We start from the raw sequence: 53,977 nt of genomic DNA on the forward strand, positions 1-53,977 counted from the left end.
CTGCTCATCGTCTCTCCTGATTCGCGGGTCAATCTTGCCCGCCGTCAGGCAGAAACTCCACTTATCGCGCTGTTCAGATTTGCGGGACCAGCTCATCCTTCCCGTCGAAAACACGTTAGATTCATCCGGAATCAAGGTGCACCCGCGGTGCATATTTTGGGCTGGGGACATTTCATGAAGTTGTTGTTAGGTTTCGCCGCATCGCTCGCGCTGGCGACTAGTGCAAACGCCGCCGACCTTTCGCCGAAGGCCTACACCAAAGCGCCCGTCATCGCGCCTGCTTCGAGCTGGACCGGATTCTACGTCGGCGGCAACATCGGCGGCGGCTGGGGCGATCCGAGAGCCACCTATGCGGGCAATGACGCGACCAGTGCGGCGCTCCTTGCCGGCCTGCTCGGGCTTCCAGGTCAGCAAGCCGTCGCCTCACATGGCATCAACTCCAGCGGCGTCACAGGCGGCGTCGAATTAGGCTACAATTGGCAAGTTGACCCGCGCTGGCTGATCGGACTCGAGACGGATTTCAGCGGCTCCGGCATCAAGGGTGCGGGCAGTGGCACCAGCGTTTTAAGCGCTGCGGGGGCCGGGTTCACCCAGACCGTCAACGCCGAACAAACCATTGAGTGGTGGGGCACGGTCCGCGCACGATTGGGCTTTCTGCCTCAAAAAGATCTGCTGCTGTTCGGCACCGCCGGCTTTGCCTATGGCAGGGTTTCGGGGACCGACACGTATATGTTTAACGGAGCAGCGGCACCTTTCGGTGGTGGGTTTGGCGGCGTTACGTTCAACTGTACCGCGGGCGCCATCTGTTTTTCCGGCTCGTCGGCAAGCGTGAAGACCGGCTGGACCGTCGGCGGCGGCGGCGAGTGGCGCGTGGCTCCGCGGTGGACCATCAAGGCCGAGTATCTCTTCGTCAATCTCGGCGACGTCTCGGTCACGGCCATTGCTGGACGCACCGACCTTCCTGGCGAGACCCCTTCACGCTACACGGCCAGTTTCCGCGAAGACTTCCACGTCGCCCGCATCGGGGCAAATTATCAGTTCTGATCGCTTCGAAGCTCGCCTGGAGTTACGGTGACGTGCTGAATCCGTTCGCCTGCGTCGCGCGCGGCTCCGATGCACGGAAGACGGACAGCGTAATTGAGCGTGCTGGACCGTAGTTCCATCACCAAAATCGGCGTGTCACACTGATGGGGTGCAGTCCAGCACTGTCACCGTAATCTGGGAAACTTTAGTCTGTGGATTTGGCCGACCTGAGCGCCTGGCGCGCCTCTGGCAGTCAACAATGAGCTGTGAATAGTTGAAGCGGCGCTAAGATCCAAACTCGGAGGATATAAAGGAGGCGATAATTTCGCCCCTTATTCTTGCGCCGGTTTCGTTGGGATGAGTGCCGTCAAGCGTGAAGCTCTTATAGTTGGTCGCGTTAATTCCGAGCGTTCGCCACATATCCAAGCAAGGCACGCCCGTTGATCGTGCAACGTCAATCATCCCGTCGACGTATTCTCTTAGGAAAATGCCTCGTTCGTCCGGGTGTGTATCGCTGTCCAGTTCTTCGAAATTGAGCCGCCATGCTGGCGTCATCAGAAACAAGCGCGCCTTCGGAAATGCGGTCAGCAGTTTATTGACTGAATAACTCAACGACGCCTTGAATGCCTCGACCGGGGCGCAAACGGTGAAATCATTCGTCCCGTATTCCATCCCAATATGCGTGACTTTGCTAAAATCGACAGTCTTAATTCTCGACAGCGCGGCTTCGTTTCCGTTTCCAAGATACGGCATCGCTCCTTCCTGCGCCGACCAATCGCCTGAAGTAATCGCGTCAACGAGTTTGCAAAGAGAAAATTCATCAGCATTAGGGCGCTCGTAAGCACCAGCACACGCGCCGTCAAAGCCAACGTTGATCGGCGTCAGGTTCAACCGCGAACCGACGATGACGGGTGTGAGGTAAGAGCCGGGGGAATGAAGCCCCGCTGTAATGCTGCTCCCCATCTGGACATAAACGCCCTTTGGGGCTCGCACCTTCGGGCGCGTAAACCAGTAGGTCGTGCCCGCTGATGCCGCGACAAGCCCAAGACCTTGTAAGAATGCCCGCCTATCCATTGCCCCTCGCCCCGAACGGAATCTTAATCGCAACCTGCGGTGGATGGCAAGGGCGGTGCTCCCATCCGTGAGCGCATCAATCGTTACCGGCGACTATGCGGCCAACGGCATCATCATCACCGAAGGCCATAGGATAACCTGTCACAGAAATTACCGTCTCTCACTTACGGGGTGCAGTCGAGTGCAGTCCAGCACTGTCACCGTAATTCCATCGCCTCACTCCGCCTTTGCCGTGCTCCGCAACCCGAGCAGCAGCAAGACGACAGCCAGGATGATGGCCAAGCCGATGAATACGAATCCGCCGGTGATCATTGCCTCCTTCCAGGGCGCAGCTTCATGCCCCACCGCCGTGATTGGCGAGAGCGCAGCTGTCCCAAGCACGGCGGCCGCCGTCGTTACGATCCAATTGCCGTATGTCCCGATGAGCAGTGCCCAATAGGCCACTGCCTTCGTTCGTGCCGATAGTCTGACCTCGTTCCAGATGGCGCCGACCGCCAGCAGGAACGTGCCGTTCATCACGCCCTCCAAATGAGCGGCCAACGCCATCCTCACATTGGTGAAATGCTGTTCGACCAGCCCCGTCAGCAATCCGATCAAAAACAAGGCTGCGCCATGCCAGAGCAGCCTTCGCTTCTCATCCGCCATAAGCTTACCCTCCAGTCGCGGACGTTGAATCACGGTACTCTATGGGCATTACGGTGACAGTGCACTCAATTTTGGTCGGCGTCGCCTTGCTCGTCCTGCGGCTTCTGGGCGAACAGGTCGACCTCCGGCGGGTTGCCAAGCAGGCCAGCGAAACGCGGGAAGCGCTCCTGGATCGGCGCCAGCTGGGTCACTCCATCATCCTTGCCCCGTAGATGAGCGCGGGTGCTCGCCCACTGCCAATCCTGCGCCCGCTGCACCAGCCGCGCCCTCACGGGGTTGAGGGACACGTAGCGCAGCGCCGCCGCAAGATGGCGCTCATCCATAGCGACGGCGCCGAACCGGCCCTGCCAAAAATGACCGGTACGCTTGCGTCGCGCCTGGATAACCCCGGCATAGCTTCGATGCACACGGGCCAGCGCGCGGCGCAGACCGTCAGGATCGGGCGGCACCAGGATGAGATGCACATGGTTTGGCATCAAGCACCAAGCCCACACTTCAACGCCGGCTTCCCTGCAATTTGCAGCGAGCAGGTCGCGATAGAGCGCATAGTCGGTGTCGTCGAAAAACGTGCGTGACCGGCCGTTACCGCGCTGGGTGACGTGGTGGGGATGCCCGGGAATGACGACACGAGCGAGACGAGCCATGCCAGATCATGACCGCGAAGCGATGAGATGTCAATTTAGTGCACTGTCACCGTAATTCCGGCTCGTCGGCAAGCGTGAAGACCGGCTGGACCGTCGGCGGCGGCGGCGAGTGGCGCGTGGCTCCGCGGTGGACCATCAAGGCCGAGTATCTCTTCGTCAATCTCGGCGACGTCTCGGTCACGGCCATTGCTGGACGCACCGACCTTCCTGGCGAGACCCCTTCACGCTACACGGCCAGTTTCCGCGAAGACTTCCACGTCGCCCGCATCGGGGCAAATTATCAGTTCTGATCGCTTCGAAGCTCGCCTGGAGTTACGGTGCAGCGGTGTCGCCGTAATTCCGGCGTACTCACCGTAACTCGTAATCCAGCCGTAACGTCACTCAAGCCCTCTGTGCCCAGCCCAGGAAAATCGAAATAACTTCGTGGAGTCTATTGGGCGGACTTTGACCAACAAATACTTGATCTTTGACCCTGCATAGAAATTCGTTCCGATCATCTCCTTGATTTTCGTGAATTTCCTCAAAAGCACGATCACACATATGTACCCGTAAGCTCCGCTTTGAAGTACCACCCATATTGTCGACCGTTTCAATCGTTATCCCATGCCTGTGCTCCCAATCTCCATTACACTGGGATTCGTACCATCGCTCCAATCGCCTAAACAACTCGATCTGTAAGTTTAGCATCGGACACTACCTTCCAGAATTACGTGGTGCACTGAATCCGTTCGCCGGCGCCGCGCGAGGGCTCCGATGCACGTTAGACGGACGGCGTAATTGAGTGCACTAAACTCGCTCACGATAGCCGACTTCTGCGGCTTCGATGAATACTCAGCGGAAGCAGCAATTCGGTGCCTTTTGGAAAACGCAGCCGATCACAACCGCTTCGCCCCCGAACTCGGGCTGCCATCTTTCGCTGGGCAGAACGAGCTGGATCTACGGCAAGATTTTGAACGGCCAACCCGTGACGACCATTGCAAGCGGATCATACTCGCTCAGTGCTGGCGTGCCGCTTGAAGCGAGCGTTAGGATCAGCGGCAACACAGCGACAGTGAACCTGCCGGACGGTACCGTGCAGATCATCACCGATACTGACATCGGAACAAACGCCGGACCGTGGGCTACCATCGAAGCGTTCCAGAACGACGCGGCTGCGGACGACAGGACCGGATTCTATAAGAGCTGGCTGGGGTAGTGGCTGGCTTTAGGGCTGCACTAGCGAGTGAGAATACGAAAATGTATTTTCGCCGCGCTGGAGGAAGTCTCGCTTTTGCTTGGTGAGGGTAACGAAGAACGAATGAGCTGAACCACTCCACGGGAGTTTCCAATCGTGGGATTCGAACACGATAAGCGGAGCGGTATCGCACCATTGTGTATTGGAGCGCATCAATTCTGTCTCAAACCCCTCGATGTCGATCTTCACTGCAAGCAACGCAGCATCGGGGATCTCGGCAATGAGGCTTTCCACGGTCACTGTCGGGGTTGAGCCGTTCTCCGTTTCGATGGTTTGCCAGCTCCAAGATGCGCCGCCATCGTTGTTTTGAAGGCTTACGGAACTGATGCGATCCGAGATCGCAGCTTGGACGGGAAGAATGTTGGAGTGGTTCTGTGCATTCATTTGAAGAACGCGAAAATTAGATGGCTCCGGTTCGATGGCGATGATCTTGGCTTGTGGATATTGTTTTGAGTACCACAGCGACGCGATGCCAATATTGGCGCCACAATCAAGGATGCATGGCGTCCGGCCTTCGGCCAGCATACGATTGTATAAGCAACGCATTCCCTCTTCGTGCTTTTCGGATGGTGGGGCATACTCCTGGAGAAAATAAACCTGCTTCAGAACCTCCCAATCGCTTGAGCCGATCCTGAGAAAGATCGGTTCGTTGTTTGAGCGAAGCCGAAGCTGAACGACATTTGCTCTATCTTTTGCGAAGGCTCTCCTTAGCGAGGCCATGCATGCGCCGATGAAGCCCAAGACGCAGATGGCCGAAACGAACACTTCAATCCGTCGTAGCGCAATTATTGGCATGCCAGCAACTTCTCTCCAATGGCCGAGCAATCTAGGCGAGAGCCATAGGGGGTGCAACCAGCCGTCCACTCCCTTCAAGGGATCACGGCTCGACGATGATCCGCTCTGACTTCCGCAGCGCGGCGACACGCCGGGCTTCTTCAAGCGCCTTCTGGTAAGTCATAGCGTCCTGAAGCACGAGGGAATGATCCTTGGCCGTGATCGAGCTGGAGACCAGCGTGAAGCGCCAGAAACCGCGCCCTACGGGCTTCTGGCCGTGCTCGCGCTCATAGCGGCCGGTGTAGACCTCGATCTCAGCCACGCTGCTGCCTCGCGAATTCCTTGGCCCTCTCCAGCGCCTGTTTGCTGGTCATGGCCTCAGGTCGCCGCCATTACCCCTCCCCCGGATCACAACTTAAGGTAAGCACACACTCGTCAAATCCAATGAGAAAGCAAAGCGTCGCCTTAGTTGTAGGCGTGCACTTCGGCGCACTAAGATGGCTTCGAGGGATCCCCCTGCCCCTCCCCCCATTTTCCTGCTATCTCCTCCCCCGCCATCCCGGCCCAAAGCAAAACCCCATCCGTCCAAGGGAGCAACAACCATGCGATACCTCCACACCATGCTGCGCGTGCGCAATCTCGATGTCGCGCTGAAGTTTTACCAGGATGCGCTGGGGCTGAAGGAGGTGCGGCGGATCGAGAACGACAAGGGGCGCTTCACGCTGGTGTTCCTGTGCTCGTCGGACGATCTCGAGGCGCTGAAGAAGCAGCCGCAGTCGCGCGGCGCGCCGCTGGTCGAGCTCACCTGGAATTGGGACGAGGAGAAGTATGGCGAGGACCGCTTCTTCGGCCATCTCGCCTATGAGGTCGACGACATCTACGCCACCTGCGCGCAGCTGCAAAAAGCCGGCGTCACCATCAACCGGCCGCCGCGCGACGGCAACATGGCCTTCGTCCGCTCGCCCGACCTGCACTCGATCGAGATCCTGCAAAAAGGCGACCCGAAGGCGCCGGCCGAGCCGTGGGCGTCGATGCCGAATACCGGCCACTGGTAAGGCGTTTACGGCAGGAACCAGCGCCTGCCCGGCGCGTTCTCTCTTCGACAAAGCAATTGGAGGAGGACGCAATGGGACGAGGAATATTGCTGTGGCTGCTGGGCGTGCCGATCCCGGTGATCATTCTGTTGTGGCTGTTCTTCGGCCATTGATATCAGCGCAAACGCATCTTGCGTTTGTCGCACCGGCTCGTTTTGCAATGAAGGCTCCGTCATCGGCGGAGCTTTTTGCATGAGGGGCTCACGGCAATGCGCATCGCTCCCATCCGCGAATTCCGCTATCACCCGCGCACAGTGGCCTTGTAGCCCGGATGGAGCGTTAGCGTAATCCGGGACCGGCCGCCGCAGCCGAAGCTCCCCGGATTGCGTTTCGCTCCATCCGGGCTACGACATCGAAAAAACGCGCGGGAGGATTTTATGCCGGACACACAGCTGACGATCTGGGGCCGCGCCAATTCGGTCAACGTGCAGAAGGTGCTGTGGTGCCTCGCCGAGCTCGATCTACCCTATCAGCGCATCGACGCCGGCATGGCCTATGGCAAGACCCGCGAGCCCGACTATCTCGCGATGAACCCCAACGCGCGGATCCCGACGCTGGTCGAAGGCGATTATGCGCTGTGGGAATCCAATTCGATCATGCGCTATCTCTGCGTGGCCCATGGGCGCGGCACGCCGATCTATCCGGAGCCACCGAAGAAGCGCGCCGGCGTCGACCGCTGGCTCGACTGGACGCTGTCGATGGTGCAGCCGGTCGATCGCCCGGTGTTCTGGGGCCTCGTGCGCACGCCGCCCGCCGAGCGCGACATGGTCAGGATCCAAAGGGATGCCGATGCGGCCGCCGAGGTCTGGGCCATCGCCGACCACCATCTGGCGTCGCGAACCTTCATGGAAGGCGACCAGTTCACGCTCGCCGATATCGCGATCGGCGCCTATGCGCGGCGCTGGCTCGGCGTCGAGGGGATCACCCGTCCGGCGCAACCGAACCTGACGCGGTGGCTCGCCGAGCTCGGCAAGCGGCCCGGATTTGCGCAGCATGTGGCCCCGCCGATGTCGTGACCGCTGACGCGGCTTAAGCTCTGGTGAGCGCGCGAGGAATTGCTTTCGGCGCGCATCACGATTGCGCTTGACGGCTACTGTGCATGGGGTTGTTTTCGCGTTTAGTGGTGTGGCGACCTAGTGCCAGCCGCGCTCGACCAGCATAGCGACGACGATCAGCACCAGCGTGACGACCGCGGTGGCGAGCTTTGCAGTCCAGGACAGCCCGCGGCCGACCCACCACAGCAGCGCGCAATACATCAGCGCGGGGACGAGCAGATCGAGCCGCAACAGGTCCGGCGACATCCGCCCCTCAGCGCCCGGTCACGGCGTCGACCCTGACCGCGCCGCCGATCTTCACGCAGGTCCCCTCGACCATCGTGAAGCCCTGGCCATAGGAGGCGCAGCCATTGACCCTGGCAGTCCCCTTGGCGGACCCGGCAGAGCCCTTCAGCGGCAGGGTCCTGCCCGACTGCGCCTGCTCGGTCGGCGGCAGGCGCAAGGTCTCGGCCCCGGCCGTGGAGGTGACCGCGAGCGAGGCGAGAATGAGAAGGGCGGTGCGCATGGCCGCCTTGTAACCCGGACGGGCGCGAGGCGCCATCCGGGCCGCCGTCAGAGGAACTTGACGCCGGCCGACTTGCCGCGGCGCCAGACCACCTGACAGCTCCGCCCGGTCCGCGCGTCCCGTGCGAACGCCATCCGGATCACGCCCGGCAGCTGGCTCGCATCCTCGTCCGTGGTGATCTTGGCGCCCGAGGCCGAGATGTCCTGAACCAGGCAACGCCGCGCCGCGAATCCGCCCGCGAGCGTGATCCAGGCAGGCTGCGACAGCGATTTGCGGGCCGCGCGCTTCTTGGGCTGGGGCATTGGCTAAAGATCTCTCCCGCTCCAGCGCTAGCCCAGGGAACCCTAAGAAACGGTTGAGATCGCCGCCCGAATGATCCCGGGGGGGCTATCCACCGGGCTCAAAAGAGCGTTCCGGAACGGCTTGCCCACGGGCCCAAAGGCCACTATACGTTCGCCCGCTGCAAGCCGCCGGGCACGACTCGCGCGGCCAGCGGGCCTGTCACCAAATGCGACGTGGCCTTGCGTTTGCTCCCTTCGTCTATCGGTTAGGACGCCACCCTTTCACGGTGGAGAGAGCGGTTCGATTCCGCTAGGGAGCGCCAAGCAGTCGCCATGTCCCTCACCGTTCGCCCAGGAAGCTGCTCTGCACTTTCGCGAAGGCGAGCCCGACGGTGTAGACGCGGATCCCCTCGATCACGCAATGGTCCGGATTGAGCGTCAGCAATCCGATCGATGTCTCCTCGCTCAGCTCCCACGGTGAGCGGACGATGATGCAGGGATAATCCGCCGCAAGCTTTGCATAGCTCGTGGCGCGAAAATTGTTCTTCAGGACGTGCGTGTAGGTGTTGTGGTCCAACAGCGGGACCGCGAAGGCGGCTTCGTAGCCTCTCGATAACCTCTCGCGCATCGCCTGGTCGCCCCAGAGCTGCAACGTCATGTCCCAGCCGTGATTCATGTCGTTCTCCGGCGCACGCACGAACATGCCGGAGACGTTGGCGCAGGCGGAACCGGCCGCGACCACGCTCTTCGAAAGCCTGGCCCCGATCGCATTGGAGCTGGAGGATTGCAGCGCGACAGCGCGGGCGTCGATCAGTGTTACCGCGGCCGTCGCGGCGCACAGGCTGCCCGCAATCAGGCTCACCGCGGCCGACGGGATGGCCGGGACCAGACGCCTGATCTGCACCACGACAAGCACGAGGGCTTGCGGACGTCTTCAGGTCACTATGAAAACCTCACGCCGCCGGTCGCGCCATTTTCGGCTTATCGCGATGAACGGCTCTTCGATGAAACGCCGGGACATCCACGCCATCGGCGTCGTCAACAACACGCCGATGACAATGCTCAACAGGATCGACGACATGGGCCAGCCGTCGATAGCGCTGATGCGGACCGCAACGCTCAAGCCGATCATGTGGAAGAGATAGAAGCTGTAGGATATCCGGCCGTAGAAGCCGATCACCGGCTGATCCAGCAAACGAAAGCCGCGCCGCAGCCCCCCAAACGCGATCAGTGCCACCAGCAGCCCGGATGAACAGGATTCGAGCAAGATGATCGGCGCGGTTTGCTTTTGCAGACCGCAATAAAGGAACAGAACGCCGGCCACGACGGCCACCACCATCTGCAGACCGCCGATACCTTCCACGAGGCCGCGTCCCGAGAAGTGCAGCGTCACGCCAAGCACAAAAGCGTACAAAGGCGCGAGGTTCGTGTAGCCGCCGAGCAGGTGCGCATATGGACCGATGAACGACAGCCCGAACAGCACCGCGATCGCCGCGATCAGGACGTGCGAGCCAAACCGCCGGCCGACCAGAAATGCCAGAATGATGACCGGTGTCGCGAAGCACTCTACCGTCATCGACCACATCGGCCCATTGATGTCATGCCGGATCATCAGGGCGTTCAACATCACGTTGAGGGGCGAAAAATCGGGCCCGAATCCCAGATAGAACCCGAACGCCGCGTGCAACACGGCCAACAGCAGTACGACCGCAATCGCCGCCGGAAACAGCCGGAGAATCCTGTGACGCAGGAATACTGTGATGTCGTCGTTCCGAGCCAGCGAGCGCGACAGCACGAAGCCGCTCAGCACGAAGAAAAGCACCACAGGCGCCATGCCTGTGACATAGGTGTCGGTGAATTGCCCGAACGCATGGTAGCCGACGACAGAGACCGCAGCGAGGCCCCGCAACGATTCAAGTCTGGGCAGGAATTCGAGTTTCTCAACCACGGTCGTCCTGACATCCGAGGTCTGGATTTCGGACAGCTTCTTGATCCTGCAGCATCCGCGTTCGCACTTAGCCACAACACGGCACGTCATGGCAATCTATTGAAATGACACCGTCCGGGGGACCTGCCTTGATCGTTCGGGAAGCCGGGCAGCCGAGCCGATGCGCCGGCAGAATCCGTCATCCTGGCATGAACCTCCCAACGCGCTGGCGTCACGCCTCGAAGGACCTGGTTCGCCCCATGGAGCAGCGCAAATCCAGCTCGGACGACCACTCCGGCGCCCCGGTGGCTACAACCACGCCCCCGGGTTGGATGCGCCGCACGGCGCCGCATTCGCCGGACCGACGCGTCAAGATGTTGAAGCATATGGCGCGCGCCAGATCGGCCCCGCCTGAACGCCGCCGTTCAGGCGGGCGAAGAAACCCGCGTCAGGTCTTTGTAGGCCGGTGCGGCTAGTTTTGAATCGCCCGATTCACAGACCCCTGCCCTCCAACAGCAGGTGGCGTTGCCACGCGGTGAGACATGAGCTCCTTGGAGCAGGCGAAGCTGCGACAGATCGCGATCGTGTCGCGCGCGCTGGCACGACAGGACGGCATCGACTATCGGCAAACCTCCAGGCACGAGCGGCACCAGTACCGGCGCGAGGCGATCATCACGCTGCTCGGCAACTGGACCCTCGATGACATCCGCCTCGCAGACGGCATCATCGCCAAGTGCCGGAACGGCTGAAGCGGCGAGAGCCTCGATTACTCCGCCGCAATCGCAATTGACGTGGTTGTGAACGTGCGCGCCAGATAACCGGGACGTTTTATCGCCTCCCCGGCAGACCCGCTCATTTACCGGAAATTTACCCCTGCTCCTGAGTGCCGGTATCATTTGCTTAGAATTTGATCCCTACCGTGGAATTACCGAAACAATCCGAAACACAATTGGCGCCCATGTCCGTCGCAGAGTTCCTCAGGCAGCGTGCAGTGCAAGTGAACATGGGCGGCAGCTACTCTCTGCCTCGCTGGTACGATTGCGAGGGCAAGCTACGTACCTTCGCCTGCCGCACCAGCCGCGTCTCGCCGTTCCGGATGTTGGTTGACGTGCCGGTTGTCGGCAGGATCGGCGAGCGCGTGACCTCCTACTTCCAGGATTTCGGCGAATTCCAGTGCACCATCAGCGCGACGCTGAAGTCGGGCTTCCTGATGGAGCTCGACATGACTCGGGTGCGTCGCGCGTGGATGTCGGAAAAACTGACCTGGCTGGAGAAAAAGCAGAAGGATGACAGTATCGAGGAGCTGCGGCGCGATGCGCGCTTCGTTCCGCAGGCTTCGCACACCGTCCTGACGCTTGCCGACGGCAGCAGCCATCCCTGCTTCATCATCGACGTCTCCACGGCCGGCGTCGCGATTTCTTGCGAATATGACCCGCCCGTCGGAACCCCGCTCGCGGTCGGCGCCTGTGTCGGGCGGGTCATCCGCAAATTCGACAACGGCTTTGCGGTGCAGTTCACAGAGAGGCAGCAGCGGGACGACCTCGTCCGCCTGGTCGCGCGCCAAGCCGTGCCCAAGCCGGCCTGAAGCCGTCCGGACCTATCCGTATTGCTGCCCTATCGCGGCCCCATTGCGGGATCAGCTTTTGGCGTCCGTGCCGTGTACGGGGCAGACTTGCGATCGGGGGACCGGATGGCAGTCGACAAGACCACAGTTGATAAGATTACTTGGGACAGGGTCGGCCGGGTCACCGAGCCCGGGCGCTACATTTACACGTTCGGCTGGCTCACGATTACGGCCGGCGATCTCGATATCTGGAAGCAATATCCGCACGCCGCATTCACGCTGCTTGGGCACCAGGCCGAGCCTGACGAGACCGTTGGCGAGGAATTCCATCTCGGCGCCTTTGACATCACGCCCGACGCTCCACCGCCGTTCACTACGCATTGAGGGCGGAAAGCGCGAGAGCCGGCGATTCGAGCCGGAGCAAGCAGTGCCCGGTGTGAGGCGCCGTTGCGCAGTACGCAGGCCTTTTCGGGAGCGCATGATATGCGCGTTGCTTGATCAACGTCATGATCCACATCCCTCCTGCCGACCAGGCCTTCCTGCTGCTGCTCATCGTCTCCTGCCTCGGCACATACCTCACACGCGTCATCAGGGAGTTCGAGCAGGTGCGAGCCCGCCGGATGGCATCGCCGCTCCGCGGACACACAACGAAGCGCGACTAGACGGCACCGGCCGCCCAAGCGTTGGCGGGCGTGCGGTCATTCCGCCTCTGGACTCGCCGCCTGCGCACGTGCATCGTAAATCGAAGAAACCTACACATTACGTTGATCTGACTTATCAATCTCGGCCCGATGACAAGGCGCGTAACCCTTACCACCGATGGCGAATTGGTTCAGTCATGCAATTGATTGCGCTCGTATTCTACACTTTGCGGTCCTGATGAATGCCAGCTGTCGCGCTTGTTAAGCAACGGGACAGCAAGCACATGACAGATGGTCGCATCGGGAAACGTAGATAAGCGGACCAAGGGAACCCATTTTCGGCGCCGATGTATCTGATTGAAGCGTTACCCACCGTCATCGGAACGGCCGCCATCGCCCCGGCGCTGTTGATGCTGTGGCTTGTCATTGCTGCCGAGGAACGCCCCGGCCCCCCCGCCCAGGTCTGGACCGCCTTCCTGCTTGGCGCGGCCAGCATCTCGCTGCTGGGTCTGGCCCGGGCCCCCTTCGCCAAGATGGTCGCCGCGCCCGACAATCCCTGGGTGGCACTCGCCATGCATTCGGTCTTCGGCGTCGCATTGCCCGAGGAGGCGGTGAAGGTGATCGCGATCGTGCTGGTCTCCTCGACCAAGCGGCGGACCTTCGCCAACCCCATGGACACCGTCGTCTATGGCGCCGCTGTCGGCCTCGGCTTCGCCGCCTACGAAAACCTCGCTTATCTGGTCCAGCATGTCGAGATGTGGCGGTCTCTGGCCGCCTTGCGCAGCGTACTCACCGTCCCATTCCACGGCGCGCTCGGCATCATCGCCGGCGCCTATCTCACGATCGCGCGGGCCGGCACGGCGCTGGGCGCGAACCGCCATCATCGCGACTGGGCGCGCCTCTCAAGCCGACTCTTGATGCTGATGGGACCTCTCGCCCTGCATTCGGCGTTCGACTTCCCCCTACTCACGCTTCAGCGCATGCCGGATCTCGATCCGACCTTGCGGATGTGGCTGGGTGCGGCAAGCCTGCTGATCGGCTTCAGCTCGATCGCCTTTGCCATGCGCCTGGTGCGGCGCGTCGCGCGCCACCACGCGCCCCGCACCGATATCGCGCGAGAGCGGCTCGGCCAGTTGCGCCGGATGTGGGCGTTGTGGCTCGCCGGCGGCGGTGTCGGCTTCCTCGGCCTCGCCTTCGTGCTGACCTCGATCCACCACTGGCTCATCAACCCCGAGCGCAATCTGACGCTGGCCCTGATCCCGATCGGCTTCGTCTCGATCCTGCTCGGCCTTGCGCTGCTGGTCGTCACGACCGCGATCTACGTTCTCGGCCGCAACCGCATCCGCACCAGTGGCGAGGGTTTTTCGTCAGCGCACGGCGGCGGTTGATCCGCGGGATGGCAAGCCCGGTGTGTGCGTACTAGATTAGCGCCATATGTTTCGATCCGGAGATTGCCGATGACTTCGCCCGAGGAATTTTCACAGCTGCAGTCTGCGATGAGCCAGGCTGTGAAGGCGCATTGGCGGGCCTTTCTGTTCGAAGGCATCCTGCTCGCCGTTCTCGGCGTCGCCGCGCTGATCCTGCCGCCGCTCGCAAGCCTCGCCATCACGATCTTCCTCGGCTGGATGTTCCTGGTTAGCGGCATCGGCGGATTGATCGTAACGTATTGGGCGCGCAGCGCACCGGGCTTTTGGTGGTCGCTGATCTCGGCAGCCCTCGCCGTACTCGCGGGCATGTTGCTGCTGGCGCGGCCGATGCAGGCCGTGCTGACGCTGACCATCGTACTCGGCGCCTATTTCCTCGCCGAGGGCGTCGCCACCATCATGTACGCGCTGGATCACCGCCGCGAGCTGAGCGGCCGCTGGTCGTGGCTGCTGATCTCGGGCCTCGTCGACATCGCGATCGCGTTCATGGTGATCACGGGACTGCCGAGCTCGGCGGAATGGGCGATCGGCGTGCTCGTCGGCATCAATCTTTTGTTCGGCGGCGCCACCCTGATCGGCATGGCCCTGGCGGCACGCAACAGCAACAGTTGAGGCGCCGCGTCGCGTACTGCGCCGATTTGGGGGGTGACAACCCAACAATGGCACGCTATATGACGCTCCATGACCACCGTCGCCACCAGCTTTTATTGGTACTTTAGCTACGACAGCTCGCTGGCGGTGGGAGGATCACGCTCAATCTGACAAATTGCAGCATCTAGTCCGAACAGCCGCCAGACCTGGCGGCTTTTTTATTGGCCGGCAGGTTCTCAAAATGACAGGAGCCCGCCGTGCTGAGCACGACCGACGATCTTCGTATCCGCGAACTGAAAGAGCTGAGCACGCCTGAGGACGTGATGCGGGAGGTCCCGCGCACCCTCACGGCAACCCGTGTGGTGATGGCGGCGCGCAACGCCATCCACGCCATCCTCAACGGCCAGGACGATCGCCTTCTCGTTGTGGTCGGCCCCTGTTCGGTCCATGATCCCAAGGCCGCGCTCGAATATGCCGAGCGTCTCGCCGGCCTGCGCGAGGAACTCTCAGACCAACTCGAGATCGTGATGCGGGTCTATTTCGAGAAGCCGCGCACTACGGTCGGCTGGAAGGGCCTGATCAACGACCCGGATCTCGACGGCAGCTTCGACATCAACAAGGGCCTGCGGCTCGCGCGCAACGTGCTCTCGGCCATCAACAATCTGGGCCTGCCCGCAGGTGCCGAATTCCTCGACATGACGACGCCGCAATACATCGCCGATCTGGTGTCCTGGGCCGCGATCGGCGCGCGGACGACCGAAAGCCAGATCCATCGCGAGTTGGCCTCGGGTTTGTCCTGCCCGGTCGGCTTCAAGAACGGCACCGATGGCAATGTGCGGATCGCAGCCGACGCGGTGAAATCGGCCTCGCATCCGCATCACTTCATGGCGGTGACGAAGCTCGGCCGTTCCGCAATCGCCTCGACAACGGGCAACGAGGACTGCCACATCATCCTGCGCGGCGGCAGCAAGCCGAACTACGATGCTGCGAGCGTCGCGTCGGCCTGCAACGATCTGGCGAAATCCGGTGTCGCGCCGCTGGTGATGGTGGATGCGAGCCACGCCAATTCGAGCAAGAAGCCGGAGAACCAGCCGCTGGTCACGGCCGACATCGCCGGTCAGATCTCGGGCGGCGAGAACCGCATCATGGGTGTGATGATCGAGAGCAATCTCGTCGCCGGCCGTCAGGACGTGGTGCCGGGCAAGCCGCTGGTCTACGGCCAGAGCATCACCGATGGATGCATCGACTGGGCGACCACGGCAACCGTGCTCGGGCAACTCGCCGATGCGGTCGAGATCCGGCGCAACACCGCGCGCGCCGGACTGCACGAGCGCTCAGCCTAAGTACGGCAATAGGCGGGCGGGGCGACGCTGTTCGCGCCCTGCCCGCAATCGTCATAGATTAGCAGCCGCGGCAGATGCTCTTGATCTTCTTGTCGAGCAGAGCGTCTTCCTTGTTCACGGGATTGTTTGGATCGTTCAAACTCTTCTCGCTCGGCACGTCGCTGGCGCGCGGCTGGCGATGCCCGATCGGCGCCTGCGGCGTCGATCCGGACGTCGCGCCGCCGGATGTCGATCCCTTGGTGCCGGTCTGCGCAACCGCCGCTCCGCCGAGCAAGACCACCAGCGATGCTGCCACCATGATCTTCTTCATATCCGTTCCTCCATTCCTCAAACCGGCGTCTTCCCCATCACCACTCATGTCTCGGGCGGGTACAGATGAACGTCGCCGCAATAATCGACGATACGATAGCGCGTTTCCGTTGCCGCATCACCCGGATCGCCTGCGGTATTTTGCTCCGCCAACACATAATTCGGTCCGACCGGCGACTTGCCGGCGCCGCCGGGAATGTCGATCACATAGTCAGGCTGACACAGTCCTGACACCCGTCCGCGCAGCTGCCGCATCAACTCCTGCCCCTGCGCCAGCGTCGTGCGCAGATGCGCAGTGCCCGGCGCGAGATCGCCGTGATGGAGATAATAGGGCTTGATCCGGCACTCGACGAAAGCCCGCATCAAATCCGACAGGGCGGTAACGTTGTCATTGACGCCGCGCAAAAGCACGGACTGGCTCACCATGGGGATCCCGGCATCAACCAGCCGTGCCGAGGCAGCGCGTGCCGGTCCCGTCAGCTCGCGCGCATGATTGGCATGCAGTGCGATCCAGGTGGTCGCGCCCTCGACCTTGAGTGCCGCGACCATATCGTCGCTGATCCGCGCAGGGTCAGCGACGGGCACACGGGTATGAAGGCGGATGATCTTGACGTGATCGATCGCAGCGAGATCGGCCATGATCTCGCTCATCCGCCGCGGCGACAGCATCAGCGGGTCGCCGCCGGTCAGGATCACCTCCCAGATCTCGCTATGCGCGCGGATGTAGTCGATCGCGGCGCGATAGGCGCTATCCGAGAGCGTGTTCTCCTTGCCGGGCCCGACCATCTCGCGGCGGAAGCAGAAACGGCAATAGACCGCGCAGACGTGAACGAGCTTGAACAGCACACGATCGGGATAACGATGCACGATACCGGTAACAGGCGAATGCGGGTGGTCGCCGATCGGATCGGCGTTCTCGCCCGGTTGCATCTCGAGCTCTGCCGGCGTCGGAACGAACTGCCGCGCGATGGGGTCATCGGGATCGGATTTGTCGATCAGATCGACCAGTGCTGGCGTGATCGCAACCGCATAGCGCGCGGCGACGCGTTCGAGCGCGGGCAGCGCCGTGGCCGGTGCGAGGTTCGCGGCCACAAGTTCGGCCGGCTCGCGCAATGTCCGTGCAAGATTGGTCTTCGTCATTTTTCACTTAACGTTTCATTTGCAGGCGGTGTCCACACCACCTGATCAATCCGTGTTGCGCCGCTTGCCAGCATCACCAGCCGGTCGAAGCCGAGCGCGACGCCGCTCGCCTCCGGCATTACGGCGACTGCGGCCAGAAAATCCTCGTCCAGCGGATAGGCCTCGCCGTAGCGGCGCTGCTTCTCCGCCATGGACTCTGTGAAGCGTTTGCGCTGCTCCTCGGCGTCGGTGAGTTCGCCAAAGCCGTTGGCGAGCTCGACGCCGCAGGCATAGACCTCGAACCGTTCCGCGACCCTGGGATCGTCCGCCTTGACCTGCGCCAATGCCGCCTCCGGAGACGGGTATTCGAACAGAATGGTCAAACGCCCCTGCCCCAGATGCGGTTCGACATGCTCGACCAGGACCTTGCTGAAGATGTCCGACCAGGTGTCGTCTTCGGCGACGCGGACTTTGCCGGCCGTTGCCTGAGCTAGCGCGCCACGGTTACCCTCGTTGCCCGAAATTGTCGACAGCAGGTCGATCCCGGCGAAGCGCTCGAAGGCGCCCGCGACCGTCAGCAGCTCCGGCTCGGCAAAGGGGTCGGCGGTCCGGCCCCGGAACGCGAAGGTCCCGATCCCGGTCGCCTGCGCGGCCTGGGCGATGACCACCACCGTGTCGGCCATGATGGCGTCATAGGGGGCACCAGCCCGGTACCATTCCAGCATGGTGAATTCGGGCAGATGCAGGTCGCCGCGCTCGCGGTCGCGGAACACTCGGGCGAACTCGAAAATCCGCTCCTCGCCGGCCGCAAGCAGCTTCTTGCAGGCGAACTCGGGCGAGGTCCGCAGGTATCGGCTGGCCCGGCTGCCGTCGGGTCGGATGATCTCAGTCCTGGGCGCGTGCAGATGGGTCTCATTGCCCGGGGAGACCTGGAGGACGGAGGTTTCAACCTCGAGAAAGCCCTGCTCCGCGAAAAAGCCCCGTAGAGCCCCGGTAATGGCCCCCCTCGCCTGGAGGAACGGCCGCCGATCGAGGTGCCGCGAGGGCGACCAGAACGGCGAAATCGGCTTGTCCCCAGCCATTAACCGACCGCCCCGCAGGCCAGCAAAATGCTGGCATTCAACGACAAAATGCGTATGTTGCGGCCCGAAACGGGCGCCGAGGTCTGATTTGAGGCCCCAAGTCCCCCATCGATTTGACCACGTCCTGGCCGGAGCCGGGCCAAGCAAGCAGGAAATATAGCTTTGAGAGTCATCGCCAGTTCTATTCGCAAGGGCAACGTCATCGAGCAAGACGGCAAACTATATGTCGTCGTGACCGCCGAGAACATCCATCCGGGCAAGGGCACCCCGGTCAGCCAGATTGAAATGCGCCGTATCTCGGACGGGGTAAAGATCTCCGAGCGCTACAAGACCACCGACCAGGTCGAGAAGGCCACGATCGAAGAGCGCAACTTCACCTATCTCTATGAAGACGGTGACGGCTTCCACTTCATGAACCCGGAGACCTATGACCAGGTCCAGGTGTCCAAGGACGTCATCGGCGACGCTGCGTCCTATCTTCAGGAGAGCATGACGGTCAAATTGTCGACGCACGACGTCAACGTGGTGTCGATCGCGCTGCCGCAGCGCGTGACGCTGGAAGTGGTCGAGACCGAGCCCGTAACCAAGGGCCAGACCGCATCCTCGTCCTACAAACCCGCGATTTTGTCCAACGGCGTGCGCACCACCGTGCCGCCGCACATCGCCGTTGGTACCCGCATCGTGGTCATGACCGAAGACGGCTCCTACTCCGAGCGCGCCAAGGACTAAGCGGGAAACCGGGGATCGGGACAGGTGCCGCCGGGGGGCGAGACAGTGGTTGGGAAGAGTTTCCGCTTCGTCTTGCTTCTTCTGGCGTCGCTTTCGCTCCCCATCGCCACGCCGCTCGCTGCGGATGAAATCCGCAGCCCTTCACTCACGACCCTGCGCGTCGATTGGCGCGCAGCACTCGACCAGCTCCGCACCGAAATCAACAGTCGGCCCCAAATCGCGGGCGATTTCATCTTCGTGCCGCGCCGTTCGGTACCGCACTTCGATCCGCGCGCGATGCCGGCGCTGGTTCAGCTTAACGCCGCCTCCTCAAAATTCTTCACCGGCATTGCCCGCAGCCCCGTTCCCGTGCTGCTACCGTTCGATGCCGCTGCCTATCTCGAGGCGCAACGCAGCGGCGCGCCGGCCCCGCTTGCGCTGCCGCGCTACCAGGCCGATTTCAACCCCGCCGATATGTTCGATGCCGGTCCTGCCGGCTACAGCGCCAGTTTTTCGTTAGAGCCCGGCGCCGGCGACGGGATGCCGGCACGCCTGTTCGCAAAGCCGGTCGAGATTCAGATCACGGGATCGGCGCTGGTCTACGATATCGCCGATCCCGCCGGCGGCAAGGGCGAGCCGGTCAAACCGCTGGCGACAATCTATCCGGACCTGCGCAAGTTCATCCGCGAGGGCTATGTGCGCTACGCCTTCACGCGCTTCGGCGTCGCCTATGTGGTGTCGATCCAGTGCCTGGACGGCGTCGCCAAACCGCGGCGGCTCGCCTGCAAGGAGGCTTACCCTGTCGCCGAGCGCTTCCTGAGGGCACTGCATATCGCCGGCGGCCGGCGCATGCGGCCGCTGATGGACGTTGCCTCCGTCGTGATCAACCGTCCCGCGGGACGGTCGGCGGATTTCAGCTTCCGACCGAGCGGCGACATCATCCCGAATACCGGCTATCGCAAGCAGGGCGGCCACCCCGATATGATGGCCTATGCGCAGATCCGCTTTCCGCTGGAAAAGGCGCCGGCCTTCGTTCATTCGCAATCCTACGCCAAGCGCGACAGGGACGAAGGACCGACCGCCTATCCCTGGCGGGACAATTTCTGCGAGTCACGCAGCTTCGAGGTCTGGCAGTGCGGCGGTGGCTATGGCCACCAGGGCGAGGACATCCGCGCCGCCGACTGCCCATCGCCCGGTGACGGCCGCGAACCCTGCGATCCCAAGCAGCGCGGCGTCGTCGCCGTGCGCGACGCCGTGGTGATCCGCGCCTCCAAGGACCAGGCCGTGACGCTCGAGGTCAACAGCCGCACCGAGCACATTCGCTTCCGCTACATGCACATGAACCCGCAGGCGTTGAACGCTGACGGGGTGCTTAATGGCCGTGTCGTCACTGAAGGCGAGAAAATCGGTGTGATCTCAAATTATCTCGACCATCCCGCCGGCACATCGATGCACCTGCATTTCGACGTGCAGGTGTTCACCCGCGATGGCTGGATCTGGGTCAGTCCCTACCTCACGCTGGTCTCGGCCTATGAGCGCCTGATCCGCGCCCGTGGTCGCGAGATCGGCCCGGAGATCGCGAGCACTCCGCAGCCCGTCGTGCATGCGTTGCCCGAGGATGTGGTCAAGCCAGACCTGCGCGAGGGATCGAGCAGCGAAGAAAACTGAGCGGGGTACGACTCAGGTTTCTCGCAGTGACCGTCCCGGGTATCGCTCGCTCCACCCGGGCTACAAGTCACTCCAGATACGTCGTCAGCTGCGCGCCCTCATCGGCCACGAACACAGCAATCAGTTCGGCCGGCTCGGTGGTGCTGGCATTGGCGGAGATTAGATGCGTCGCGCCCGGCGGCTCGAAGAAGGACTGACCGACACCGAACGTCTCGACCGGGCCGCCGCCGAGCTGGGAGCGTATCTCCCCCTTCGTAATGTAGGCCGTCACCGAGCCGGCGTGCCGGTGCGGTCGCGAAAACCCGCCCGGACCGTAGAATACGCGCACGATGGTGACGCGCTTGCCCGGAACGTTCGGCAAAGCGTAGGAGCCGATTGGCTCGACCTTGTCGAGCGGCGAGCTTTCCGCGGCGGTGGCGCAGAGCGGGGCGAGCGCGCCTGATATGGTATCCATCGTCACCGGCAGCACTTTGCCGATCGCGAATGCACAAGTAAGCCCGCCGACAACGGCCAGTGCCATGGAGCGCAATGGCACCGGGCGCTGTATAGTGACCAAATTCATTGCAGTCATGACAACCTTCCCTCGCTGTAATTAGGATGCCGCGGCATTCGCCGCGACCGGCCGCTTCGCTGGCGTCCAGCGATAGGCCGCGCCAAACCGATTCCAGACGTTGATCGAGGCGATTGCCGACGTCAGGTACATCAGCTCGGTCTCGGAGAATTCACGGGACGCCTCAGCATAGACCTCCTCGCTGACGCCGTCAGGCAGGAAAGTCAGCGCCTCGGTCCAGGCCAGCGCGGCGCGCTCGCGGGCCGAGAAGATCGGCGCCTCACGCCAGACCGCGACCAGGTTGAGTTTGTCCACGGGCACATGGATACGCTCGGAGAACAGAATGTGATGCTGCACGCAGAAGGCGCAGCCGTTGATCTGCGAGGCGCGCAGTTTGACCAGCTCGAGAAGCTGCTTGTCGAGACCGGCCTTGGCCGCAACCTGGCCCAGGGCAAGCACCAGATCATACGCGTCCGGCGCGCTTCTCTTGAAATCCTCGTATTCGCTGCGGGCGTGTGACATTGCCGTTCACCTGGTATTGTTCTAAGACTTCTTACACTGTATAAGAGCTCTTATATGTCACGCAAGTCTATCAACCTCACAAAATCGCAACTGGCCCGCAAGTCGCCAGCGGCGCAGGCTACGGTGCATGTGCCCGCCCCCGGCGAAGGCAAGCGTGGCGAGCAAGGCTATCTCGGCTATCTCTTGCGCCAGGCCCACGCGGCGGTGCGGCTGAAGATGGAACGCACGCTGGCCGATCTCGGCGTGACCTCGCCGCAATTCGCCGTACTGACCATGCTGAAGGCGTATCCGGGACTATCAGGCGCCGACATTGCCCGCCTCACCTTCCTGACGCCGCAAACCGTCGGGGTGATCATCCGCAACCTCGAGCGCGACGGCGCGATTGTAATGACACCGCATCCCGTCCACGGCCGCATCCAGCAATGGACGCTGACGCCGCGCGGCACGACGTTGCTGAAGGCGTGCCGGGACCGCGTGCTCGAGCTAGAGAAGCGCCTAGTGATCGGGCTCGATAGCAAGGCTGAAATTACGGTCCGCCGCTGGCTTGCGGGCATCGCAGCCGATCTGCAGGACGAGGCCTAGTCGATTCCTCCATCGCCGCCGTCGCCATCTCCAAAATCGCCGAATTCGACGTCGCCGTCGCCGTCGCCGTGAATGCCGCGGCCGAAATTTTCTGCGATGATCATCATGACCACGACCAACAGCCCTGCACCGAAGGGCCAAGGATTGGCTCGGACAATGTCGAAGAGCTCCCGCATGTGAGCATGATGCGCACATGGAAGCGAATCGACCGTAAAAAGATAGGCAAAAATTGGGGATTTGAACCCCGCGAGAGGACGACCTATCCGCCCTTCAACGCATCCTTAACGTCATGGTCGGGCCAGGTTTCAGTCGCCGCGATAACCCGCACACGGTTTTGGTCCGCCACATTCACCAGTACATGCGAACTGATTCCGTCGCCGCTCGGCTCCAGATGTAAATCGGTTTCGGGCTTCCAGCTCAGCGTCGCCGCGAGATCGCCGGGAAAAATTTGCCAGCATGATCCGTCGTCGAGTTCGACGACATGGCTTTCCGCATGCGCGCGTATCTTCATTCCACCCCGAAGGCTCGTTGAGGAAGGTGGACCCCGGCGATCGGCCGGGGCCCGGCTCCGTCAGTCATTGTCGTGATGAATCACAGTCTTGCTGCGGTTGCCCATTTCATCTTCCTTCTTGATCACCGTGGTGCGATCCGCAGGCGCGCGCTCTTTGATGACGGTGGTGCGATCGCGCTCGCGGTCGCGGTATTCAGGGGTCTGGCCAACCGTCACGCCGGCGCCGACCGGGCCGACATGAACGCCAACTTCATCAGCGAACGCAGGAGCGGCGATGGCCATGACCATGGCAGCAGCAAAAAGATATTTCTTCATCTTGTCCTCCTCCAATGTGGTGCGAGGGGAATGCGGGAGTGCGACACTTTGTTCCGGGGGACGTCACGTCTGAAAGCCTGTTCCTCTTGTTCCAGGAACCGGCTCCCAGAAGGCTCGTTTCCCGCTACACTGCATCGATGAAGCAAGCTGATTCCTCGACCAATTACACCCGCCGCGCCCTGCTGAAATCAGCGCTCAGCGCAGCCACTCTGTTCGCATTTCCGACGCATGTGCTTGCTTCGCCTCCCGGTTTCGACGAATGGCGCGAGGGCTTTCGCGCACGTGCGATGGCCAAGGGCATTTCGGCCGCGACCTGGCAGCGCGCAATGGCACGGGTCGAGCCCGACATGAGCGTGTTCAAGCAGATGCGCAACCAGCCGGAATTCCACGAGCAGGTCTGGCAATACATCAACCGCCGCGTCTCCGACTGGCGCATCATCAACGGCAAGATTGCGCTGAAGAACAACGAGGCCCTGCTGGCGCGCATCGAGCGCGACTTCGGCGTCGAGCGCGGCACGCTGCTGGCGTTGTGGGGCGTGGAGTCGGCTTACGGCGACCCGCTGGTGCAGCAGAACCACATGACGCCAGTGTTTCCCTCGCTCGCCGCGCTCGCCTGGAACGAGCCGCGCCGCAAGGCCTATTGGGAGGCAGAGCTGATCAATGCGCTCCGCATCGTCGACAAGGGTTGGAGCACGCCTCAGGAAATGCAGGGCTCATGGGCCGGCGCGATGGGGCATTCGCAATGGATGCCAGAGGTCTGGCTCAATGTCGGCATCGACTATGATGGTGACGGCAAGGTGTCGCCGTTCGGCAAGCCCGACGACGCGCTGGGATCGACGGCGAAATATCTCGTCAATCGCGGCAAGTGGCGCCGCGGCGAACATTGGGGCTACGAGGTGCACGCATCCGGCGAGATGAGCGGCAGCCGAACCTATGCGGCGTGGCAGGCGGCCGGCGTCAGCCGCGCCGACGGCCAGCCCTTCCCGCAACCGAATGGATCCGCGCAGATGTGGACGCCGGTCGCGGGCGGACCGACCTTCCTGCTGGGGCCGAACTTCTACTCGGTGAAGAGCTACAATCCCTCGATGAACTATGCGCTCGCGATCTGCCATCTCGGCGACCGCTGCCTCGGTGCGCCGCCTTTCATCCAGCCCTTCCCCGGCTCCGAGCGCGTGCTGACGCTGGCCGAGGTGCAGGAGATGCAGACGCGGCTGACGAAGGCCGGATTTGATACCGGCGGCACCGACGGCCGCGTCGGCAACGACACAATGAAGGCCATCAAGGATTTTCAGCAGCGCGCGGGGATTGCACCCGCCGATGGTTATGGCGGGCTGAAGGTGCTGGCGAAGCTACGGCAGGGATCGTAGCCTCAGTGCCGGTACTGCGGCTCTTCGGCATCGAGCTGGCGGCGGATCGCGGCCAGATGCAGTCGCGCGGATTCGGAATCGCCTTCGCGCATCTGCTTGTAGGTTTCGGCCGCGATCGCCGGATCGACCGGGAGCACCTTTCGCCCCGTCGACATCGCCAGCACCTGCACTTCGGCGGCGCGTTCGAGGTAATAGAGATCGTCCCAGGCTTCCGCAATCGTCGGCGCCAGCACGATCACCCCGTGATGTTTCATGAAGACGATGTCGGCGTCGCCGACGGACGATGCAATTCGCGCGCCTTCGCGGTTGTCGAGCGCGAGGCCATTATAATCGCGGTCGACCGCCGTGCGGCCGTAGAATTTCAACGCAGTCTGGCCGGCCCAGATCAGCGGATCGCCCTCGGTCATCGACAGCGCCGTGGCATAGGGCATGTGAGTGTGGAAGGCGACCTTGGCGCGCGGCAGGCGCTTATGCATCTCGGCATGGATGTAGAAGGCGGTCGCCTCGGGCTCGCCTTCGCCGTCCAGCACCTGGCCGTGGAAATCGCAGATCAGGAGCCTTGATGCCGTCAGCTCGCGGAAAGCGTAGCCATAAGGATTGACCAGGAAGAGATCGTCATGGCCGGGCACAACGGCCGAGAAATGGTTGCAGATACCCTCCTCAAACCCATTGCGCGCCGCCATGCGGAAGCAGGCAGCGAGATCCTCGCGCGCGCTGCGGATCGCATCGGTCGCGAGGTCCGGCCGGTTCGAGCGGATGGCCGCGGGTGAGGAGGCGTGAAGGCTGTGCGCCATGGCGACGGAGACCTCTTTCGGGCTGGAGACGCCAGCGTTTTACAGGGGCGGCGCTTGCGCGTCAGCCCCTGCGACCGCCACCCTGCCCTGCGCGTGTCACGCCCGCCGCGGCACTCCGCCGGCATTCATGCCGCCGTCGATGACGAGCTCGCTGCCGGTGACGTAACGCGAGGCATCTGAGGCCAGATACAGCACGCCGGAGGCAATCTCCGCAGCGTGGCCGGCGCGGCCAAGAGGGGTTGCGACCTTGGCGCGCTCCTCCGGATCGATCGGCGCGTTCTGGCCTGCGCCGGTCGCGCCAGTCGGGATCTTGCCCCAGATCGGCGTGTCGATGATGCCGGGATGCACGGAGTTGACGCGGATGCCGTCGCCGGCCGCAGCACATTCCATCGCGATCGATTTGGCAAACAGCCGCACGCCGCCCTTGGTCGCCGAATAAGCCGATAGCCCCGGCGCACCGCGCAGGCCCGCGAGCGAGGACATCATGACGATCGAGCCACCGCCGTGCTTGCGCATCAGCGGCAGGCAATGCTTGACCGAAAGGAAGACCCCATCGAGGTTGATCGCGTTCTGCTTGCGCCAGTCACTGAGTGTCATGTCGACGATCGAGGGCACGGCAATGCCGATACCGGCATTGGAGACCATGATATCGAGCCGGCCGCAGCGCTTCACGATCTCGGCGACGATCTCGATCCAGCGCTCCTCGCTGGTGACGTCCTGCTCCAGGAAGATCGCCTTGCCGCCGGCTTCGGTGATGCGCTTGGCGAGCGCGGGGCCGCGCAGCTCGTCGATATCGGTGGCGATGACGGTGGCGCCCTCGCGCGCGAACAGCTCGACGATGGCCTCGCCAATACCGGACGCGCCGCCCGTCACCAGTGCGACCTTGCCCTCAACTTGCCCCATGTTCACTCCCTTTTTTTGTTGTTTGAAGCGGTCATCTAATCACGGATGGCCCCTGGTCCGGTAGTGCGACGTCGATGACGCGAAACTGCACGCGCTCGACACCCTGATAACGATCGACCGACAAGGAGCCCGCGACATGCAGCTGCTGGCCGCGATTGGCCACCAATGCATTGCCGAGCTTCTGGCCGACCGAGCGAAACGCGATACCATTGACGATCGAACCGTCGCCCGATTTGAAGCGCAGCCTCAGATGCGCCTGTCCGACCTCGTCGGCATAGACGAGCTGATGCGCCGGCAGCGCCAGCACGGCTTCCGGATTACCGCTGCCGAAGGGACCCGCGCGGTTGAGCGTGGCCGCAAGCTCCGTCGTCACGGCACGCGCCGAGATCGCGCCATCGATATAGAGCTCGTTGACATGGCGCGCCTCGGCGACATCCCGCGCCAGCGCGTCTTCCAGATAGGCGCGGAATTCGGCAAGCTTCTCCTTCCGCAGCGTCACGCCCGCAGCCATAGCGTGGCCGCCGCCCTTGAGGAGAATGCCGTCAGCAACCGCCTGCCGCACCGCCTTGCCGAGATCAACGCCGGCGATCGAGCGGCCCGAGCCGGTGCCGATGCCGCCGGGCTCGAGCGCAATCGCAAAAGCTGGCCGAGAGAACTTCTCTTTCAACCGCGAGGCAACGAGACCGACCACGCCGGGATGCCAGCCTTCGGACGCCGTAACGATAACGCCGAGCTTGTCCTCCAAGCCGATCGCAGCGAGCGCCTCGGCTTCGGCTTGCGCTTCGGCGGCCTGCTCGATGACGCGGCGCTCGCCGTTGAGACGGTCGAGCTCGGCGGCGATTCGCGCGGCTTCGACGCTGTCGCCCTCGAGCAAAAGCCGCACGCCGAGATCGGCGCGGCCGATGCGGCCGCCGGCATTGACCCGCGGCCCCAGCATGAAGCCGAGATGCCAAGCCTCCGGCGGGCCATTGAGGCGCGCCACGTCCATCAGCGCGGTATGGCCGACATGGTCGCGCCTGCGCATCGCGATCAGTCCCTTGGCGACGAAGGCACGGTTCAGGCCGATCAATGGCGCGACGTCGGCGACGGTGCCCAGCGCGACGTGATGCAGCATGCCCAGGAGATCGGGCTCGGGCATCTCCGCGTTCCAGAAGCCGCGCTGGCGCAGTTCGCGATTGACGGCGACCAGCGTGATCAGCACGAGGCCGACAGCGGCGAGATGGCCGAGACCGGAGAGATCGTCGAGCCGGTTCGGATTGACCAGCGCGTCGACCTCCGGCAGCTCCGTGCCGGCCTGATGGTGATCGATCACGACCACGGACATGCCGAGCCGTTTCGCTTCGGCCAACGGCTCGATGCTGGTGGTGCCGCAATCGACGGTGACGAGCAGCGTGGCGCCCTTGGCCGCGAGCCCACGCACAGCTTCGACGTTGGGGCCGTAGCCCTCAAAGATGCGATCGGGAATGTGGATCAGCGGATCGAGCCCGCAATGGCGCAGATGCCAGGCAAGCAGCGCCGCCGAGGTCGCGCCGTCGACGTCGTAGTCGCCGAAGATCGCGACGGTCTCGCCCTTCGCGGCGGCATCCGCGATGCGCTTTGATGCGGCTTCCATCTCCGTCACAGTGAACGGATCGGGCAGCAGTTTTCGGATGGTCGGATCGAGGAAGTCGGGCACCGCGTCGATATCGACGCCGCGGCCGGCCAGCACCCGCGCCAGCAATTCCGGCAGCTGGTGGCGCTGCACGATGGCGAGCGCCGTCGCGGCGCCGCGCGCATCCAGCCGGTTGCGCCAGAGCTTGTCGGTGAGCGAGCGCGCCACGCCAAGGAAGGCCTGGGGCATTTCGACGGGCAAGGCGGTGGCGGGCGGCGTCATGATTCGAGGGTTCAAGTGGTCCGGGCGCAAGCAGCGGCGCGACTGGCCGCATCCGATCGCAGGATTCACCGGGAATCCTCGGCCGATTGCAATGTCAGCGGCCCAGAAAGCGGTGGATTGCTGAAATGCTGAGCGAGTTGACTACCATTTGAGCAGCCGCGCGGACAGCAAATTAAGTGGCCGTTAGCTGGAATCTTCGAAAATGAGTTTTATTCGATCTGTAAGTCGTTGTTCCCAGTTCATTGCAGATCTGGCCTCATTGCCAAGGGAAGTTACCCGATGTCTGCTGCGCTGGGTGTGAAAACCAAGCCGACGACCACCGAACCCGCTGACGATGATTCCGACATCTCCGCGCTGATCAATCGCCTGACCGCGGAGGTCAACCGGATCGCGGTCGACAAGACCAAGTCGATCCAGCAGATCACCAACCAGATGAAGATGCTGGCGCTGAACGCGCTGATCGAGAGCTCGCGCGCCGGCGCGCAAGGCGCGGGCTTCGCCGTGGTGGCGCAGGAGGTGCGCGGTGTCGGCCAGCAGGTCGAGACCATCGCGCGCGAACTCGAGACGCAGCTGACGAAACGCACCGGCGATCTCGTCGCCTCGATCGAGCGCATGAGCCAGCGTTCGCGCGGCGAGCGCATGATGGATCTGTCGCTCAACGCGGTCGAGCTGATCGACCGCAACCTCTATGAGCGCACCTGCGACGTGCGCTGGTGGGCGACCGATTCCGCCGTGGTCGATTGCGCGGCATCACCGACGCCGGCCGCGGTCAGCTACGCCTCGCAGCGCCTTGGCGTCATCCTCGGTGCCTACACCGTCTATCTCGACCTCTGGCTCTGCGACCTCGACGGCAACGTCATCGCCAACGGCCGCGCCGATCGCTTTCGCGTCGTCGGCCAGAACGTCGCCCAGACCAGATGGTTTCGCGAGGCGAAGACCTTGCATTCCGGTGACGACTATGTCGCCGGCGACGTCGAGAACCAGCAGCTGCTCGGCAACGCCCAGGTCGCGACCTATTGCGCGAGCGTCCGCGCCGGCGGCCAGGCCAATGGCGCCCCGATCGGCGTGCTCGCCATCCATTTCGACTGGGAGCCGCAGGCGCGCGCGATCGTGCAAGGCGTGCGCGTCGGCGACGCCGACAAGGTCCGCGTGCTGCTGGTCGATTCGAACTTCCGCGTCATCGCGGCTTCCGACGGCCAGGGCATCCTCAGCGAACGCATCTCGCTGTCGCTCAACGGCCAGCGCTCCGGCTTCTACCGGGACCGCACCGACACGATGATCGCCTTCCATGCGACGCCGGGCTACGAGACTTATCGCGGGCTCGGCTGGTACGGCGTGATCGTCTGCGGCACGTAAGGCCGGAGTCGTCCAACCCGAAATCGTGAAAACAACCCCATGCACAGTAGCCGCGGGGTGTCTTCAAGACGGTCTTCGTTTGTCGTTTGACACGTCGGGCAAAACACCGGCATTCTGCGATGGTGGCGCCGTTCGCGAGCGAGGTCCCGAGCGTTAGGCGCTGGCGATGCCATCCCCGGCCGTGTGCAACGTTGCAAGTCCGAGCGTCTGCGATGGACGCTCGCCGAACATCGCAAGGTAATATTGCGCAAACCGGCCGAGTTCGTAGAACCCCTGCTGCATGGCGACGGCCGCCACGGTGGTCGAGCCGGGCGCGCTCCAGTGCAGGATGGAGTGAACGGCGCACAGCCGTTTGTACCGGAGGAAGCTGACCGGGCCGAGGCCGAACACCTCCTGAAAGGCGCGGTGCAAGGTCCGTCGCGACACGCCCTGCGCCGCGCAGATTTCCGAGACATGCACTGGGCGGGTGCCGGCTTCGTCGAGATAATCCTCGACCCTGCGGATCAGCCGTCTTGCAGAGGGCAACCACCCGCTATTGTCGGGCGGCAGCGACGACAGGACGTTGGCCGCCATGCACTCGACGATCGAGCGTTTCCAGAAATCGGCGGTCGATGGCGTCAGGCCGGACTTCTGGGTCCGCAGATGCGCCATGATCCGAACCAGGCGGCGTGACGCTATCGCGCCGGTCTCGTGGTCCGCGCGGAAATGACCGCGGCTGCGCCAGGTGTCGGGATCACTCAGCCTCGCCTCGCCGCCAAACAGCGAAGCGACCTCGTTGATGTCGAAGCGCATCGCGGCGTAAGCGGACGCGCCATGGAAAACGCCGTCATGCTCCAGCAGCGGCGGTATGACGAGCACGTCGTTGAGCTGCATGTCGAACGACCAGTGCGCGACACGATCTTCGGCTGCGAGAAGCATCCCGATGATCAGCTTGTCGTCGCTGGAAACGCGCTGCGTGCGCATGCCGACATTGAACGTGCCGATGCTGAGCGAAAAATCGTCGATGCCGATATGCGACAACGTTCCGCGCAACCGCCCGCGGCCGAGCTGCATCACATCGACATGCGAGCCGTGAACGGCCTGGTGAAGACCTTCGAAACCGTCCAGCTTTTTCGAATCAACCAGAAGGAATTGCCCCATGGCTGCACCCTGTTACTGAAGCGCGACAATTCTGCGGCAGGCAGGAGCGAAATACCACCATAACGCGAGGTGGGTGTGACAATCTGCCTTCGCGTTTTGAGACAAACACTATCGAAATCCGGCAGGCAATTTTCGCCGCAACGCGCTTCAATTTCGATGATTTGTGTGACATGGGTCATTAAGCCTCACCGGCCGCTCGCGCGTACTGGCACAAACTGCACATCACAGCCGTCCAATCTTCGGTTACCGTTTGCAACCTAAGCGGTATCGATCGCATGCGCTCTGCGGATGGCAGCACGCATGCGGTAGGGGTTGCCGGGTGCTTGAGAACGTGCGCGCGATGAGAAAGGGACGTTGACGCGATGCGGCGTCGTCCTCCTCAAAGCGCCAAAAAAGAGGGGACCAGACAATGTGTCCAACGCGCCGGGCAAAGTGCCGTCGTCGACCTTTGCCAAAGTCTGCGCCGTAGCATCAGGTGGACTACGCGTATCGGAGTTTCCACTATGCTGCGGGCGGATCTGGATCACTGCGAGTGGTTGCCGGATGACGTGAAGACCGGCGAGATGGTCTTCATTCCCGGCGGGACGTTTCGCATGGGGTCCGACCATCATTATCCCGAGGAAGCACCGAGCCATCGCGTTTCCGTCGACGGTTTCTGGATCGATCGCACACCGATTACCAACCGGCAGTTCAAGCAATTCGTCGACACGACCGGCCATGTCACTGAAGCGCAAATCGTTCCGGACCCCAAGGACTACCCCGGCGCGCTGAAGGAGATGCTCTACGCGGGATCGCTGGTGTTCTCGCCGCTGCCGCGCATCACCGATCTCGCCGACTGGAGCCAGTGGTGGTCCTTCATGCGTGGCGCCAATTGGCGCCATCCGTATGGCCCCGGCAGCAACATCAGGGGTCTCGACGACCATCCGGTCGTGCACATCTCCTACAGCGATGCGGCGGCCTATGCCCGCTGGGCCGGCAAGGATTTGCCGACGGAAGCCGAATGGGAACTCGCTGCGCGCGGCGGCCTCGAGGCCGAAGAATTCGCCTGGGGAGATGCCCTGATGCCCGGCGGCAAGCACATGGCCAACATCTGGCAGGGCAACTTCCCTGTCCAAAATCTCGGCGAGGATGGGTTCGAGCGTACCTCGCCGGTCATGGCCTTCCCGCCGAACGGCTACGGTGTGCACGACATGATCGGCAATGTCTGGGAATGGACCTCAGACTGGTGGTCGGCCAGGCACACGGCCGACGCCGCAAAGCCCTGCTGCATCCCGAACAATCCGCGCGGTGGTGGTGAGGATACAAGCCACGACCCTCGCCTCCCCGACATCAGGATTCCACGCAAAGTCCTGAAAGGAGGCTCGCATCTTTGCGCACCAAATTACTGCCGCCGCTACCGCCCGGCCGCACGCCATGCGGAGCCGATCGATACCTCGACCAGTCATGTTGGATTCCGGTGCGTTGTGCGGGTTCCCGCTGCTCCGCTCCAGCAGATGCCATCAGGAAAGTAGGGAGCGCCTTATGAAGAACAAAAAAGACGCGGGCAAAGCCAAGGTCAATCCGGCCGCCGGCAGCCGGAGACCGCTGCTTCGCGGCGGCTTCCCGGCATCTTCAGCAGCCTAGCCGCCGTGCCGGTGGCGCCGGGATGGGCCTATTCGACGATCTACATCCATCTCAACGAGAAGGCCGGCGGCGGACAGAACTTCGTCACCAGCGGCGGCATTCCCGGCTCGGTGACCGCGGGCCTCAACGCGCATGCCGATGTGCTGGTCCAGGGCATCACCTATACCTCGGCGATGCCGGTGCTCGGCGGCCAGGCCGCTTTCACGCTGATCACCGCGCCCGGCAACATCGGCGTCGGCATCGATGCGACGCTGACCGGACCGCGCGGCAATGCCATTTCGGGCGGCGTCAACGACAACCGGACCACGCTGACCGACGTGTTCTACCAGGGTACGCTGAAACGGAACCAGGGCGTCCACAATGAGATGGTCTACATCACCGGCAATATCCCGAGCGGCACCTACGATTCCAGCCGGCTCGCGAATCTGAGTTTTGGTTTCCCCGCGGTCGACGCCGGCGCAGGCTACACCTATCTCGACCCGAAGAGCGGCCATGAGTTCTCGATCGTCGGCGGCCTCACCTACAGTTTCATGAACGGCGCACTGCAGTACCAGAACGGCATGGATTTCCACGTCGACTGGGCCGCCTCGCAGTTCGTCAGCAAGACCGTCCATGTCGGCATCGCCGGCTATTTCCTCCAGCAGATCACCGACGATAGCGGCCCCGGCGCCAAGCTCGGCGGCTTCCGTGGCCAGGCCGTCGGCATCGGTCCGCAGATCGGCTTCATGATCCCGATGTCCGACGGCTACCAGGGCTATCTCAACATCCGCGGCTACAAGGACCTCGAGACCGAGAACCGGCCGAACAGCTGGTCGACCTGGGTCACCTTCTCGCTCTCCCAGGCCGCGTCGCCACCAGCCACGGCAAAGCCCATTGTTCGAAAGTACTGACGGAGGCGTCACATAGCTCCGATGACCGGGGAGAAGACCAAACGCGTTTTTCGCATCGGCTTCCAGACATCGATCATCACGGTGTTCGTAGCCGTCGTGCTGCTTGTTGGCCTGACACTGGTCTATCTCAGCTTCGAGCGCGTAACGTCGATCACGCGGACGGCAGCGAGCGGCTTCATCGAGAAGGTGGCGCAGCTCGGGGCTGATCACGTCGACGAGCAGTTCAAGAATGTGCGCGACAATCTCGACATCCTGTCCGGCCTGACGCCGATCCAGGAAGCCGACATCGCCGACAATGCGCGGCTCTACAGCCTGATGGCGGCGATGCTGCGCAACAACCCGCAGCTGTTCAATCTCTATGTCGGCTATGAGGACGGCTCGTTCATCGAGATGGACGTGATCGACCGCGCCAAACCCGCGTTCAGGGCGGGCCTGAAGGTCGATCAGGATGCGGCGTTCCGGCTGGTCGTGATCTCGCGCACGGGCGGCAGCCCGCCGGTCACGCAATATCTGTCCGAAAACCTCATCCAGGTCGCGGAGGTCCCCGGCCCCACCGGCTACGACCCGCGGCAGCGGCCCTGGTATGTCGAGGCGTTCAAGAACGACAAGACGCTGCTGACGGGGCCTTACGTGTTCTACGCCACGGGCGAGCCCGGCTACACGCTGCGAACGCCGCTGAAAGAAGGGCGCCGCGGCGTCGTTGCGGGCGACGTGCTATTGAACCGGTTCGAGGACATGCTGGCGGAGCAGAAGCTCGGCAAATCGGGGCTGGCCTTCCTGTTCAACGACGCCGAGCGCATCGTCGGCCATCCCGAGATGAACCGCCTGATGACGGAGATCCCTGGGCGACAGGACGACCTGCCGCAGCTCGGCGCGCTCAAACTGCCCGCGCTGGTCCCGATCATCCGGTCCTGGCGCGACGGCGGGCCGGCGCAGCAGTTCTTCGACGACGCCGCGGGCCGGACCTATGTCGCGGCGGTGCATCGGCTCGAGACGGCCGGCTCGGCCAATATTCGGCTTGCGATGATCGCGCCGCTCGACGAGTTCTATGCGCAAATCATCAACGAGCGCCGCACGCTATTTGCCCTGGCGCTGGCCTTCGTCGGCGCCACGCTGCCATTTGCGTTCTGGCTGAGATCGCTGATGGCGCAGCCGCTGCGCAAGCTGGTCGAGGAGACCGACGCGATCCAGCGTTTCGACATCGCGGAACGGCCGCGCATTCATTCCGCCATCGCCGAGATCGAGGAGCTCGGCCGCTCGGTCTTCACCATGCGCAACGTGGTCAGCAGCTTTGCCAGCTTCATTCCGCGCCCGATCGTGCGGCAGTTGATCGAGACCGGCTCCGCTCTCAGACTCGGCGGCTCGCGGCGCGAGGTCACGGTGCTGTTCACGGATGTCGCCGACTTCACCGCCAAGACCGAGCTGGCCGATCCGTCACAGGTGATGATCTACACCTCGCGTTATTTCGCAGCGCTTTCGGACGAGATCATGCGGCACCAGGGCACGGTCGACAAATATATCGGCGATGCCGTGATGGCGCTCTGGAATGCGCCGGCGGATGATCCCGATCACACCGTCAACGCCTGCCGCGCCGTTCTCGCCTGCCTTGCGGCCAACGAGGCCCTCAACAAGGAGTTTCGGCGCGAAGGCTGGCCGCCTTACGACACGCGTTACGGGCTGCATGTCGGCGACGCCGTGGTCGGCAATGTCGGCTCCAGCGACCGGATGAACTACACCGCGCTCGGCGCCACCGTGAACCTGGCCTCGCGGCTCGAAGGCCTCAACAAGAGCTACGGCACCCGCGCGCTCGTGAGCGCGGTGGTGCGCGCGCACGTGGGCCATACGTTCCTGTTCCGCAGCGTCGACAACATTACGCCGAAGGGGTTTGCCGAACCGATCGAGGTCAGCGAGCTGCGCGGCGAGCTCGCGCAGGCCAGCAAAGCCGAGATGATCATGTGCCGACGCTGGGACGAGGTTTTTGCATCGATCGCGCAGGACGGCGCAACCGACACCACGCTGGTCAAGCTCTCCGGCTTCCTCCACGACTATCCTCGAGACCGTATCGCGGAGTTTCACGCCGAGCGATTTCGCACAGCGGTCCTGAATTCGGGAGCTGCGGCATGAGCGCCCGCCTTGTCAGCCGCCGGCGAGTACTGCGGGGCGGCGCGGCGCTGGCGGCCGTCTCGGCGCTCGGGGCACCCGCCATCGCGCAGGCCCGCAGAAAAGTCCGGCTCGGCTATCTCCATGTGGTCGCCGTGGACGGACACATCTGGACCGGCCTCGATCGCGGCTCGTTCGATCGCGAGGGGATTGATTTCGAACTGCACGCATTCAACACCGGCCCCGAGGTGTTCGAGGCGATGATCCGCGGAGAGATCGACGTCGCTTCGGCGGGCGGTGTCATTTCCAATTATCTGGCGCTCGGCCAGGGCCGGGGCTTTCTCATCAACGACATCGAGGTGGCGACCGCGCAGCTTTGGGTCAGGCCGTCGCTTGGGATAAACCGCCTCGCCGATCTCAGGGGAAAGCGGATCGCGACGACCATGAAGACCACGGCGCACATCTTTCTCGACCGTGCGCTACGCGCCAACAACGTCCCCCCGTCCGAGGTGGAGATCGTCAACGCCAGCATGCCTGATGCCGTCAAGGCGTTCATCGCCGGCGAGGTGCCGGCCGTCGCGCTCTGGGTACCGTTCAATGTCGCCGTGCGCGAGGCCCTGCCGGACGCCGTGAAGCTGGTGGATGCCTCTGCCTTCTATCCACAATCCGCCGTGCTCGGCGGCTGGGCCGCGCAGATGGGCTATTATGCAAGCAACAAGGATATCCTCAACCGGATCATCCGTGGCTGGATTGACGCCAACGACCACATGGTGCGGAACCCCGCGGCTGCCGCAGAGGCGCTCCAGGCTCACTACAAGCCGTCGCGTCCCCAAGACATCGCCGAGGCCTTCAAAGCGCAAAAACTCTACTCCGCTCGCGAATGGCGGCGGCTCTACGCTGATGGCACTGTGGTGAAATGGTTGCAGCAGGTCAGCGACTTTTTCATGACGGATGCCGGCGTCACCAACGCTCTGCGCGCGTCGGACTATTTCGATACGCAGCTCTACCTGGCGGCGGTCGGGTAGAAGTCATCCCGCACTTCATAATAACGCATTCATTCCCGCGTTTATTCCCCCGTCTATTCTGCTTGCTAGCTTGTCTGAACCGGCGCAGCATCCCATTGCTGGCGTCAGGCCGCGCTCAACGCGCAAGCTTTGGTCAACTCACGCTCCGAAAACTTTGAGGAGAAATCCATGAAGATCGTGGTCATCGGCGGAACCGGGTTGATTGGGTCCCAGCTCGTAGCGAAGCTCAAACAACAGGGCCACGAGGCTGCGGCGGCCTCGCCAAGATCGGGCGTGAACGCCGTGACGGGGGACGGCCTGGCGGCGGCGCTCGCTGGCGCGGATGTTGTGGTCGATGTCGCCAACGCGCCGTCCTGGGAGCCCGCCGCCGTGCTCGAATTCTTCGAGCGTTCGAGCAACAATCTCGTTGCGGCCGAGGCGACAGCGGCGGTCAAGCATCACGTGGCCCTGTCGATCGTCGGGACCGACCGATCGCCCGACATCGCCTATTTCCGTGCCAAGCTCGCACAGGAGACCATCGTCAAGGCTTCTTCGATCCCCTACTCGATCGTTCGCGCAACCCAGTTCTTTGAATTCCTCGGCGCTATCGGCGAAGCGGGCGTGTCCGACGGTAACATCGTCGTTCCGTCGGCGCTGTTTCAGCCGATCGCGTCCAGCGATGTCGCCGATTGCCTCGCGGAGGTTGCAACGGGGCGACCGCTCAACGGCACGATTGATCTCGCAGGTCCGGAGAAGGCGCCCTTCAACGAGTTCGTCGCACGGCGCCTGAAGGCGGCCGGCGATGACCGCCCTGTGGTGGGGGACCGAAAGGCGCAGTATTACGGCGTAGCCATCGACGACACGTCCCTCGTCCCACTCGGCGAGGCACGGCTTGGAAAAACGCCGCTCGCAGCCTGGCTTACGCACCTCTGAGGATCTGCCTTGCGGCCTTCGCGACCGGCGCAGGCATCATACGCCTCCATTCACGAACGCGACCGGCGTCCCTTTCGCGACGCTGGATGCAACACGTTCAACGTCCCAATTCGTCAGACGCACGCAACCATGCGATTGCCCCTTTGAGATATTTTGCGGTGACGGCGTGCCATGGATGCCGTAGCCGTCGGCGGACAGGTTGATCCACATCGTGCCGACCGGATTGTTCGGGCCGGGCCTGATCTTGAAGGGTTTTCGGGAATGAACCCCCTTGAAATGATAGGCGGGATTGTAGCGGTAAGTCGGATTTGGATCGATCTCGGTGACCTTCAGCGTCCCAGAAGGTGACGGCTTCTCCTCGCTTCCGACGCTCGCCGGATAGAACCCGATCAGCGTATTCGACTTGTCGAACAGTTTTACGGTCTGCCGCTTCTTGTCGATCTCGACCCTGTCGGCCTTAGCAGACGCAGTGCCCCCGCCGTCGCTGGTGTCGACGACCGTGATGGTCTCGCCCGCGCGGTCGAATTGACGGCCCGGGTTGAGCGTCGCCAGCAACTGTTCGCTCATGTGAAACTTCTCGGCCAGCGCTTCGCGCGGACTGGTATAGCCGAGCTTCGGAATGTCCTTCATGTCCTCCATTTTTGATGGAAGCTTGTGCAGGAACGGCCCTGCGACGTCCTTGTCGATGATGGTGTAGGTCGTCGTCAGCGGCCGATCGTCCGCCTGCAGTGCCTTCCAGCCGTCGTCCGGGAGCTCGTCCGAACTCGGCAATCGCCGTGCTTCCGCATAGGCGCGCAGCGCCTTCCTGGCATTCTCGCCGAATTTGCCGTCGATCTCGCCGGGCGAGAAGTGGGCCCTGTCCAACAGGACCTGCAGACGCACCCCCGCCGGGGTCGGCTTCTCGTTCGCGAGGGTCTTGTTCGATGGCTGGGCCGAACCGATCGCGGCCGCGTCCATCCCGGCGGCGAACGCCGGCGCGGCCGCCGCGGCGAAGAGAACAACGGCGCAAGCAATCTGCATTGCCGCGCGTAGCGACGCCTGCCTGATCATGTTCCCGCTCCGACGCGGAGACGTTTGTCGGATTGCCAACTCGGATCGACGGCGGAAGTTTCCAGATTTTCCCGACAGGCGCGCCGGGTCAGTCAGCCGGTGCGCCGCCCGGCCATCTCTGCCGCGAGCAGGACGGCGGCCCGGCTTGCGCCGGTCGACGCGACGCCCGCCCCTGCGATGTCGTAGGCGGTGCCGTGCGCGGGCGTGCAGATCGGAAAGGGGAAGCCGCCGAGCAAGGTGACGCCGCGATCGAAGCCCATCAGCTTCATCGCGATCTGGCCCTGGTCGTGATACATCGTCAGCACCGCGTCGAAGGCGCCGGACTTTGCGCGCAAAAACACGGTGTCGGCGGGAAACGGGCCCTCGACGGCAATGCCGTCGCGCTGGCCGGCTTCCACCACCGGTGCGATGATGTCGATCTCCTCGCGGCCGAAATTGCCGCCGTCGCCGGCGTGCGGGTTGAGGCCCGCCACCGCAATGCGCGGCCGCGCGAAGCCGGCATTGCGCATGCAGGCATCGGTCAGCTTCAGCGCACGCTGGATGCGTTCGCCGGACAGCTTTGCCGCGACATCCCTGAGTGGAATGTGCGACGTGACCCGCGCGTTCCAGAGCTCGCCCAGCACGTTGAATTCGCTGGCCGGCGTCTTGAGGCTGGCGACCTCCGCGGAGAATGCGATCTCGTCGTCATAATCGGCGCGCGCATACCGCATCGCCTGCTTGTTGAAGGGCGTGAAGCAGACGGCATCGACGAGTCCATCGCGGGCCAGCTCGAGCGCGTGGCGGTAGTTCGCCAGCGCGAATTTTCCGCCGGCCAGCGTCGCGGTTTTCGGCTCGACGTCCCTGGGATCGAGATGGCCGAGATCGACGAACAGCGCATCGCCCTTCGCCGCACAAATATCACTCCCCTGCTCCACCCTCGTCAGCTCCGGCGTAACGCCCGCGACGCGTGCACCCTCGTCGAAGATGCGGCGGTCGCCGATCACGACGAGGCGGGCACGGCTGCGGATCTCGTCCAGCGCCACAAGTTTTGCCGTCAGCTCGGGGCTGATGCCGGCGGGGTCTCCCATCGCCAGCGCAATGAGCGGCTTTGCGGTCATGTGATCACCTTTTCCTGGGCAGGTGTTTCAGTGGCAGGGGACGCAGGCTTGCGAAATAGACGTGCGAGCTGCAACACCAGCGGGAGCAGCAACAGCACGATCCCCGCCACCACCAGGCTCGTGACCAGCTTGTTGGCAAAGAAGATGCCCAGGGATCCCTTGGACATCAGCATCGACTGCCGGAACGCGTCCTCGGCCTTGTCGCCGATGACGATCGCGAGCACCAGCGGCGCCAGCGGATAGAACAGCTTCTTGAAGAGATAGCCGACAATGCCGAAGCCGAGCATCATGACGACGTCGAGATAGGAGTTCGACACCGAATAGGCGCCGACGACGCAGATGATGACAATCAGCGGCGCGATAATCACGAAGGGAATTCGCATCAGGGCAGCGAACACAGGCACGGTCAGCAGCACCAGCGCGACGGCTACGATATTGCCGACATACATCGAGGCGATCAGGCCCCAGACAAAATCCTTCTGGTCGACGAACAGCATCGGCCCGGGATTGAGGCCCCAGATCATCAGGCCGCCCATCATCACGGCCGCAGTGGCCGAACCTGGAATGCCAAGCGAGAGCATCGGCAGCAGCGCGCTGGTGCCGGCGGCATGATCGGCCGTCTCAGGCGAGATGATACCTTCGACCTCGCCGGTGCCGAAATAGCGGCCGCGGCGGGAGAACCGGCGGGCGATACCGTAGCTCATGAAGGACGCCGCGGTCGGGCCCCCCGGCGTGATGCCCATCCAGCAGCCGATTGCAGCGCTGCGCAGCAGCGCAACGCTGTGACGCGGCAGGCGGCCGATTGCGCGGAGCACCTCGCTCCACTCGATCTTCGACGAGACGGCGCGGGCGTGAAACTCCTCCTCGACTGCGACCAGCAGCTCGCCGATGCCGAACAGGCCCATCACCGCGACGACGAAGTTCACGCCCTTGACCAGCTCGTCGATGCCCATGGTGAGACGGACGCTGCCGGAGACGGTGTCGATGCCGATGGCCGCGATCGCAAAGCCGATCGCGAGCGCCACCACGGTCTTGATCGGCGCCGCGCCGCCCATGCCGACGAAGCTCGCGAAGGCGAGGAAATAAACCGCGAAATATTCCGCCGGCCCGAAGGCGAGCGCGACCTGCGCCACCCAGGACGCCAGAAACGTGATGAGGATGACACCGATCAGCGCGCCGAACGCGGCCGAGCCGAAGGCAGTGGCGAGCGCGGTGGTTGGTCGCCCGTCGCGCGCCATCGGGTAGCCGTCGAAGGTGGTGGCGACCGAGGATGGCTCACCTGGGATATTGAACAGGATGGAGGTCACCGAGCCGCCGAACAGCGCGCCCCAATACATGCTGGAGAGCAGGATGATCGCCGAGACCGGCTGCATGCCGAAGGTCAGCGGCAGGAGCAGCGACACCCCGTTCGGCGCACCCAGCCCCGGCAGCACGCCGACGAGAATGCCGAGCAGCACGCCGATCACCATCAGCGCCAGATGCGGCAACGTGACAGCGATGGTGAAGCCGTGGAACAGCTCTGAGAGATTGTCCATCACCCTCTCCCTCAGAACCCGAGGGCGGCGGCAAGCGCGCCATGCGGCAACGACACCAGGAACATGCGCTCGAACACGAAGTAGAGCGCGAGCGCCGTTGCCGCCGCTGTCACAAGGGAACGCACTACGGATTGATGCCGGGGGATCGCCAGCACCGCGAAGACATACGCCGCCGAAGCGAGATACATCCCGAGCAGCGGGATCGCAGCAACGAAGATCGCGGCCGGCACAAACAGGCCCGCCAGCCGCCGCAACTCAATGGACGTGATCGCGATGGGAACGCTCGCCAGCGTCGTGGCCGGCACGACGCCGCGCGCCAGATTGTACAGGCTTCCGGCGACGATGATGATTCCGGTCAGGAACGGGAATGTTCCGGAATCGACGCCCGCGCTCGACCAGCCGATGCCGTTGTCCAGGCTCTGGACCACCACGGCAACACCAAAACTGCCGGTGAGGATGGCCGTCGCAAGCTCGAGGGCGCGTCGTGAGATCATGCAAGGCTCCAGTCGAGCGGGAGGCAACGGCACTTCACTTCCGCAAGCGCGCCCCGCCTCACTTGACCAGCCAGCCCTGCTCGCTCGCGACCTGTTTGACGTGATCGAGGTCCTCCTTGATGAATTTGTCGAACGCGGCACCGGTGAGGAACGTATCGATCTGGGAGCTCTTCTCGATGTAGTCCTTCCATTCCGGCGTCGCCTGCACCTTCTTCATGAGGTCGACATAGTACGCGGCCTGCTCGGGCGTGATCTTGCCGGGCAGCCAGACTGTCCGCGGCTGTTCGTATTGCTTGATGTCGAGGCCCTGCTCGGCGCAGGTCGGAACGTCGCTCCAGCCTTCGGTTGCCGTGATCTTGGGACCGGCCGGCAGGCGCTTCGGACTGAAGACGCAGAGCGGACGCTGCGTGCCGCCGCGCCACTGGCCGAGGCTTTCGCTGGGATTGTTGACGTGAGAATCGAGATGCCCGCCGGCGAGCTGCACCGCGGCTTCGGCGCCGCTCTTGAAGGGAATGTAGGTGATCTTGACGTGACCCACTTTCTCGATCATGCGCGTCAGAACCTCGTCGGTGTCCTTTGACTGCGCACCGCCCATCTTGAACTCGCCTGATGCAGCCGCCTTCAAATAGTCGCCCGCAGTCTTGTAGGGCGAATCTTGCTTGACCCAGAGCAGGAACTCGTCCTGCGCCATCGCCGCGATCGGGGTCAGATCAGTGTAGTTGAAGGCAACCTTGGAGACGAGCGGCTGCTGCCAGGCGTTCGAAGTGCCGAAGATCACCTTGTAGGGATCGCCTGCTGACGCCTTCCCGTAGACATAGCCCTCCGCGCCGCTGCCACCGCCCTTGTTGACGACGACGATCGGTTGATCCGTCAGCTTGTACTTGGTGATGATGTTCTGCACCGCGCGGGCGATATTGTCGGTGCCGCCGCCTGGACCCGCGGTCGCCACGAACTCGATCGGCTTCTGCGGCTGCCAGGCTGCGAATGCAGGCATCGTGCCTGCGACAACAGCCGCACTGACGGACAACAAAAATAGAGACGTCCCACGCATGATTTCCTCCACCTGATTTTTTCTGTTTTGTTCGATCAGTCGTCTCGACGTTCATTCAGGCGACCCGTTCCCTGCGCTCCCTGGATGCCGAGACGATTGCGCCTTCTTGTTCGAGCGCTTCGATCTGCTTCTGGTCGAACCCGTATTCGGTCAGCACTTCGCGCGTGTGCTCACCGTAGACTGGCGCGCCGGTGCGCACTTTGCCTGGGGTCTCCGAAAACTTGACGGGCAGCCCGATCGTCTTGACCGGACCGAGCGTGGAATGCTCGACCTCGACGACCATCTCGCGCGCCAGCGTCTGCGGATCGCTCAGCGCTTCCAGCATGTCGTGCACGGGGCCGCAGGGCACGCCCTTGTCGTCCAGCGCCATAAGCCAATGCGCACGCGTCTGGGTGCGGAAGCGGGCGCTGAGGACCGCTTCGAGCTCCTTCAAATTCGCCATGCGGTCGGCGCCGTTGACGAAGCGCGGGTCGGAGGCCAACTCGCTCGCGCCGAGTGCCTCCAGCATCAACAGCCAGTGCTTCTTGTTGGCGCCGCCGACCACGAGCCAGCCATCCGAGGCCTCGAAGGCCTGATACGGCGCGTTGAGCGGATGTGCCGAGCCCATCGCGCGCGGCGCGGTGCCGGCGGCGAGCGCGATGGTCGACTGCCAATAGGTCTGCACCAGCGCCGCCTCGTAGAGCGAGGTCTCCACCCACTGCCCCTCGCCGGTCTTGAGGCGGTGCGTGTAGGCCGCGAGAATGCCCATGCTCGCGAGCAGCCCCGCGGTGATGTCTGATAGCGGCGGGCCGCACTTCACGGGCGGACCATCGGGGCGTTCGCCGGTAAAGCTCATGATGCCGCTCATGGCCTGGGCGACGAGGTCGAAACCCCGGCGGTGCTTATAGGGACCGGTGCGACCGAAGCCCGACAGCGAGCAATAGATCAGCGCCGGGAATTTTTCGTGCAGCTCCTCGTAACCGAAGCCCAGGCGTTCCATCGCGCCCGGCGCAAAGTTCTCGACCAGCACGTCGGCATCGGCGATCAGCCGTCGCAGCACGTCCTTGCCGCCGTCGGTCTTCAGATCCAGCACGATGCCGCGCTTGTTGCGATTCATCATCAGGAACGAGGCGGCCTCGTCGCCGATCTTCGGCGGCACCGAATGGCGGGTGTCGTCGCCATTCGGCGATTTCTCGATCTTGATGACGTCGGCGCCCATGTCGGCGAGCATCAAGGTGCAGGTTGGCCCCGCCATGACATGGGTGAGATCGATGACCTTGAGGCCGGCAAGCGGCCCCGAGCGGCGTGAGGTGGATTGCGATCGATCGCTTTGCATGGACGTCCTATTGACCGCGCCACTGCGGGGCGCGCTTGTTGAGGAAAGCATCGAGCCCTTCGCGAAAATCCTGGCTCGTGTAGCACATCAGGATGAGGTCTTCGCCCTCGTCCCGCGTCAGCCGCTTTTGCAGGCGCGCCACCGCCTGCTTGGTTGCGTTGAGCGTCAGCGGTGCATGGCTGGCGACGAGACGCGCGACCTCGTCGGCACGCTTGTCGAGCGCTGTGAGATCGTCAACGACCTCGCCGAGCAGCCCGACGCTGGCGGCCTCCGCAGCATCGACAAGGCGCGCGGTGAAGATCAAATCCTTGACGCGCGCCGCACCAATCAACGCGGTGAGACGGCTGACATTGGACATCGACAGGCAGTTGCCCAGCGTCCGGGCAATGGGAAAGCCGATCTTGGCGCTGCGGGTCCCGATGCGCAGGTCGCAGGCCGCAGCAATGCCCGCCCCGCCGCCGGTGCAGAAGCCGTTGATCGCAGCGATCGTCGGCACCCGGCACTGCTCCAGCGTGGTCAGCACCCGATCGATCCGGTTCTCGTAGTCAATGGCGTCCTGCGGCGTCTTGAAGTCGCGGAACTGGTTGATGTCGGTGCCCGACGCAAAGGCCTTGTCGCCGGCCCCGCGCAGCACCAGCACCTTGATGGAATGATCGTCGTTCGCCTGCTCGCAAATGGCAGCGAGCCGCTCGTACATGGCAAAAGTGAAGGCGTTGCGCGCCTGGGGGCGGTTGAAAATGATCTGCCCGACGCCGTCCTTGCATTCAAAAACGAGGTCGTCCGTCTCTACCGCCTGGTCCATTTCCGCGATCCCTGCTGTTTTTTGTATTTTTGAATGCAAAAATTGGAATTATCAAGATATGATTGCCGAACTTTCGTCTATTAGAACATTTTTGCATTCAAAAATAGAGATATCCCATGCTGCATGAGGAAGTCGTCGGCCGCATCCGCGACATTCTGCTCGACGGCGAAATCCCACCGGGCGCGCGGATCCCCGAGCGCGAGCTGTGTGAGCGGCTCGAGATTTCGCGCACGCCGCTGCGCGAAGCGCTCAAGGTGCTGGCCGCGGAAGGCCTGGTGCAGCTCCTGCCCCATCGCGGCTCACGCGCGGCAAAACTGACCGACAAGGACATGCGCGATCTCTTCGAGGTCTGCCAGGGCCTCGAAGCGCTGGCCGGCGAGCTCGCCTGCGAGCGCATCACCGATGGCGAGATCGCGGAGATCGCCGCGGCGCATGCAGCGATGGTGCAGCATTATCGCGAGGGCGACCTGATCCAGTATTATCGCGGCAATCGCGCCATCCACGAGGGGATCGTCAATGCGGCCGGCAATCCTGTGCTCACCGGACTCTATGCGTCCGTGACCGCGCGCATCCGCCGGGCGCGCTACGTCACGCCGATGACGCCGCAGCGTTGGGCGTTTGCCGTCAGTGAGCACGAAGCCATCCTGAACGCGCTCCAGCGCCGCGACGGCGCAGGCCTCTCCCACATCCTGCGCGCGCATCTGCGTCACAAGCGTGAAGAGGTCTTGCAAGCGGGGTTTGCGGAGACGGAGACGAATGAGCTCACGCTGAAGATCGCGTGAGGCGGCTCCCCTCTCCTGCTAGGCGCGATTGCCGAACAGAGCGAGCGTGATCGACCGCAGCCAGCGATGAGCGGGATCGCGGTGGTAGCGCTCATGCCAATATTGAGCGATCTCGATCCGCGGCAATGCAACTGGCGTCCTGAAGACGGTCATTCCGAGCGGCTCGGCGACGATGGCGGCCAGATTGGCGGGCAAGGTCGCGACCCCGTCGGTTTGCGAGGCCACGATCGCGCCCGCGATGAAACTCGGCACCTGCAACAGGATATTCGTACGCGCGATCACGCGCGTCAGCATGCGTTGCGTTTCGAGATGGGCCGCATGGCCCGTCTCGGACGCGGTGATCAGGATATGCTTCTCGTCGAGAAATCCCCGACGCGTGCGCGCCTCTGCCGGCCTTGGATGACCTCGCCTCACGACGCTGGCGTAACCGTCCGAATAAAGCCGCTGGGAGCGAAGATGCCCCGCCGCGCGCGGCAAGGCGCCGAGCGCAAGGTCCGCCTCTCCCGACTCCAGCTTGACGGCGAAGTGCCGGGAATCGAGCGGCATTGCGCGCACCTGAATACGCGGTGCGACGTCGGCGAGGCGTGCGACCAAAGGCGGCAGAAACCGCACCATGCCGACATCGGTCAAGAGCAGGCTGAAGGTCTTCTCGGATTTCCCCGGATCGAACGGCAGCCGCTCCTGCCACAACCGGTCGGCCATCTCGAGCAAGGCGCGGATTTGCGCCGCCATCTCGATGGCACGTGCCGTCGGCTGCACGCCGCTGCCACGTCGCACGAACAGGGGATCGTCGAAGCGCAGCCGCAAGCGCGCCAGGAGCTTGCTGATCGCCGGCTGCGTAGTCTCGAGGCTCACGGCCGCACGCGTGATGCTGCCCTCGCGGATCAGCGCATCGAGCACGCGTAAGTCGCGAAAGTCGATCCCGGAAGATTCCATTTTCGACATATGAAACATTCTCTTGTGGCTATGGATCGAGCTTCGCCCTTTGCTATCCTGCAGTCAATCGAACGGCCGAACGGCCACGCGGACACGGAGGACGCCATGACCAAATTCGTGATCGAGTCTCACTTTCGCCTGCAGGAATGGGTGGCCGAGGAGAAGGGCTACTTCCGCGACGAAGGGCTCGATTACGAATTTCGCGAGCTGATCCGCTCGACCGAGGGCCAGCACCACAACAAGGTCAATGAAGGCGCTTTCCAGAGCATCGAGAAGGGCCGCAAGGCCGACGTCAGCTGTGCCTGCCACTGGACCGTCAACGTCGCCGCCTCGAACGGCCACGCCAAGCTCTACGCCGACGTCTACTCGGTCGCGCCGTCGGGTATCTTCGTTCCCGCGGATTCGAAAATCCGCACACCTGCCGATCTCGCCGGCGTGCCGATCTCGGTCGGCTTCCAGTCAGGCAGTCATTATTCGACGATCCAGGCGCTCGAGCCGTATCTGGCGCCCGGCCAGATCAACCTCACCTTCGAGGACGGCATGCTGTTCCGCCGGATGGAGCTGCTATTCGAAGGCAAGAGCGAGGCGGCTTCGCTGTTCAACGGCCCCTATTATTTCGCGGAACAACTCGGCTATCGCAAGATCATCGACACCACGTTCATGATCGCGTCCATGATCAACGGCGATCCGGCGCCCGAGGATATCAAGCGCTACTTCCGGGCGCTGAAGAAGGCCCAACGCGACATCGACCTGCGTCCGGAGCTTTTCACGCGCTACTACAAGAACGAATTTCCGGAGCGGTTCCACGCGGCCATGGACACCAGGCGCTGGGGGCCCGGCGAGCGGATCGTGTTCGAGCCCTATTCGCGCGAAATCTACGAGCAGTCGTTCGACTGGATCGAGAAGCATGGCATCTTCGAAACCGGCACGATGGGCGACGGCAGCTACGACAAGGCGACGGTGGCATTCGGAACGATTTGAACGGGCAAAGCCGCGCGCTAGCACCCCAGCTTGTCGGCAATTCCGCCAAAATCCTTGGCGACGATGTCCCAATTGCCGGTGGCCTCGAAATCGACCTTCTGCAACGGGCCGTACTCGGTCGGCCGCGCGACGAAGGCGGTCTTCAGACCGTATTTCTGCGCGGCGGCAAGATCGCCATTGTGAGCGGCGACCATCATCACCTGCTCCGGCTTGAGCCCAAGCAGCTTTGCCGCGCCGAGATAGGTTTCGGGATCGGGCTTGTAGTGCTCGAACAGCTCGGCCGACATCACGAGGTCCCAAGGGAGACCCGCAAACTTCGCCATATTGGTGAGCAGCGCGACGTTGCCGTTTGACAGCGGCGAGATCACGAACTTCGTCTTCAGCCGCGTCAAACCGGCGACGCTGTCCGGCCAGGGATTGAGGCGATGCCAGGCCTTGGTGAGATGGTCGAGATCGGCCTCGGTGAGGCCCTTGATCGCGAACTTCTCGACCAGCTTTTCCAGCGAACGCCGATGCAGATCGTCGAGGATGACGTAGCCACGCTCGGGATGCTGGCGCACGTCGTCCATCGAGGCCATGTACATGCCGCGCCAGCCGTCGACGAGCGCAGTCCAGTCAGCGCTGACGCCGCGTTCCTTCCCCCACCACATGAAGTCAGTGATCAGGCTGGTGCGCCAATCTACGACGGTGCCGAACACGTCGAAGACGAGGGCTTTGACGGCGGAGAGATCGGACATGCGCGCTTCCCAAATGTTGTTTGTTCTTGATCACTCCGGGATGCGCCACGCGGCGCAGGCCCGGAATGAGGGTCGCATGTCCCGATTTAGTCCAGATGGAACTTTGCGAGTTCGCGGTGCTCGGCCTTGATGTAACGCACGGTGCCGGTGACGGAGCGCATCACCACCGTCTCGGTCTCGATCACGCCGTCCTTGCGGAATTTTACGCCGGACAGCAGTGAACCGGTCGTAACGCCGGTCGCGGCGAACAGGCAGTCGCCGCGTGCCATGTCCTCGATGCCGTAGATCATCTTGGGATCGGTGACGCCCATCTTGGCGGCACGCTCGCGCTTCTCGTCGGAATCGAGGATCAGACGGCACTGCATCTGGCCGCCGATGCAGCGCAGCGCCACCGCGGCGAGCACGCCTTCCGGCGCGCCACCCGTGCCGAGATACATGTCGACGCCGGTGTTGTCGGGATCGGCGCAGTGGATCACGCCGGCAACGTCGCCGTCGGTGATGAGACGCACGGCAGCTCCCGTCGAGCGCACGCTCTCGATGATGCTGGCATGGCGCGGACGGTCGAGCACGAGAACGGTGATGCCGTCCGCCTTGACGCCCTTGGCCTTGGCGAGACGGTGGACGTTTTCGGCCGGCGTCGCGTCGAGCTCGACGACGCCCTTCGCGTAGCCAGGGCCGATCGCGAGCTTCTGCATGTAGACGTCGGGCGCGTGCAGCAGCGTACCGCCGTCGGCCATCGCCATGGTGGCGATCGAGCCCGGCATGTTCTTGGCGCACAGCGTGGTGCCTTCGAGCGGGTCGACCGCGATGTCGACTTCCGGGCCGGCGTTCATGCCGACCTTCTCGCCGATGAAGAGCATCGGCGCCTCATCGCGCTCGCCCTCGCCGATCACGATGGTGCCCTGGATCGGCAGCTTGTTGAGCTCGCGGCGCATCGCGTCGACGGCGGCCTGGTCGGCCGGCTTCTCCTGCCCGTGCCCGCGCAGCCGCGCCGACGACACCGCCGCCCGCTCAGTCACGCGCACGATCTCCAGCGTGAGAATGCGCTCGAGCAATGCTTGCGGCGGCACTGAAATATGGGTCGACATCGGCTCACTCCTTCGAAGCAGTTTGGGACGGAAATCTCCACCCGCATCAACTCGTAACACCCACAGTTCGTTCGAACCGTGTCATTGTTTAAGCATGCTCTAGTTCTTCTCGATCCGGATCACCTGCGGCCGTCCGCTGATCACCTTGTCCTTCTGCACGGCCGCGAGCGCGCGGCGCACGGCGTCCTCATGCGTGGCATAAGTGATCAGGATGACGGGCACGGGCACGGCCTTCCCGTCGGCCGGTGCAACGCCCCCATTGGGATGGCGCTGCACGATCGACTCGATCGAAATCTTCTGCTCCGCGAGCCGGGTCGCGATCGCAGCCGCGGTGCCCGGGAAATCGCGCGCCAGGAGGCGGATGTAATAGCCGCCTTCGTGTCGCTCCATCGGCGCCTTCCTGGTGTCGCGAAGGTGGGAAATGGGCCGGCCGAACGGATTGGCACGGATGCCGCGCGCAACGTCGGCGATATCGGCAACGACTGCGGATGCGGTCGCAGCACCGCCTGCGCCGGGACCGACCAGCGTGATCGGCGGAATCCCCTCGCCATCGATCGTGACCGCATTGGTGACACCCATCACCTGCGCGATCGAGGACGATTTGGGAACCATGGTCGGATGCACGCGCTGCTCGATGCCCTTGGCGGTGCGAACGGCAACGCCGAGCAGCTTGAGCCGGTAACCGAGATCGTCGGCGGCTCGCAAATCTTCCGGCGCGATGGAGGAAATACCTTCGACATACACCGCGCTTTGAGCAACTTTCGTGCCGAAAGCGAGGCTGGCGAGAATGGCGAGTTTCTGCGCCGTGTCGTGGCCATCGACGTCGAAGGACGGGTTGGCCTCGGCGTAGCCGAGCCGCTGCGCATCCTTGAGACACTCGGCAAACGACAGGCCTTCCTGCTCCATCCGGGTCAGGATGTAGTTGCAGGTGCCGTTGAGAATGCCATAGACGCGGTTGATGCCGGTTCCCGCAAGACCTTCGCGTAACGTCTTGATGACGGGGATCGCGGCGCCGACCGCTGCCTCGAAATTCAGCGCACCGCCATGCTTTTCGGCGGCCTTGGCGAGCTTCAGACCGTGCTTGGCGAGCAGCGCCTTGTTGGCGGTGACGACGGATTTGCCGGCATTCAGCGCGGCCTCGACCGCCGACAGCGCGGGATCACCGGCGCCGCCCATCAGCTCGACGAAACAGTCGATGCCGGGATGCGTGGCCAGCGCGATCGGGTCCTTGACCCATTCGACGCCGCGCAGGTCGATGCCGCGCTTCTTGCCCTTCGAACGCGCGGTGACGGCGACGACGCGGATGCCGCGGCCGCTGCGGCCCGCGAGCACGCGCGCCTGCGTTTCGATCAAACGGACAACTTCGGCGCCCACGGTGCCGAGCCCCGCTATGCCCACTTTCAGGGGTGCAACCATGATGCTTTAGTGAACCTGCAGAAGAGAATTAGCGCCGATTGGCGAGCGGAACGACGTTGTGCAACGTTTCGATGCCGCTTTCAAGGAAGCGGCGCACGCCACGCGCGGCCTGCCTGATCCGTTGCTCGTTTTCCACCATGGCGATGCGGACATATCCCTCACCATGCTCGCCGAAGCCGACGCCGGGCGAAACCGCGACGCCGGATTTCTCCACCATCAGGGTTGCGAACTGCATGCTGCCGACACTGCGGAAGGCTTCCGGCAGCGGCACCCAGGCGAACATCGAGGCTTCCGGCGGCGGGATATCCCAGCCGGCGCGGCCAAACGATTCCACCAGCGCGTCGCGGCGCTTGCGATAGGTGTCGCGCATCTCCTTGATGCAGTCGTCAGGACCGTTCAGCGCCGCGGTCGCGGCGACCTGCACCGGCGTGAAGGCACCGTAGTCGAGATAGGATTTGACGCGGGCGAGAGCTGCGATCACGCGCTCATTGCCGACCGCAAAGCCCATGCGCCAGCCGGCCATGGAATAGGTCTTCGACATCGAGGTGAATTCGACGGTGACATCGATGGCGCCGGGCACCTGCAGCACCGACGGCGGCGGGTTGTTCTCGTCGAAATAGACCTCGGCATAAGCCAGATCGGACAGGATCAGGATCTCGTGCTTCTTCGCGAATGCGACGAGGTCCTTGTAGAAGTCGAGGCTCGCGACATAGGCGGTCGGGTTCGAAGGATAGCAGACCACGAGCGCGAGCGGCTTCGGGATCGAATGCACGATCGCCCGCTCCACCGCCTCGAAAAATTGCGGCGTCGGCTCCGACGGCACCGAGCGGATCACGCCGCCCGCCATCAAAAAGCCGAAGGCGTGAATCGGGTAGCTCGGGTTCGGGCAGAGGATGACGTCGCCCGGCGCGGTGATCGCCTGGGCCACGTTGGCGAAGCCTTCCTTCGAGCCGAGCGTCGCCACCACCTGGGTGTCGGGGTTGAGCTTCACGCCGAAGCGGCGCTCGTAATAGGCGGCCTGGGCCCGGCGCAGGCCGGGGATGCCGCGGGAGGCCGAGTAGCGATCGGTGCGCGGCTTGCCCAGCGTCTCCTTGAGCTTCTCCAGCACGTGCGGCGGGGCCGGCAGGTCCGGGTTACCCATACCGAGATCGATGATGTCGGCCCCGGCATTCCGCGCGGCCGCCTTGGCCCGGTTGACCTGTTCGAACACGTAAGGCGGAAGGCGGCGGATGCGGTAAAAATCGTCCATGGCTCTCTGGGCTCCGGGCAACCGGTCAGGACAGAATCGACAGGCGATGACTGCCCTTCGAGGAGATCCCGCACTGCGCACAAAAATCACTCAAAATCAAATACTTGGAGCGACCCTTGGCGACAAGGACTGAACTCCTTCGCCCTGACTCTCGGCTGAATTGAAGTCTTTTTAGCACGGAGTGGCGGGGGCGCCAGCGATTACCTTGCGCCCCACGATGGCCGTCCCGTGCCGAATTGGCGGTCTCTACTTGGCGTCCTTGGCGGCGACCGCCTGACGGTCGCGGGCGGCCGCAAGCTCGGCCTCGATCTTGGCGCGCTGGTCGGGCGGGATGATCGCCTGGTCACGGTCCGGCGGCAAATCGTGCACCGGCAGATAGGCACCGGGGTCCCTGGGATGAGCCGGTGTGTCGGCGGCCGACATGTCCGCAAGCTGGCTCGAACAGCCGCCCAGCGCAAACGCCGCCATTAGCAGCGCGCCGCATGCAAGCCGCGACTTTTGCAGGTCCCACAACGCAAACACCTGGGAATTCCCCTACTCGTCCCATGCGAGGCTGCGGGAGCTTAACCCAACAACCTGCCCAAGCTCAAACCATTGCTGCCCACAAATGGTACGAGCGAGAAATCATCCAAGGCCCACACTCGGAGACGTGCACTGCGATTGTGACAAAACCAAGAAGCCTTGTCGCACTGCAGCACATCATCGCGCGTGTTTAACGCGAAACCGGCGAGCTTCGCGGTGACGAATACGGAATGAATCGCTACTGTCGCCTTCATGAGTACCGCCACGACCGACACGCCCAAATCCGGCACAAAATCTGAAACGAAGTTCGATGCGGAAGCCTTCGCGATGAATGTCGCGCGGGCCATGGAAAGCGGCGGCAAGGCGCTCGCCGCGTATCTGAAGCCGCGCGAAAGCGGCGAGGTGCAGGATCGCCCGCCGGCCGAGCTCACCGAAGTCGTCAAGACCTTCACCTCGATCGCCGAATACTGGCTGTCAGATACGACCCGCTCGTCCGATCTCCAGACCAAGCTCGCCAAGAATTATCTCGACCTCTGGGGCTCGGCAGCGCGGCGGATGGCCGGCCAGGAGGCCCAACCCGCGATCGAACCCTCACCGCGCGACAAGCGCTTTGCCGATCCGGAATGGAAGTCGAACCAGTTCTTCGATTTCATGATGCAGCTCTATCTGCTCACGACCAAATTCGCGCAGGAGCTGGTGCGCGACGCCGAAGGGCTCGACCCACAGACCCGCCGCAAGGCCGAGTTCTATGTCCAGCAACTCACCAACGCGATCTCGCCGTCCAACTTCGTGCTGACCAATCCGGAAGTGCTGCGCGAAACCGTTGCAAGCAGCGGCGAGAACCTTGCACGCGGCCTGACGATGCTGGCGGAGGACATCGCCGCCGGCAAGGGCACGCTGAAGATCCGCCAGTCCAATCCGGACAACCTCGTCGTCGGCGTCAACATGGCGACGACACCGGGCAAGGTGATCTACCAGAACGAGATGATGCAGCTGATCCAGTACTCTCCGACCACGGAGAACGTGCTGCGCACGCCGTTGCTGATCATCCCGCCCTGGATCAACAAGTTCTACATCCTCGATCTCAAGCCGGAGAAATCCTACATCAAATGGTGCGTCGACCAGGGCATCACGGTGTTCGTGATCTCATGGGTCAATCCCGACAAGAGGCTCGGTGCGAAGAGCTGGGAAGACTATATGAAGGAAGGCCCGCTCACGGCGATGGACGTGATCGAGCGGGTCACCGGCGAGATGAAGGTGCACACCGCCGGCTATTGCGTCGGCGGCACCATGCTCGCGACGACGCTGGCCTGGCTCGCCGAGAAGCGGCGCCAGCGCGTGACCTCTGCGACGTTCTTTGCCGCGCAAGTGGACTTCACCCATGCCGGCGATCTCCTCGTGTTCGTCGATGAGGAGCAGATCGCGGCCCTCGAACAGGACATGAAGGCGTCCGGCGTGCTCGAAGGCTCCAAGATGGCGATGGCCTTCAACATGCTGCGCTCGAACGACCTGATCTGGTCCTACGTCGTGAGCAACTATCTCAAGGGCCAGCAGCCGAGTGCGTTCGACCTGTTGCACTGGAATTCCGACGCGACGCGGATGACCCAGGCGAACCATTCCTACTATTTGCGCAACTGCTATCTGGAGAACCGGCTGTCGACGGGCACGATGGTGCTCGACAACACGCTGCTCGATCTCTCCAAGGTCATGGTGCCGGTCTATAACCTCGCCACGCGCGAGGACCACATCGCGCC

General features: G+C 63.2%; 62 protein-coding genes and 1 tRNA gene (1 of these 63 cut by a window edge). 26 read left to right on the forward strand and 37 right to left on the reverse strand.

The genetic code is table 11. The features are described 5' to 3' along the window. A partial coding sequence (locus ABIA96_RS07670) for an outer membrane protein (protein WP_354136436.1) occupies positions 1-1,044 on the forward strand: 1,044 nt, incomplete at its 5' end. A 264-nt stretch (positions 1,045-1,308) separates the two neighbouring features. Here ABIA96_RS07670 and ABIA96_RS07675 read toward each other — a convergent pair. The 3 genes from ABIA96_RS07675 to ABIA96_RS07685 all read right to left on the reverse strand — a co-directional run bounded on the left by ABIA96_RS07675 (position 1,309) and on the right by ABIA96_RS07685 (position 3,386). Continuing rightward, complete coding sequence (locus ABIA96_RS07675; RefSeq protein ID WP_354136437.1) at positions 1,309-2,097, reverse strand: SGNH/GDSL hydrolase family protein; 789 nt, start codon at positions 2,095-2,097, stop codon at positions 1,309-1,311. Positions 2,098-2,313: 216 nt separating this feature from the next. Continuing rightward, on the reverse strand, positions 2,314-2,742 hold the full coding sequence (locus tag ABIA96_RS07680; RefSeq protein ID WP_354136438.1) for a styrene oxide isomerase: 429 nt from the start codon (positions 2,740-2,742) through the stop codon (positions 2,314-2,316). A 65-nt stretch (positions 2,743-2,807) separates the two neighbouring features. Further along, the gene (locus ABIA96_RS07685) at positions 2,808-3,386 is read right to left on the reverse strand and encodes an REP-associated tyrosine transposase (RefSeq protein WP_354136439.1); all 579 of its coding nucleotides are present in this window, start codon (positions 3,384-3,386) and stop codon (positions 2,808-2,810) included. 74 nt (positions 3,387-3,460) lie between these two features. On the opposite strand from ABIA96_RS07685, the gene ABIA96_RS07690 reads away from it, so the two are divergent. Beyond that, positions 3,461-3,676 (forward strand): outer membrane protein, encoded by a 216-nt coding sequence (locus ABIA96_RS07690; protein WP_354136440.1) that lies wholly within the window; start codon positions 3,461-3,463, stop codon positions 3,674-3,676. Positions 3,677-3,767: 91 nt separating this feature from the next. On the opposite strand, the gene ABIA96_RS07695 is transcribed toward ABIA96_RS07690, so the two are convergent. Then, positions 3,768-4,073: an Imm53 family immunity protein gene (locus tag ABIA96_RS07695; protein WP_354136441.1), complete on the reverse strand. Its 306-nt coding sequence runs from the start codon at positions 4,071-4,073 to the stop codon at positions 3,768-3,770. 136 nt (positions 4,074-4,209) lie between these two features. On the opposite strand from ABIA96_RS07695, the gene ABIA96_RS07700 reads away from it, so the two are divergent. Further along, positions 4,210-4,581 carry a hypothetical protein gene (locus ABIA96_RS07700; protein WP_354136442.1) on the forward strand — a complete coding sequence of 124 codons (372 nt, stop codon included), beginning with the start codon at positions 4,210-4,212 and terminating at the stop codon, positions 4,579-4,581. Between the two features lie 9 nt (positions 4,582-4,590). Here ABIA96_RS07700 and ABIA96_RS07705 read toward each other — a convergent pair whose 3' ends face one another. Both ABIA96_RS07705 and ABIA96_RS07710 read right to left on the reverse strand, forming a co-directional pair. After that, a complete protein-coding gene (locus ABIA96_RS07705) occupies positions 4,591-5,415 on the reverse strand; it encodes an FkbM family methyltransferase (protein WP_354136443.1) in 825 nt (274 codons plus the stop codon). A gap of 82 nt (positions 5,416-5,497) precedes the next feature. Beyond that, positions 5,498-5,716: a hypothetical protein gene (locus ABIA96_RS07710; RefSeq protein WP_354136444.1), complete on the reverse strand. Its 219-nt coding sequence runs from the start codon at positions 5,714-5,716 to the stop codon at positions 5,498-5,500. 280 nt (positions 5,717-5,996) lie between these two features. On the opposite strand from ABIA96_RS07710, the gene ABIA96_RS07715 reads away from it, so the two are divergent. After that, positions 5,997-6,449, forward strand: a complete 453-nt coding sequence (locus ABIA96_RS07715) for a VOC family protein (RefSeq protein WP_354136445.1) — start codon at positions 5,997-5,999, stop codon at positions 6,447-6,449. A gap of 416 nt (positions 6,450-6,865) precedes the next feature. Beyond that, a complete protein-coding gene (locus ABIA96_RS07720; protein WP_354136446.1) occupies positions 6,866-7,504 on the forward strand; it encodes a glutathione S-transferase family protein in 639 nt (212 codons plus the stop codon). A gap of 117 nt (positions 7,505-7,621) precedes the next feature. On the opposite strand, the gene ABIA96_RS07725 is transcribed toward ABIA96_RS07720, so the two are convergent. Genes ABIA96_RS07725 through ABIA96_RS07735 form a run of 3 tightly spaced genes read right to left on the reverse strand, consistent with a single transcriptional unit; the run spans position 7,622 to position 8,350 of the window. Continuing rightward, positions 7,622-7,789 (reverse strand): hypothetical protein, encoded by a 168-nt coding sequence (locus ABIA96_RS07725; RefSeq protein WP_354136447.1) that lies wholly within the window; start codon positions 7,787-7,789, stop codon positions 7,622-7,624. Between the two features lie 7 nt (positions 7,790-7,796). Beyond that, positions 7,797-8,048 carry a hypothetical protein gene (locus ABIA96_RS07730; RefSeq protein WP_354136448.1) on the reverse strand — a complete coding sequence of 84 codons (252 nt, stop codon included), beginning with the start codon at positions 8,046-8,048 and terminating at the stop codon, positions 7,797-7,799. A gap of 47 nt (positions 8,049-8,095) precedes the next feature. Continuing rightward, a complete protein-coding gene (locus tag ABIA96_RS07735) occupies positions 8,096-8,350 on the reverse strand; it encodes a PilZ domain-containing protein (protein WP_354136449.1) in 255 nt (84 codons plus the stop codon). Positions 8,351-8,577: 227 nt separating this feature from the next. On the opposite strand from ABIA96_RS07735, the gene ABIA96_RS07740 reads away from it, so the two are divergent. Next, positions 8,578-8,652: transfer RNA gene (locus ABIA96_RS07740), tRNA-Glu, on the forward strand. A gap of 17 nt (positions 8,653-8,669) precedes the next feature. On the opposite strand, the gene ABIA96_RS07745 is transcribed toward ABIA96_RS07740, so the two are convergent. Both ABIA96_RS07745 and ABIA96_RS07750 read right to left on the reverse strand, forming a co-directional pair. After that, a complete protein-coding gene (locus ABIA96_RS07745; RefSeq protein WP_354136450.1) occupies positions 8,670-9,245 on the reverse strand; it encodes a hypothetical protein in 576 nt (191 codons plus the stop codon). A gap of 18 nt (positions 9,246-9,263) precedes the next feature. After that, positions 9,264-10,277, reverse strand: coding sequence for an acyltransferase family protein (locus ABIA96_RS07750; protein ID WP_354136451.1), 1,014 nt, complete (start codon positions 10,275-10,277; stop codon positions 9,264-9,266). Positions 10,278-10,798: 521 nt separating this feature from the next. On the opposite strand from ABIA96_RS07750, the gene ABIA96_RS07755 reads away from it, so the two are divergent. The 7 genes from ABIA96_RS07755 (at position 10,799) to ABIA96_RS07785 (ending at position 15,819) form a co-directional block, all read left to right on the forward strand. Further along, the gene (locus tag ABIA96_RS07755; protein WP_354136452.1) at positions 10,799-11,005 is read left to right on the forward strand and encodes a hypothetical protein; all 207 of its coding nucleotides are present in this window, start codon (positions 10,799-10,801) and stop codon (positions 11,003-11,005) included. A 209-nt stretch (positions 11,006-11,214) separates the two neighbouring features. Next, positions 11,215-11,841 (forward strand): PilZ domain-containing protein, encoded by a 627-nt coding sequence (locus ABIA96_RS07760; protein ID WP_354136453.1) that lies wholly within the window; start codon positions 11,215-11,217, stop codon positions 11,839-11,841. A gap of 105 nt (positions 11,842-11,946) precedes the next feature. Further along, a complete protein-coding gene (locus ABIA96_RS07765) occupies positions 11,947-12,204 on the forward strand; it encodes a hypothetical protein (protein WP_354136454.1) in 258 nt (85 codons plus the stop codon). Between the two features lie 122 nt (positions 12,205-12,326). Next, on the forward strand, positions 12,327-12,482 hold the full coding sequence (locus tag ABIA96_RS07770; RefSeq protein WP_354136455.1) for a hypothetical protein: 156 nt from the start codon (positions 12,327-12,329) through the stop codon (positions 12,480-12,482). Between the two features lie 326 nt (positions 12,483-12,808). Beyond that, on the forward strand, positions 12,809-13,849 hold the full coding sequence (locus ABIA96_RS07775) for a PrsW family glutamic-type intramembrane protease (RefSeq protein ID WP_354136456.1): 1,041 nt from the start codon (positions 12,809-12,811) through the stop codon (positions 13,847-13,849). 69 nt (positions 13,850-13,918) lie between these two features. Beyond that, positions 13,919-14,497: an HdeD family acid-resistance protein gene (locus ABIA96_RS07780; RefSeq protein WP_354136457.1), complete on the forward strand. Its 579-nt coding sequence runs from the start codon at positions 13,919-13,921 to the stop codon at positions 14,495-14,497. A gap of 236 nt (positions 14,498-14,733) precedes the next feature. Then, the gene (locus ABIA96_RS07785) at positions 14,734-15,819 is read left to right on the forward strand and encodes a 3-deoxy-7-phosphoheptulonate synthase (RefSeq protein WP_354136458.1); all 1,086 of its coding nucleotides are present in this window, start codon (positions 14,734-14,736) and stop codon (positions 15,817-15,819) included. 58 nt (positions 15,820-15,877) lie between these two features. On the opposite strand, the gene ABIA96_RS07790 is transcribed toward ABIA96_RS07785, so the two are convergent. Genes ABIA96_RS07790 through epmA form a run of 3 tightly spaced genes read right to left on the reverse strand, consistent with a single transcriptional unit; the run spans position 15,878 to position 18,329 of the window. Continuing rightward, a complete protein-coding gene (locus ABIA96_RS07790; protein ID WP_354136459.1) occupies positions 15,878-16,129 on the reverse strand; it encodes a hypothetical protein in 252 nt (83 codons plus the stop codon). A gap of 44 nt (positions 16,130-16,173) precedes the next feature. Further along, positions 16,174-17,268 (reverse strand): lysine-2,3-aminomutase-like protein, encoded by a 1,095-nt coding sequence (locus ABIA96_RS07795; protein ID WP_354136460.1) that lies wholly within the window; start codon positions 17,266-17,268, stop codon positions 16,174-16,176. Then, entirely contained in the window at positions 17,265-18,329 is a 1,065-nt protein-coding gene (gene epmA, locus ABIA96_RS07800) for an EF-P lysine aminoacylase EpmA (RefSeq protein WP_354136461.1), read from the reverse strand. Before epmA ends, ABIA96_RS07795 begins: the two co-directional genes overlap by 4 nt. A 162-nt stretch (positions 18,330-18,491) precedes the next feature. Here epmA and efp point away from each other — a divergent pair, with 162 nt between their 5' ends. Together efp and ABIA96_RS07810 are read left to right on the forward strand one after the other, a co-directional pair. Continuing rightward, entirely contained in the window at positions 18,492-19,058 is a 567-nt protein-coding gene (gene efp / locus ABIA96_RS07805; RefSeq protein ID WP_354136462.1) for an elongation factor P, read from the forward strand. 24 nt (positions 19,059-19,082) lie between these two features. Further along, the gene (locus ABIA96_RS07810; RefSeq protein WP_354136463.1) at positions 19,083-20,705 is read left to right on the forward strand and encodes a M23 family metallopeptidase; all 1,623 of its coding nucleotides are present in this window, start codon (positions 19,083-19,085) and stop codon (positions 20,703-20,705) included. A 67-nt stretch (positions 20,706-20,772) separates the two neighbouring features. Here ABIA96_RS07810 and ABIA96_RS07815 read toward each other — a convergent pair whose 3' ends face one another. Together ABIA96_RS07815 and ABIA96_RS07820 are read right to left on the reverse strand one after the other, a co-directional pair. Then, positions 20,773-21,276 carry a cupin domain-containing protein gene (locus tag ABIA96_RS07815; RefSeq protein WP_354136464.1) on the reverse strand — a complete coding sequence of 168 codons (504 nt, stop codon included), beginning with the start codon at positions 21,274-21,276 and terminating at the stop codon, positions 20,773-20,775. A 21-nt stretch (positions 21,277-21,297) separates the two neighbouring features. Beyond that, complete coding sequence (locus ABIA96_RS07820; protein ID WP_354136465.1) at positions 21,298-21,777, reverse strand: carboxymuconolactone decarboxylase family protein; 480 nt, start codon at positions 21,775-21,777, stop codon at positions 21,298-21,300. 54 nt (positions 21,778-21,831) lie between these two features. Between ABIA96_RS07820 and ABIA96_RS07825 the strand changes: the two genes are divergently transcribed. Further along, positions 21,832-22,359, forward strand: coding sequence for a MarR family winged helix-turn-helix transcriptional regulator (locus ABIA96_RS07825; RefSeq protein ID WP_354136466.1), 528 nt, complete (start codon positions 21,832-21,834; stop codon positions 22,357-22,359). Here the strand turns inward: ABIA96_RS07825 and ABIA96_RS07830 are convergent. The 3 genes from ABIA96_RS07830 to ABIA96_RS07840 form a co-directional block, all read right to left on the reverse strand. After that, a complete protein-coding gene (locus ABIA96_RS07830) occupies positions 22,356-22,535 on the reverse strand; it encodes a hypothetical protein (RefSeq protein ID WP_354136467.1) in 180 nt (59 codons plus the stop codon). The genes ABIA96_RS07825 and ABIA96_RS07830 overlap by 4 nt on opposite strands. Positions 22,536-22,618: 83 nt before the next feature. Further along, complete coding sequence (locus ABIA96_RS07835; RefSeq protein ID WP_354136468.1) at positions 22,619-22,870, reverse strand: hypothetical protein; 252 nt, start codon at positions 22,868-22,870, stop codon at positions 22,619-22,621. A 60-nt stretch (positions 22,871-22,930) separates the two neighbouring features. Further along, complete coding sequence (locus ABIA96_RS07840) at positions 22,931-23,185, reverse strand: hypothetical protein (RefSeq protein ID WP_354136469.1); 255 nt, start codon at positions 23,183-23,185, stop codon at positions 22,931-22,933. Between the two features lie 137 nt (positions 23,186-23,322). Here ABIA96_RS07840 and ABIA96_RS07845 point away from each other — a divergent pair, with 137 nt between their 5' ends. Further along, positions 23,323-24,552, forward strand: coding sequence for a lytic murein transglycosylase (locus tag ABIA96_RS07845; protein ID WP_354136470.1), 1,230 nt, complete (start codon positions 23,323-23,325; stop codon positions 24,550-24,552). Positions 24,553-24,554: 2 nt separating this feature from the next. Here the strand turns inward: ABIA96_RS07845 and ABIA96_RS07850 are convergent, their stop codons facing one another. From ABIA96_RS07850 to recJ, 3 genes are all read right to left on the reverse strand, one after another. Then, on the reverse strand, positions 24,555-25,346 hold the full coding sequence (locus tag ABIA96_RS07850; protein WP_354136471.1) for an aldolase: 792 nt from the start codon (positions 25,344-25,346) through the stop codon (positions 24,555-24,557). 96 nt (positions 25,347-25,442) lie between these two features. Beyond that, positions 25,443-26,249, reverse strand: coding sequence for an SDR family NAD(P)-dependent oxidoreductase (locus ABIA96_RS07855; protein ID WP_354136472.1), 807 nt, complete (start codon positions 26,247-26,249; stop codon positions 25,443-25,445). Between the two features lie 31 nt (positions 26,250-26,280). Beyond that, positions 26,281-28,122, reverse strand: a complete 1,842-nt coding sequence (gene recJ / locus ABIA96_RS07860; protein WP_354136473.1) for a single-stranded-DNA-specific exonuclease RecJ — start codon at positions 28,120-28,122, stop codon at positions 26,281-26,283. Between the two features lie 279 nt (positions 28,123-28,401). On the opposite strand from recJ, the gene ABIA96_RS07865 reads away from it, so the two are divergent. Then, positions 28,402-29,478, forward strand: a complete 1,077-nt coding sequence (locus tag ABIA96_RS07865) for a methyl-accepting chemotaxis protein (RefSeq protein ID WP_354136474.1) — start codon at positions 28,402-28,404, stop codon at positions 29,476-29,478. A 153-nt stretch (positions 29,479-29,631) separates the two neighbouring features. Here the strand turns inward: ABIA96_RS07865 and ABIA96_RS07870 are convergent, their stop codons facing one another. Then, positions 29,632-30,618, reverse strand: a complete 987-nt coding sequence (locus ABIA96_RS07870) for a helix-turn-helix domain-containing protein (protein WP_354136475.1) — start codon at positions 30,616-30,618, stop codon at positions 29,632-29,634. A 503-nt stretch (positions 30,619-31,121) separates the two neighbouring features. Between ABIA96_RS07870 and ABIA96_RS07875 the strand changes: the two genes are divergently transcribed. The 5 genes from ABIA96_RS07875 to ABIA96_RS07895 all read left to right on the forward strand — a co-directional run bounded on the left by ABIA96_RS07875 (position 31,122) and on the right by ABIA96_RS07895 (position 37,168). After that, complete coding sequence (locus tag ABIA96_RS07875; RefSeq protein WP_354136476.1) at positions 31,122-32,129, forward strand: formylglycine-generating enzyme family protein; 1,008 nt, start codon at positions 31,122-31,124, stop codon at positions 32,127-32,129. A 117-nt stretch (positions 32,130-32,246) separates the two neighbouring features. After that, a complete protein-coding gene (locus ABIA96_RS07880; RefSeq protein ID WP_354136477.1) occupies positions 32,247-33,131 on the forward strand; it encodes a SphA family protein in 885 nt (294 codons plus the stop codon). A 21-nt stretch (positions 33,132-33,152) separates the two neighbouring features. Beyond that, positions 33,153-35,255 carry an adenylate/guanylate cyclase domain-containing protein gene (locus ABIA96_RS07885; RefSeq protein ID WP_354136478.1) on the forward strand — a complete coding sequence of 701 codons (2,103 nt, stop codon included), beginning with the start codon at positions 33,153-33,155 and terminating at the stop codon, positions 35,253-35,255. Next, the gene (locus tag ABIA96_RS07890; RefSeq protein ID WP_354136479.1) at positions 35,252-36,256 is read left to right on the forward strand and encodes an ABC transporter substrate-binding protein; all 1,005 of its coding nucleotides are present in this window, start codon (positions 35,252-35,254) and stop codon (positions 36,254-36,256) included. The genes ABIA96_RS07885 and ABIA96_RS07890 overlap by 4 nt, the downstream gene beginning before the upstream one ends. Before the next feature lie 168 nt (positions 36,257-36,424). Beyond that, positions 36,425-37,168, forward strand: a complete 744-nt coding sequence (locus ABIA96_RS07895) for an SDR family oxidoreductase (protein WP_354136480.1) — start codon at positions 36,425-36,427, stop codon at positions 37,166-37,168. Between the two features lie 36 nt (positions 37,169-37,204). Here ABIA96_RS07895 and ABIA96_RS07900 read toward each other — a convergent pair whose 3' ends face one another. The 7 genes from ABIA96_RS07900 to ABIA96_RS07930 all read right to left on the reverse strand — a co-directional run bounded on the left by ABIA96_RS07900 (position 37,205) and on the right by ABIA96_RS07930 (position 44,512). Next, positions 37,205-38,218 carry a L,D-transpeptidase family protein gene (locus ABIA96_RS07900; protein ID WP_354136481.1) on the reverse strand — a complete coding sequence of 338 codons (1,014 nt, stop codon included), beginning with the start codon at positions 38,216-38,218 and terminating at the stop codon, positions 37,205-37,207. A 92-nt stretch (positions 38,219-38,310) separates the two neighbouring features. Further along, positions 38,311-39,315 (reverse strand): 4-hydroxythreonine-4-phosphate dehydrogenase PdxA, encoded by a 1,005-nt coding sequence (locus ABIA96_RS07905; RefSeq protein ID WP_354136482.1) that lies wholly within the window; start codon positions 39,313-39,315, stop codon positions 38,311-38,313. Continuing rightward, the gene (locus ABIA96_RS07910) at positions 39,312-40,850 is read right to left on the reverse strand and encodes a tripartite tricarboxylate transporter permease (RefSeq protein ID WP_354136483.1); all 1,539 of its coding nucleotides are present in this window, start codon (positions 40,848-40,850) and stop codon (positions 39,312-39,314) included. The genes ABIA96_RS07905 and ABIA96_RS07910 overlap by 4 nt, the downstream gene beginning before the upstream one ends. A gap of 11 nt (positions 40,851-40,861) precedes the next feature. Next, a complete protein-coding gene (locus tag ABIA96_RS07915; RefSeq protein WP_354136484.1) occupies positions 40,862-41,344 on the reverse strand; it encodes a tripartite tricarboxylate transporter TctB family protein in 483 nt (160 codons plus the stop codon). A 58-nt stretch (positions 41,345-41,402) separates the two neighbouring features. Beyond that, positions 41,403-42,395 (reverse strand): Bug family tripartite tricarboxylate transporter substrate binding protein, encoded by a 993-nt coding sequence (locus ABIA96_RS07920; RefSeq protein ID WP_354136485.1) that lies wholly within the window; start codon positions 42,393-42,395, stop codon positions 41,403-41,405. Between the two features lie 55 nt (positions 42,396-42,450). Continuing rightward, complete coding sequence (locus ABIA96_RS07925) at positions 42,451-43,710, reverse strand: CaiB/BaiF CoA transferase family protein (RefSeq protein WP_354136486.1); 1,260 nt, start codon at positions 43,708-43,710, stop codon at positions 42,451-42,453. A 7-nt stretch (positions 43,711-43,717) separates the two neighbouring features. After that, a complete protein-coding gene (locus ABIA96_RS07930) occupies positions 43,718-44,512 on the reverse strand; it encodes an enoyl-CoA hydratase/isomerase family protein (protein ID WP_354136487.1) in 795 nt (264 codons plus the stop codon). A gap of 116 nt (positions 44,513-44,628) precedes the next feature. Between ABIA96_RS07930 and ABIA96_RS07935 the strand changes: the two genes are divergently transcribed. Further along, positions 44,629-45,294 (forward strand): GntR family transcriptional regulator, encoded by a 666-nt coding sequence (locus ABIA96_RS07935; RefSeq protein WP_354136488.1) that lies wholly within the window; start codon positions 44,629-44,631, stop codon positions 45,292-45,294. Positions 45,295-45,312: 18 nt separating this feature from the next. On the opposite strand, the gene ABIA96_RS07940 is transcribed toward ABIA96_RS07935, so the two are convergent. Continuing rightward, entirely contained in the window at positions 45,313-46,239 is a 927-nt protein-coding gene (locus ABIA96_RS07940; RefSeq protein ID WP_354136489.1) for a LysR family transcriptional regulator, read from the reverse strand. A gap of 96 nt (positions 46,240-46,335) precedes the next feature. Here ABIA96_RS07940 and ABIA96_RS07945 point away from each other — a divergent pair, with 96 nt between their 5' ends. Beyond that, complete coding sequence (locus ABIA96_RS07945; RefSeq protein ID WP_354136490.1) at positions 46,336-47,211, forward strand: ABC transporter substrate-binding protein; 876 nt, start codon at positions 46,336-46,338, stop codon at positions 47,209-47,211. A gap of 17 nt (positions 47,212-47,228) precedes the next feature. On the opposite strand, the gene ABIA96_RS07950 is transcribed toward ABIA96_RS07945, so the two are convergent. The 6 genes from ABIA96_RS07950 to ABIA96_RS07975 form a co-directional block, all read right to left on the reverse strand. Then, on the reverse strand, positions 47,229-47,948 hold the full coding sequence (locus tag ABIA96_RS07950) for a haloacid dehalogenase type II (protein WP_354136491.1): 720 nt from the start codon (positions 47,946-47,948) through the stop codon (positions 47,229-47,231). An 86-nt stretch (positions 47,949-48,034) separates the two neighbouring features. Continuing rightward, positions 48,035-49,036 carry a class II fructose-bisphosphatase gene (glpX, locus tag ABIA96_RS07955; RefSeq protein WP_354136492.1) on the reverse strand — a complete coding sequence of 334 codons (1,002 nt, stop codon included), beginning with the start codon at positions 49,034-49,036 and terminating at the stop codon, positions 48,035-48,037. A 99-nt stretch (positions 49,037-49,135) separates the two neighbouring features. Further along, entirely contained in the window at positions 49,136-50,452 is a 1,317-nt protein-coding gene (locus ABIA96_RS07960; protein WP_354136493.1) for a homoserine dehydrogenase, read from the reverse strand. 28 nt (positions 50,453-50,480) lie between these two features. Then, positions 50,481-51,701 (reverse strand): LL-diaminopimelate aminotransferase, encoded by a 1,221-nt coding sequence (locus ABIA96_RS07965; protein WP_354136494.1) that lies wholly within the window; start codon positions 51,699-51,701, stop codon positions 50,481-50,483. A gap of 246 nt (positions 51,702-51,947) precedes the next feature. Beyond that, positions 51,948-52,223, reverse strand: coding sequence for a hypothetical protein (locus tag ABIA96_RS07970; protein ID WP_354136495.1), 276 nt, complete (start codon positions 52,221-52,223; stop codon positions 51,948-51,950). Between the two features lie 41 nt (positions 52,224-52,264). Then, the gene (locus tag ABIA96_RS07975) at positions 52,265-52,477 is read right to left on the reverse strand and encodes a hypothetical protein (RefSeq protein ID WP_354136496.1); all 213 of its coding nucleotides are present in this window, start codon (positions 52,475-52,477) and stop codon (positions 52,265-52,267) included. On the opposite strand from ABIA96_RS07975, the gene ABIA96_RS07980 reads away from it, so the two are divergent. Then, positions 52,476-53,977, forward strand: partial view of a PHA/PHB synthase family protein gene (locus ABIA96_RS07980; RefSeq protein WP_354136497.1) — the 5' portion only. Its footprint extends 319 nt past the window's final position; the window shows 1,502 of its 1,821 coding nt (coding positions 1-1,502); the start codon lies at positions 52,476-52,478; the stop codon falls past the right edge of the window. The two genes, ABIA96_RS07975 and ABIA96_RS07980, sit on opposite strands and share 2 nt — an antisense overlap.

The sequence above is a fragment of the Bradyrhizobium sp. LB11.1 genome, from assembly GCF_040549385.1.
Classification (GTDB): Bacteria; Pseudomonadota; Alphaproteobacteria; order Rhizobiales; family Xanthobacteraceae; genus Bradyrhizobium.

Coding starts and splice junctions, on each gene's coding strand:
- ABIA96_RS07900 (WP_354136481.1), bottom strand. CDS start 38,218: ATGATCAGGCAGGCGTCGCTACGCGCGGCAATGCAGATTGCTTGCGCC.
- ABIA96_RS07770 (WP_354136455.1), top strand. CDS start 12,327: ATGATCCACATCCCTCCTGCCGACCAGGCCTTCCTGCTGCTGCTCATC.
- ABIA96_RS07685 (WP_354136439.1), bottom strand. CDS start 3,386: ATGGCTCGTCTCGCTCGTGTCGTCATTCCCGGGCATCCCCACCACGTC.
- ABIA96_RS07885 (WP_354136478.1), top strand. CDS start 33,153: ATGACCGGGGAGAAGACCAAACGCGTTTTTCGCATCGGCTTCCAGACA.
- ABIA96_RS07765 (WP_354136454.1), top strand. CDS start 11,947: ATGGCAGTCGACAAGACCACAGTTGATAAGATTACTTGGGACAGGGTC.
- ABIA96_RS07835 (WP_354136468.1), bottom strand. CDS start 22,870: ATGAAGATACGCGCGCATGCGGAAAGCCATGTCGTCGAACTCGACGAC.
- ABIA96_RS07830 (WP_354136467.1), bottom strand. CDS start 22,535: ATGCGGGAGCTCTTCGACATTGTCCGAGCCAATCCTTGGCCCTTCGGT.
- ABIA96_RS07705 (WP_354136443.1), bottom strand. CDS start 5,415: ATGCCAATAATTGCGCTACGACGGATTGAAGTGTTCGTTTCGGCCATC.
- ABIA96_RS07775 (WP_354136456.1), top strand. CDS start 12,809: ATGTATCTGATTGAAGCGTTACCCACCGTCATCGGAACGGCCGCCATC.
- ABIA96_RS07910 (WP_354136483.1), bottom strand. CDS start 40,850: ATGGACAATCTCTCAGAGCTGTTCCACGGCTTCACCATCGCTGTCACG.
- ABIA96_RS07725 (WP_354136447.1), bottom strand. CDS start 7,789: ATGTCGCCGGACCTGTTGCGGCTCGATCTGCTCGTCCCCGCGCTGATG.
- ABIA96_RS07920 (WP_354136485.1), bottom strand. CDS start 42,395: ATGCGTGGGACGTCTCTATTTTTGTTGTCCGTCAGTGCGGCTGTTGTC.
- ABIA96_RS07780 (WP_354136457.1), top strand. CDS start 13,919: ATGACTTCGCCCGAGGAATTTTCACAGCTGCAGTCTGCGATGAGCCAG.
- ABIA96_RS07730 (WP_354136448.1), bottom strand. CDS start 8,048: ATGCGCACCGCCCTTCTCATTCTCGCCTCGCTCGCGGTCACCTCCACG.
- recJ (WP_354136473.1), bottom strand. CDS start 28,122: ATGACGCCGCCCGCCACCGCCTTGCCCGTCGAAATGCCCCAGGCCTTC.
- ABIA96_RS07975 (WP_354136496.1), bottom strand. CDS start 52,477: ATGAAGGCGACAGTAGCGATTCATTCCGTATTCGTCACCGCGAAGCTC.
- ABIA96_RS07795 (WP_354136460.1), bottom strand. CDS start 17,268: ATGACGAAGACCAATCTTGCACGGACATTGCGCGAGCCGGCCGAACTT.
- ABIA96_RS07870 (WP_354136475.1), bottom strand. CDS start 30,618: ATGGGGCAATTCCTTCTGGTTGATTCGAAAAAGCTGGACGGTTTCGAA.
- ABIA96_RS07890 (WP_354136479.1), top strand. CDS start 35,252: ATGAGCGCCCGCCTTGTCAGCCGCCGGCGAGTACTGCGGGGCGGCGCG.
- ABIA96_RS07960 (WP_354136493.1), bottom strand. CDS start 50,452: ATGGTTGCACCCCTGAAAGTGGGCATAGCGGGGCTCGGCACCGTGGGC.
- ABIA96_RS07845 (WP_354136470.1), top strand. CDS start 23,323: ATGAAGCAAGCTGATTCCTCGACCAATTACACCCGCCGCGCCCTGCTG.
- ABIA96_RS07680 (WP_354136438.1), bottom strand. CDS start 2,742: ATGGCGGATGAGAAGCGAAGGCTGCTCTGGCATGGCGCAGCCTTGTTT.
- ABIA96_RS07840 (WP_354136469.1), bottom strand. CDS start 23,185: ATGAAGAAATATCTTTTTGCTGCTGCCATGGTCATGGCCATCGCCGCT.
- epmA (WP_354136461.1), bottom strand. CDS start 18,329: ATGGCTGGGGACAAGCCGATTTCGCCGTTCTGGTCGCCCTCGCGGCAC.
- ABIA96_RS07875 (WP_354136476.1), top strand. CDS start 31,122: ATGCTGCGGGCGGATCTGGATCACTGCGAGTGGTTGCCGGATGACGTG.
- ABIA96_RS07695 (WP_354136441.1), bottom strand. CDS start 4,073: ATGCTAAACTTACAGATCGAGTTGTTTAGGCGATTGGAGCGATGGTAC.
- ABIA96_RS07755 (WP_354136452.1), top strand. CDS start 10,799: ATGAGCTCCTTGGAGCAGGCGAAGCTGCGACAGATCGCGATCGTGTCG.
- ABIA96_RS07905 (WP_354136482.1), bottom strand. CDS start 39,315: ATGACCGCAAAGCCGCTCATTGCGCTGGCGATGGGAGACCCCGCCGGC.
- ABIA96_RS07950 (WP_354136491.1), bottom strand. CDS start 47,948: ATGTCCGATCTCTCCGCCGTCAAAGCCCTCGTCTTCGACGTGTTCGGC.
- ABIA96_RS07865 (WP_354136474.1), top strand. CDS start 28,402: ATGTCTGCTGCGCTGGGTGTGAAAACCAAGCCGACGACCACCGAACCC.
- ABIA96_RS07930 (WP_354136487.1), bottom strand. CDS start 44,512: ATGGACCAGGCGGTAGAGACGGACGACCTCGTTTTTGAATGCAAGGAC.
- ABIA96_RS07855 (WP_354136472.1), bottom strand. CDS start 26,249: ATGGGGCAAGTTGAGGGCAAGGTCGCACTGGTGACGGGCGGCGCGTCC.
- ABIA96_RS07940 (WP_354136489.1), bottom strand. CDS start 46,239: ATGTCGAAAATGGAATCTTCCGGGATCGACTTTCGCGACTTACGCGTG.
- ABIA96_RS07715 (WP_354136445.1), top strand. CDS start 5,997: ATGCGATACCTCCACACCATGCTGCGCGTGCGCAATCTCGATGTCGCG.
- ABIA96_RS07825 (WP_354136466.1), top strand. CDS start 21,832: ATGTCACGCAAGTCTATCAACCTCACAAAATCGCAACTGGCCCGCAAG.
- ABIA96_RS07675 (WP_354136437.1), bottom strand. CDS start 2,097: ATGGATAGGCGGGCATTCTTACAAGGTCTTGGGCTTGTCGCGGCATCA.
- ABIA96_RS07850 (WP_354136471.1), bottom strand. CDS start 25,346: ATGGCGCACAGCCTTCACGCCTCCTCACCCGCGGCCATCCGCTCGAAC.
- glpX (WP_354136492.1), bottom strand. CDS start 49,036: ATGTCGACCCATATTTCAGTGCCGCCGCAAGCATTGCTCGAGCGCATT.
- ABIA96_RS07935 (WP_354136488.1), top strand. CDS start 44,629: ATGCTGCATGAGGAAGTCGTCGGCCGCATCCGCGACATTCTGCTCGAC.
- ABIA96_RS07915 (WP_354136484.1), bottom strand. CDS start 41,344: ATGATCTCACGACGCGCCCTCGAGCTTGCGACGGCCATCCTCACCGGC.
- ABIA96_RS07925 (WP_354136486.1), bottom strand. CDS start 43,710: ATGCAAAGCGATCGATCGCAATCCACCTCACGCCGCTCGGGGCCGCTT.
- ABIA96_RS07790 (WP_354136459.1), bottom strand. CDS start 16,129: ATGAAGAAGATCATGGTGGCAGCATCGCTGGTGGTCTTGCTCGGCGGA.
- ABIA96_RS07820 (WP_354136465.1), bottom strand. CDS start 21,777: ATGTCACACGCCCGCAGCGAATACGAGGATTTCAAGAGAAGCGCGCCG.
- ABIA96_RS07760 (WP_354136453.1), top strand. CDS start 11,215: ATGTCCGTCGCAGAGTTCCTCAGGCAGCGTGCAGTGCAAGTGAACATG.
- ABIA96_RS07945 (WP_354136490.1), top strand. CDS start 46,336: ATGACCAAATTCGTGATCGAGTCTCACTTTCGCCTGCAGGAATGGGTG.
- ABIA96_RS07965 (WP_354136494.1), bottom strand. CDS start 51,701: ATGGACGATTTTTACCGCATCCGCCGCCTTCCGCCTTACGTGTTCGAA.
- ABIA96_RS07700 (WP_354136442.1), top strand. CDS start 4,210: ATGAATACTCAGCGGAAGCAGCAATTCGGTGCCTTTTGGAAAACGCAG.
- ABIA96_RS07735 (WP_354136449.1), bottom strand. CDS start 8,350: ATGCCCCAGCCCAAGAAGCGCGCGGCCCGCAAATCGCTGTCGCAGCCT.
- ABIA96_RS07895 (WP_354136480.1), top strand. CDS start 36,425: ATGAAGATCGTGGTCATCGGCGGAACCGGGTTGATTGGGTCCCAGCTC.
- ABIA96_RS07720 (WP_354136446.1), top strand. CDS start 6,866: ATGCCGGACACACAGCTGACGATCTGGGGCCGCGCCAATTCGGTCAAC.
- ABIA96_RS07815 (WP_354136464.1), bottom strand. CDS start 21,276: ATGACTGCAATGAATTTGGTCACTATACAGCGCCCGGTGCCATTGCGC.